Below are 57,671 nucleotides of genomic sequence, written 5' to 3' on the forward strand. Positions count from 1 at the left end.
TTGAATTCTTCTGTATTCAATGAAGAAATAGCCACCACTTTCGAATGTTTCATCACCAAATCGAGATAGTTCTACTTTATTAGCTACTGTAACAGCATTACGATTGAATAGGACTGAAAAATCGGCTGTATTTTCAAATTTTATCAAGTCTTCCTTGAGATTTTGGTATTGAAAACTAGGGACAATATTCCCTTTTACATGCTTTGTAGTATCTAAAATCACTGCAAAGTTTTCGTAGTGCAGAATTTGGCCAAATGAAGAAAAAGAAAAGATCAGGAAGATGAGCGAAAAAGATATTCTGTTCATAAGGTTCCTTTTATTGATATATTGTAATATACAAAAGATTCTAGTAAAGTTGGATCACATGTATTGCTGATTATCTGTTTCTGTTTCGTTGTATTTGGATTAGCTCATTGACAAGCCTATTGAACTTTGACAATAGAAATTCAAGCTTTTTCTAAAATTTGTGGGTGCTATCTTCTTCTCAAAATAGCTGATAGTTGAAGCGAAACATTGAGTAAAGTCATTTTAGCACTTGCATTTCTCTCCAAGTAGTAAATGGCTTTATTGAGGATCTCATTCATCTGGGCAATTTTTTCCAAACTTAAGGTTTTGCTAAATTTCATTACAAATTGTTCATGTTCATCAGGAACTCTCATCAATTCAGTATTTTGCATCAGCGCTACTAATGATTCCCTCAATATATTTTCCGCATGAACCAACCATTGTTGCTGATTCATTTTGCCCCATTTATGGAAATCATCTGACCTCTTTACTAACTTTGTGTAATCATTTGCCCAGCATTCTCGCATCCACTGCTCAAATTCTTGTTGTGCATCATCTGAAACATCGTCAATCAATTCAACTGCTTTGTGGAGGTCTCCCTGAGCAATATGAGCTAGCTGCTTTGCCTGATTTTCAGCTGCTTCATATTTAGAAACCAGAATATCTTTCACTTCATCATCAGAATAGTTGGGCACGTGCACAGCTTGCGTTCTCGAAATGATGGTACCGATTAACTTCTCTCTATTGTTGGAAACCAATAAAAAAACAGTTTTATCAGATGGTTCTTCAATTATTTTCAACAATGCATTTGCAGCGGAAGGGTGTAGGTATTCTGGTAACCAAATCAGCATGATTTTATATTTTCCCTCAAAGGCTTTGAGGGAAAGGTTTCGGATGATGTTTTTACTTTCATCCTTGGCAATATTGAGTTGCTTGTTTCCAGTTCCAATATGATCAATCCAATTAGCAGCAGAGGCAAAGGAATCTTTTAAGAGAAAAGATCTCCAATATTTCATGAAGTTATTGCTTAGTTTGGAGTCGTCTCCTTTTATGCTGTCGTTTGCTGCAGTAGGAAATGAGAATTGAAAATCAGGATGGATGAATTTTGCATTTTTGTGACAGGAATTGCACTGCCCACAAGCATCATTTTCAGTCGGATTTTCACAATTTAAATAAGTAGCATATGCCAAAGCCATCGGTAGGTTAGCCGCACCGGATTTCCCCCAAAAGAGTTGAGCATGTGCAATTTTACCAGATTTTACACCCTTTGTCAGTTGTTCTTTTAAATCAGTAAGTCCTGGTATGTCGGCAAAAAGCATAAACTTATTTTTAGCTATCTTCTAATTTCTTTAATGCTGCTTCCTTTTTATCTTTCCTTTTATGAATAACTGCTGAAATATAAATACTTATTTCATATAATATCAAAAGTGGGAAAGAAATCAACAACTGGCTGATTGGATCTGGAGGTGTTATAAAAGCACTGATCACCAAAATCACAACAATCGCAATCTTTCTATATTTTTTCAGAATTTGTGGATTGATTATACCCGCTTTACTCATAAAAAGAATTACCATGGGTAATTGAAACATCAGCCCGCATGCTAAAACAAGCATCGTTAAAGTGGAAACATAAGATGTGATGTCAAATTCATTCAGAACAGAAGCATCCACCTGATAATTTGCCAAGAAGTTTATTGAAATAGGAGATACTATATAATAGCCAAATAATACTCCAGACATAAAGAGTAAACTCACAAAGAAGGTAGCTCCTCTGCTTGTTTTCTTTTCATTTTCATATAATGCAGGGCTTACAAATCGCCACATTTCCCAGAAGAAATAGGGGAAAGCCACTATAATTCCCAAAACAATGGAGGAAGTAATATGCATGCTAAACTGCCCTGTCATTTTTCTACTTTGAATAATGAAAGGCAATTCATCTATACAAAAAGCAGTTGAATTAGCCATAGTTTGGCCCAGTTGACAAGCCATTTGGTAAAACCAAAAATCAGGTCTGGAAGGACCTAAAATCAAGGTTCCAAAGACAAATTCTTTAGAAGCAAAGGCTACAATAGATAAAATTACAACAGCGGACAAAGCTCTTACGATATGCCATCGGAAGGCTTCCAGATGATCTAAAAAGCTCATCTCCGCTTGTGGTTGATCTGCTGGCATATATTGTTATATGAAATCTAAATTATACGTAGATGAAAATTTGATGATTATATATGATTAACATGCGAATTCATAATTATTTAAATAGAGGAAATTCTACCATCCATTCATTAATCTCATTTTTCACAGAAGTAATTTTTTGCTTATCCTCATGTTGAGTGATCACTGTATCGATGAAATCAACAATTTTCTCCATATCAGCTTCTACCAATCCTCTTGAAGTGACTGCTGCAGTTCCGATTCTCATTCCTGAAGTAACAAATGGTGATTTATCATCAAATGGTACCATGTTTTTGTTGATGGTAATATCAGCTTCACCTAAAACCGCCTCAGCAATTTTTCCCGTAATGCCTTTAGATCTTAAATCAATTAGCATTAAGTGGTTGTCCGTTCCACCAGAAATGATTTTATAATCTCTTTCCATAAATGCTTTAGCCATAACCTCAGCATTTTTCTTAACTTGCAAAATGTAATTGAAATAATCATCAGTTAAACACTGTCCGAAGGCCACTGCTTTAGCTGCAATTACATGCTCTAATGGCCCACCTTGCGTTCCAGGGAATACACCTGAATCCAATAATTGAGTCATTTTACGTAACTCTCCTTTTGGGTTTTTGTATCCAAAGGGATTTTCAAAATCATCACGCATCATAATCAATCCGCCTCTTGGTCCACGTAAAGTCTTATGTGTTGTGGTAGTTACAATGTGGCAATAATCTAATGGATCATCTAATAAGCCTCTAGCAATTAAGCCACTAGGGTGAGAAATATCAGCTAATAAAATAGCTCCTACTTCATCGGCAACTTCTCTTAACTTTTTATAATTCCATTCACGGCTGTATGCTGATGCACCGCAAATAATCATTTTTGGTTTTTCTTTCTTTGCTGTGACCTCAACTTTATCCCAATCAATTAAACCAGTTTCTTCTTCCACTCCATAAAATGATGGTTGGTATAATTTTCCTGAAAAATTAACTGGAGAGCCATGTGTTAAATGCCCACCATGAGATAAGTCAAATCCTAAAATTTTATCTCCGGGATTAAGGCAAGCCAGCATTACTGCAGCATTAGCTTGAGCTCCAGAATGTGGCTGAACATTTGCCCAAGTGGCGCCAAATAGTACTTTAACTCTTTCTATTGCTAAATTTTCGACCTCATCTACTACTTCACATCCTCCATAATATCTTTTTCCTGGTAGGCCTTCTGCATATTTATTGGTTAATACACTTCCCATAGCTTCCATAACTTCTGGCGAAGTAAAATTTTCAGATGCGATTAACTCAATACCTGTTTCTTGTCTTTTTTGCTCCTTCTTTATGAGGTCAAATATTATATTATCTCTTTGCATTTTGTAAACGAATTTGAGCCTAAAATTAGCGCAGAATTACGGGATAAACAATTGAATGGCTTGAAGCTTTTTATTTGGACTAATAAAATTATGAATGGAATCATAAAAACGGCCTTAAAACTAAAAAAGCATGCTTCTAATTAAAGAAAGCATGCTTTAAATTTATGATAAAAGTGATGATTAATTAATCATCAATTGTTACATGTCCCCAATTGTGTCCTTTTCTAATTCTGTTTAATTGTGTATGCGTGATTCCAAATTGTCTGGCGATTTGACTGTACCTGGTCTTTTCGTTTTTTAGCATTTTTTTGATCACTTTAACATCTGATTCGGTCAATTTATAACCAGTAACCCTTTTCTTTAACACTTTAGGATTTTTATTATTGTGATCAGCTAATTCTCTTTCAGAAACCCACTTTAAGTTACTTATATGATTGTTTGATTTGTCATAATCTAAGTGAGTAACATACACCTGATTGTCATTATCCTTCGGGATAAATGATTCAGCAACCAGACGGTGTACATAATAGCTTTGTGTAATTCTTTTATCAAAGCGTACCATGATAGCTTGATAGCCGTTCACATTTGATCCTTTGATGATTTTTCCGGTTTCACGTGTCGAATAACTCTTTATCCTACCGTAATTCGAGACTTCGTATTTGGCATGAGGGAGATCCACATTAAATTCAATCTCTTTCCACTTTTCCAGTTTTGGATCCATGTTCTTTCTTAGTTATAGTTTATGCTTAGTTTTTTATTAAAATTAAAGGTAGGTAATTAAATTAATAAAAAAAATACCATAATTCTTAGATTAGTCATAATTATACTTTTTTCGCCAAAGATTTTGTAGGGTTTGTCGAAAATCTTTCTCTCTAGCATTGTTCTGAGGCTCATAGAGGGTGTTTTTACTAATTTCTTCTGGCATAAACTCTTGATAAGCAAAATTCCCAGGAAAATCGTGAGAATACTTATATCCGCTACCGTAATTCATATCTTTCATCAATTTTGTTGGGGCATTTCGTAAATGCAATGGAACGGATAAATCACCTGTATCTCTAACTAATTGCCTTGCTTTTTTAATGGCTAGATAAGATGCATTACTTTTTGGTGAACAGGCTAAGTAGGTGACACATTGCGCCAATACGATTTCCGCTTCAGGGTAGCCAATCATGCTAACCGCTTGAAAAGTATTAGTGGCAATTAATAAGGCATTAGGGTTAGCTAGTCCGATGTCTTCAGATGCAGAAATTAACAATCTGCGAGCAATGAATTTCACATCCTCTCCACCTTCTATCATTCTGGCGAGCCAATAAAGTGCGGCATTCGGATCACTTCCTCTTATACTTTTAATAAAGGCAGAAATGATATCATAATGCTGTTCACCTGATTTATCATAAATCGCCATTCTATTTTGAGCGATTTCTTTGACCTGATCATTGGTGATTTTGATTTTTTCATCTTTTCCATAAGCATCAATTACCAATTCAAATAAATTCAAAAGCTTTCTGGCATCACCGCCTGAAAGCTGAATTAAGGCTTCGTATTCTTTGATTTCAATATTGAGCTCTTTTAATTTTTCATCATTTTCTAAAGCGGTATTCAATAATCCTTTTAAATCCTCTAATTCTAATGCTTTAAGTGTATAGACCTGACAACGAGAAAGCAAAGCGGAATTGACTTCAAAAGATGGATTTTCTGTTGTGGCACCAATTAAAGTAATGACTCCTTTTTCTACAGCGCCTAAAAGTGCATCTTGTTGGGATTTATTGAAGCGGTGAATTTCATCTATAAATAAAATGATTTTTCCAGATCGGGAGGCTCTTTGGATAACTTCCCTAACATCTTTAACTCCAGCACTTATTGCACTTAAAGTTTGAAATGGCGCTTTCACCTGATTGGCTATGATATTGGCAATGGTGGTTTTGCCTACACCTGGAGGTCCCCAGAAAATCATAGAAGGAACTTTTCCTTGAGCAATTGTCAATCTTAAAACACCTTTTTCGCCTACCAAATGCTGTTGTCCGACTAATTCTTCCAGTTTAGTTGGGCGCATTCTTTCTGCCAGTGGTTTATCTTCTCCGAATATCATAAGCTTGTAAATTTAGAACCTGCAATATCCATATAATCCCTTACTTTTGCCAAATGAATAAGACCTGGCAAATTCATGGAGCACTGGCACTAGTAGGTTTAATCTATGGCGCAAATTATGTCATCGCAAAAGGCGTGATGCCTAATTACATGAGTCCCAATGCTTTTATTTTACTAAGAGCTACGGTGGCAACTATTCTTTTCTGGATTTATCATGCGCTTACTTCCTCAGAAAAAGTAATTAGAAAGAAAGACTATTGGCTTTTTGCCAAATGTGCAGTTTTTGGGGTTATGGGAAATCAGCTGATTTTCTTTAATGGACTGAGCTTGACGAGTCCAGTTAATGCCAGCATCATTATGACGGCTAATCCGATTATTGTTCTAGTGATTTCCTTTTGGTTATTGAATGAAAAAATCACTTGGCGTAAAATCATCGGGATTTTAATTGGAGCTGTTGGCGTGATTCTACTAGTGCTAAATAAGGAAGTGAGTATAGATAATGATGCCTTTTTAGGGGATATTTTTATTTTCCTCAACGCCACTTTCTATGCGATTTATCTTGTGATGGTAAAACCTCTCATGCAAAGATATGAGCCTATCACGGTAGTGAAATGGGTATTTCTTTTCGGAACTTTGATGATTGTCCCTTTTGGAATAGTCCCAATTTTTGATGTTGAATTCCAAGCTTTTCCCTCAGGAATTTGGTGGAGCATAGTTTATGTAATTATTGGAACTACATTTTTGGCTTATCTTTTAAATGCCATGGCTTTAAAGCATGTGAATTCTACTATAGTGGGCTATTATATTTATTTGCAACCCGTATTTGCAACTTTGATCACCATTATTCTGGGGCAAGAAGTTTTCCGCTGGGAAAAGACTGTATTTGCATTGATGATATTTTTTGGAGTATATTTAGTAAGTCAACAAAAGAAAACTAAAAATGAAGAAGCGACTAATTGAAATAAAATGGGGATTAATCTTTGTGATTATGATGCTCGTATGGATGTATTTTGAAAAAGCCATGGGGTGGCATGATGAAAATATAGCAGATCATCCAACTTACACCAATTTCGTTGCCATCCCTTCTATAATTGTCTATGTGCTGGCTTTGCTGGAAAAGCGAAAGAAGCATTTCAATAATGTGATGAGCTGGAAGCAAGGCTTTATTTCAGGTTTGATTATTACCGCTGTAGTGGTGATTTTGACACCTTTTAGTCAGCTGGTAACTCATGAATTAATCACACCAGAATATTTTGAGAACGTGAAAGCCTTTGCCGTAAGCCGAGGGCAAATGACCCAAGAAGAGGCGAACAATTACTTTAATTTAACTAGTTATTTGTGGCAAAGTACAGTTGGGGCTTTAATCATGGGAGCTATAACAGCTGCAATAGTAGCCGTTTTTGTCAGAAAAAAGGAGTAATAGATTCATATTAATATTACATAATCATTCTTTTTAGAGATTATTTCCCCTTAATTTTACCGCATGGGTGAATTCTTTTATCGATTGGGTATTTCATTATTAGGCATTGGGGTCAAGATCCATGCGCTGATAAATGCCAAATCCAAAAAGTTTGTAGAAGGTCGGAAAGATTTGTTTTCTCAGCTGGAGGAAAGGTTTAAATCTGTTGACCAGCCAGTAGTTTGGTTTCATTGTGCTTCTTTGGGTGAATTTGAACAAGGTAGACCTTTGATTGAAGCTTTTAAACAAGAACATCCTAATTTCTTTATTCTATTGACTTTTTTTTCGCCTTCGGGTTATGAGGTTCGTAAAAACTATGAACTGGCAGATTATATCTGTTATATGCCTTTGGATACATCTCACAATGCGGAGCAATTTGTAAAAATTACCCAACCCAAACTGGCATTTTTTGTAAAATATGAATTCTGGCATTATCACCTGAAAGCATTATCAGAAGCGGATTGCTGGGTATATTCTGTTTCTGCTATATTCCGTTCTAACCAGCGGTTTTTTAAATATTATGGAGGCTTTTACCGAAAAATATTAAAGCAGTTCGATCATATTTTTGTACAAAACAAAACAGTGGCTGCTTTGCTAAAAGGCATTCATATTCATAATGTGAGCGTAAGTGGTGATACAAGGTTTGATAGAGTAAAATCCATAACCGATAGTGTGAAACCTCAGGAGATGTTTACTGAATTTTCCAAAGATCAGCCTGTTTTAATAGGAGGAAGTACGTGGGAGCAAGACATAAAAGTAATAGCACCTTTTTTACAGCAAAATCCTGAATGGAAAGCCATTATTGCCCCACACGATATTAGTGAAGCTAATTTAAAACTGCATGAGGAGGTTTTGAAAATTCCTACTAGTCGTTATAGCAAAATAGATTCTGAAGCAACAACGAAACCAAGAGTGATCCTAATTGACAATATAGGAATGCTTTCTTCCTTATATCAATATGGTAAAATAGCTTTTATAGGTGGAGCTTATGGAGACGGCTTGCATAATACTTTGGAAGCCGCTTGTTTTGGCTTGCCCGTATTTTTCGGAAATAAAAATTACCGTAAATTTCAGGAAGCATTGGATTTATTAGATGCTAAAGCTGCTTTTAAAGTAGCAAATGCTCAGGAATTTTTATCTATTATGAATTCAGATGACTTTAAAATTGAGGAATCTTCCCAAAGAGCTTTGGAATATGTCAATCAAAATATTGGAGCAAAGGATAAAATTATGAAGCATATTGCACCTATCATCCAAAAAATGAAGCTATCATGATGAAGGGAAGAGTTTTTAAATCGACAGGGAGCTGGTACACTGTATTGGCGGAGGGAAAATTTTATGAGTGCCGATTGAGAGGTAAGCTCCGCTTGGATGATGAAAAAGTCACCAACCCTGTGGCGGTGGGCGATTGGGTGAATATTGCACCTGAAAATGACACGGAAGCCATTATTAAGGATGTACTCCCTAGGGAAAATTATATCATTAGGAAATCAACTCGGAAAAAGAAACATAGCCATCGTCTGGCAGCTAATATTGATCAGGCAGTTTTAATAGTGACTTTGGCTTTCCCCAGAACAAGTTTGGGCTTTATTGACCGATTTTTAGTGAGTTGTGAGTCCTTCAGAATCCCTGCTGTATTGGTATTTAACAAAGCAGATTTATTGGATGAGGAGGGATTGGAATATTATGAAGCACTCAAATTCGATTATCAGGAATTGGGCTATAAAGTGTTGCTAGTCTCCGCTGAGGAAAATATTGGGATGGAAGAATTGAAAGCCGTTTTGGAAGGAAAGACCTCACTTTTTGCAGGTCATTCGGGAGTCGGGAAATCTACTTTACTGAATTTGATTTCGCCTCATATTGACCAAAGAATAGGGGAGGTGTCGGAATCAGTAGGCAAAGGAGTACATACCACCACTTTTGCGGAAATGTTTGAAGCCTGGGAAGGAGCTTTTGTAATTGATACGCCTGGAATAAAAGAATTGGGGCTTTGGGATATTGGCAATGAGGAGCTAAGCCACTATTTTCCTGAAATGCGGGAATATATAGGAGAATGTAAATTTAATAATTGCACGCATACTCATGAGCCAGGCTGTGCTTTCAGAGAAGCGATGGAAGAAGGAAAGATTGCACCAAGCCGATATGAAAGTTATTTAAGTATTTTGGAAGATGAGGATAGTCATCGATGATGATTAAACCTTCACTGGAAATGTCGGACATAAACAATGAGACAGCCTAAGACTTTGATTAACCGCAAAGGCGCCAAGTCGCACAGAAAGTAAGAAAAATATAAAGACAGCTATAAGCTGGAATTTAACCGCAAAAGAGTCAAAAGAAAACAAAAGGAATTTCGATATATCGAAAATTATGCCCTGTTTTACCTCCTAGTCTTAGCGTCTCGCTAAGACCAGAAAAGCTATTCATTTCTTCTTAAATGCTTTAGCTAGAAAGTATAGTCCTGGTATATTGATGATGATAGTAACTGCAGGTAAAAACCACTCGCCTAGTGTTTCAGAATTTTCTGTTCTAGCATTTACAGTTTTATAAATTATAAAAGCAAATACTAAAACTATAATTAGGTTCAATATTCTGATTAAGTTAGTGGCATTTTTGTATTGCCTTTCAGCATTTTCCTCGGTGATTTCTGTGGGATAATTAAAGATGTGTGGATATTTATTTAAAATAAATAATCCAATAAAAATGACTATTCCTAACAGCGGGAGAAAAAAAATAGATTGTTTATCTCCATATCTATCAGCTTCTCCTGAGGCATTAAAATGAACTGGAATTTCGCTATCAAGCTCTGAATATGACAGGAGAACATAAACCCATGCCAGCACAAGAATTGCTAAGGTGGCAATCTCAATCAAGTAATTAAAGGTTGTTTTTTGAAGTTTAATTTTAGGTCTGTTTTTCTGCATATTTTGTTTAATTAGACCATTACTAATTTCAAATATAATACAAAACCAACATAATTTGATTTTTCTAGAAATCCTGACCAGCACCCTTAAAGGTGTTTTTACTGTTAAGTTCTGAGGAGGTTTGTCAGCCTTGATAGATTAAGTTTCGGTGAAAACCTGCAATGGCGCAAGCGTCCGCTTGTGCATTCCTGACAAGGTCTTAGCAAGACGCTAAGACCAGTGAAGGGGTTTAACTATTTCCTGATCACCACATCAGCAAAGTATTCCTTTTCATCATAAAAATACTTTTCAACGGTCAAGCCGGCTTCTTTAGCCAAGTTTTCAATCATATCTTCATCGAATTTTTGGGATACTTCTACATGAATATGCTCCCAGGCTTTGAAATGGATTGTACTGTCAATGCCTTTTAATTTAACAGTTTGCTTTTTTTGAGAAATTAAAAAACTCTTCGTGGTTCCCGTTTGTGGATCATAAGATGGGTAATGTTTGAATTGCTCCAAATCAAAATCGGCATCTAATTCATTATTTAATCTTGTCAACAGATTCATATTGAATTGGCGCGTGATACCTTGAGCGTCATTGTATGCACTTCTAATCATTTCAGGATCTTTTTTCATATCAAATCCCATAATGATTCTATCACCGTTTCTCAATTTATTGGCAATTTGATTTACAAAAGAATGTGCATCTTCAATTTCAAAATTGCCAATATTTCCACCCATAAAAAGCACTACCATTGGGTTTTTTCGATCTTCATTAAGCGTATCAAGAGCAGAAAAATATTCTTTATTGATGGGTTCTATATCCAAATCGGGAATGGATTTTTGCATTCGTTCCTGCAATAAATTCAGGACATTTTTTGAAATATCTACTGGCTTATAATTGAAAGTAGCGTTTTGTTTAGCAAAATGCTTTAGCAAGATTTCAGTTTTTAGTCCATCTCCTGCACCAAATTCTATCAGATTAAAACCAGCTGCGTCAGAAGAAATAATGGATAAGATATCATCTTTATGTTTTTGGAATATGTTATACTCACAATTCGTGAGATAATACTCTGGCATATTCATGATTTCTTGAAAAAGTCGGTCTCCTTCCGCATCATAAAAAAGCCAGCTAGGAAGAGATTTTTCTTTTTTAGTAAGTCCTTCTTTTACAGCATCTGCTACGGAGAAGTTGATTTTTTCGGTTGTTGTCATAAATCTTTTGCTAATCTTATCCCACTAAAATGCCACTGCAAATGTGGGTGAAAGAAGTTTCTATATGTTTTTCTTGAATGATTTGATGAAGTGGCGCGTGATGAACCTCGCATCACCATCTGGTTGACCATAAATTTGCCATTGTATTCTCCAATAGCACCTGCTGGCTTTGTATAGCCTGGATAGGGGAGGTATGCACTTCCAGTATGCTCCCATCTTTTTCCCCAATCGAATAAATTAGCAGCTGTTTCCCACTCAAATTCAGTTGGTAAACGCATGCCTTTCCATTCTGCGAAAGCATAGGCTTCATAAAAGCTGATATGCATTAAAGGAGCATCTTTATTGATAGGTTTTAAACCGGCTAAAGTATAGTAATGCCAATTTCCTTCTATTTTATGCCAGTATAATGGAGCGGAAATCTCAGTTTCTTCTAACCACGCTCTGGCATCAGAATGCCAGTATTCATGCTTTTCATAGCCTTTGGCTTCAATAAATTCAGCATATTCGCCATTAGTAACTAGTCGATTGCTGATTTTTGCACCTTCCAAATGCACCTCATGGTAGTTGTGTTCATTGTCAAAGGAAAACCCCTTTCCTTCAAACCCAATTTTATAATTTCCTTTATTGATTTGTACCCAATCGTGCTCCCAATCTTCCGTGAAATATTCTTCAAAGTCTTTGTCATAAGCTGGGAAAAGTGGATTGTGTCCTAAAATATATTTGATGTCGTAGAAAAGTAATTCCTGATGCTGTTGTTCGTGGTTAAAACCGATCTCCAGAATATTTTTCATCTCATCTGTAATGATATGAGATAGTAATTCCCCAACGGCTACATCTACATATTTTCTGTATTGATAAATTTCCTCCACGGTAGGTCGGGTCATGTTTCCTCTGTTGGGGCGCAACATTCTTTCGCCTGCGCTCACGTAATAGCTATTGAAAAGGAATGCGAATTGAGGATGAAATTCTCTGTAATCTTTAGAAAATTCTTTTAGTAAAAAAGTTTCGAAAAACCAGGTGGTATGTGCCAAATGCCACTTAGGCGGACTTACATCCGATATAGGCTGAGCAACATAATCCTCTGTCGCTAAAGGTTCGCAAAGGCTTTCAGTTGTTTTTCTAATTTCTTGGTAACGATTAAGATAATTTTCCATAGAAACTTTAAACTAGTAAAATATGCTTCAAAATGGGAGAAAAATAATTAATTTCCTCGGATAAAGACTACTAATTGAAATCTGAGCGATTTAATAGTATTAACTAGTGGTATAAGGATTAGTTTAAATAGAAAGGTGATTTCATCCTAAATTATACTGAGAAGCTTGCCCTTTTGTTCTCAAAGTATAAAAGAGTGGTAAAAAAAAAGCGAATTTGAAAAAGCAGGTTTATGACTTACTTATTTGAATGCCACTAACTACATAAAATGGTTAAATTTAGGACAAGTTACATTATCATGAATATCTCTTATGCGTACTCTGTAATTGATCATAAACTCATGCGTACCATTTGAAGCATTTCTGATTGCTGAAGTTGTCCAGTCGTATGAATAGCTAAAATGAAATGACTCGTTTAGTTTAAAGTCTATATAGGATACTACAGCATCAATATTTCTGTAGGATACTCCAACGTTTAATAGGTCATAAAAGAGAAAACTAGCATTAATGTCAAAATTAAGCGGAGCACCTTCTTGCCCTCTTATTAAGGCAGATGGCTGGAAATACAAGGTTTTCTCGAGATTCATGGGTAGCATAAAACCTCCATTTAAATAATAGTATCTAGCTGACCTTACTTCACTAATAGCATTTTCAATGTTCAGGTTTCCATAGCCGTTGTTCAACAAGAAAGGGACTGAAAAGCCAGCGAAGAATTTTTTGTTATAAAAGTATGCACCCGTGCCAAAGTTAGGTTTTAGACTATTGAAGCTAGCAAAAGAATTATCTCCTACGTCATCCAAATTAAGATCTTTAAAATCGGATGCTAGTATATTCACCCCAGCCTGAAAACCCAGAGCTAGCTTACCTTTAGGAGTCTTTATTATGAAGGAGTAACTCCCGTATATATTTTGACTAGCATAACTCCCAATTCTGTCATCATTAATCAAAAGACCGACACCCATTCTCTCCTTCATAAGAGAGGTATGTGCACTGAAAAATAGTGTTTTAGGTGATCCATCAAAATTCACCCATTGATTTCTATACATTGCAGAAGCACTTAACTGAACATGACTTCCAGCGTATGCCGGATTTAGCACAAGACCGTTGAAAATATATTGTGAATAAATTGGGTATTGCTGAGCCTTCAGTGTTCCTCCTAATAGAAATAAGGAGATTATGATATATAAAGACTTGTTTTTTAGATAGTTGCTGCGCATTTATTTTATTTTACGATTTCTAAATAACCATTTTTCGGTTTTGAACCGTCATTTTTATCTATTACATAAAAATAGGTGCCGTCTGGTAGGGATTCTCCCATTACATTAATTCCCCTATTAGAAATTCCATCGAATTTAACATTATTATTGTCATACCCAATAGCCTCATACACTAAAGTACCTGCTCTATTGTAAATCTTCACAATATTATTAGGATATTGACCAATGCATGCAATTTTGAAAAAGCTATTTGAAGCATCACCATTTCTCGAAATCCCATTAAATGCTTGAATATCTGATAAAATAGTTATATCCTCTTCCACCACACAGTCGTTTCTGGTTTCTATAATTACTGTGTAAACTCCTGCAGCCACACCATCTAAATTGGGGCCAATAGCTACTCTAGTACCAAAGCTATCGTACCATTCAATTCTAGTAACTTCTTCAGCAAGATCATCAAGGAAAACTACTGCAGAACCGTTATTTTCTCCACAAATCGAACTTACTGTTTCATATGTGAATTCAGGATAGACTAAATCTTCTGAGATACTTGCAGTAATAGGATCTGAAAGACATCCAGTTCGTAAGTCAGTAGCTATTACAGTATATTCTCCCTCACCTAAATCAATTATTCTATCTCCAGTTCCGAATAGGCTTCCATTTGTATTGGTACCTCTATACCATTCAAATAAAAAGTTGCCAGTATTTCCATTTACATCCACTCTCAGTTCTCCGTTGTCTATTTGACAATTTGTATCATTTGAGACCACCTCAATGGCTGGATCTTCCACGGCCGGAATTTCTTCAGAAATGGTAATCGTTTCATCACTAAAACATTGAGTTAAATCATTAATTGCTCTCACTGTATAACTTACATCTCTCATGCCTGAAAAATCAGGGCCAAGATGAATGATAGTTCCTGAAGCTGATGCGCCTTCGTACCATTCAAATGTATATCCTACAAATCCACCATCAACTCTTGCTTTAGCGGCACCATTTGCTAGTCTTTCATCACAGACCGTAAGTGGTGCTACTTGTTCTAAGGTTAGCGGAGGATTTATTTGTCCATTTTCAATCGTGACGGTGGCGGTTACTTCACAAAAAGTGTCCGTATTGTCTGTGGCAACCACAGTGTACTCTCCAACTGGTAGATTATTGACTTCTTTGCTTGTTCCTACAGTATTTCCATTAACGTTTGTCCATAGATAGGAATAACTACCTCCTGAAGTTACAGTTGCGAAAACTGATCCATTCGGGGAATCACAATTTGTAAGCGGAGTAGCCGATGCCGAAATATTCAAAGAATTGATTTCAGTTACTAATTCATAGGTTTCTACATAAACACAATTTGAGATGCTATCTCTAATGGCTACAGTATAGACATCTGCAGAAAGATTTAAATATTCAGGACCGGTATGTGCTACAGCAGAAGTAGTATCGGGTCCATCGTACCAGTTATAAGAGAATGTCGTATTAGGAGCACTTGCGTTGACTCTCAAAAAACCAAATTCATCTCCAGGTGACTGCAATGCACATCTTTCAGGATTTTTGAACTCCAAAGAAATAGTAGGCTCAACAATATCAGTTTCAATTGAAAATTCTATTAAGGCAGTTTCGCACTCGCTATCAATATTTCTCGCACGAACAAAATAAGTCCCTTCAGGCAAGCCAACAATTGAATCGGAAGTATTTGGTGAACCCGCATTTGGTAAGATGTCCATATTGGCATTATACCATTCGAAAGTAAAATCATTAATATCGGCAGCAACCCCATTTTCAAATACATTATTGATGGTTACTTCACTATTGGTAGTGTCACATCTTGTGATTGCTGTGATATCAATTTCTGCGTTTGGAATAGAAACAATGACAGGATTATCGTTGATACTGAAAGTTCTTAAAGTGGAGCATTGAGTAGAATCATTGAAAACTTCAACTGTGTAGCTTCCACCAATTAAACTGTCTGCACGCTCTCCATTTACCCCAGCAGTACTTCCAATTGTAGTACCTAGTGGTGTACTAGTATCAGTTCCCTCATACCAGTTGAAAGTGTATAAGGAAGGTGATGCTTGATTATCAATACTGATTTCTATAGATCCATTGGCTGAAGTAATGTCACAATTAGTATTTGGCTGAGTTACAGCGTCTGTTATCACAGGGTCTGATACTTCCAATTCAATTTCTATATCCAATAAATAAACCGAACAACCCGAAAAATCCGAAAAGGCTTCCACTATGTAAGTGCCTTGTCCAAGATTTGAAAATATTGGCGGATCAGTTCCTGCTAAAGTATCTACTGCTATATAATCACCATTATTTTCTCTAAATAAATATAATTGGTAATCTGATAATGTTGTTGTACCTGATGGAGTGACTTCAACCTCAATGCTTCCATCGAAGGGAACACAAGTGGTAGCATTTTGATAGCTAATTGAATCTAATTGATGAGCACCAATAAATGGAAGGTTAAATACTTTTTGATTAGAACATTCATTATCTAAATCTGTTGCTACTACTGTATAGAGTCCTGTAAATAGGTTGCTTGCAGTAGCTACTGTAACCCCATTGTCTGATTGAAATGGACTTCCAGTAATCGTGGTACCTTCATACCATTCGATTAAGAAACCGGAAACGTTATTAGGAGAATTCACTTCTACTTCTAATACTCCATTATCTTGATCGCAGGCAGTTGGGATGCTGAGCACATTTTCTTCTTGTTCAATAGTTACAGTAGCTTGATCTATCACCTCTATTGTGACCGCATCAGTCAAGCAGTTTCTTGTATTATGGAAGGCCTGCATTGTATAAAATCCTGGCTCTAAGTTTTCAATTATATTTCCAGTTACATCAAAGTCAGTAGAAGATTTTACTTGATCTCCTTTATACCAGAAAAATGTATAATCTGCAATATTATCTAAATCGACTGATGCTTCAACTCTTCCATTTAATGGGGAACAAGTAGTGACTGGATCTGCTGTAGCACTTGCAACTGGCTGAATAATATTATTATTTATAGTAATTCGATCTGTAACTGAACAGCCTGTAGCATCTTCTGTAACCCTTACTGTATATTCGCCAGCTGATAAATCGTTTACTGTTAATCCACTACCCACTTGGGTACCAGTCGTTCCTGCCCCTGCAAACCACACAATAGTGTGGTCTGCTGGACTTCCAACAATAGTAACGCTCACGCTACCATTTGGCAGGCTTGCATCACATGAAGTATTAGAAGTAGCAGAAACAGCATCGATTTCCGGATTAACGGTTTGGTTAACGGTGACTGGAACAGGAGTTGATTCACAACTGGAGGTGTTATTAGTAGCTACGACCGTGTATGTTCCTTGAGGTAGATTATTTACTGTACTGCCAGTGAAATCTGCTGTAGGTTTTACAGAATTTCCAATGAACCAATCAAAAGTGAATCCTGCAGTTGCTCCACCTACTGTGGCAGAAACGCTGCCAGAATTAGTTTGGGAACAAACAATATCTGTAGCAGTTGCATTAACTATAGGGATGTCTCTGTTGTCCGGTACTTCTATTGAAGTAATCGTTTGACATCCTGTGGCTTTTTCCATAACAAGTACAGTGTATGCGCCAGATTCTAAGTTGTTGGCTACGTGGCTATTGCTTATTTCTAAACCACCACCCACGGAGTTTCCAACATACCACTCATAAGTGAAATTCCCAACGGGTTCACCTCCATTCACGGCTACAGTTAATTTACCATTCGGGTTGTCACAGTCATCATTTCCTCTATCAACGGTTATGTCAGCATTAATTGTTCTGACACTATCAGAAATCACTACTTGGACTGTATCAGAAGAACAACCAGCTAATTTATCAGCAGCATAAACAGTATATGTACCGGCCGCTAGCCCTGTATAAATAGAACCAGTATAATCAGGAGTATCATCTACAGTAGTTCCATTAAACCAGAAAAAATCATAGTCTGCTGTGATCTCTGAGCCACCTACCAATCGGAAGACTCTTGCAGAGCCATTCGGTGGAACCGTACCAGCTGCACAAGTAATATTGTTTGTTGTTTCCGTAGATAATATAAATGGTTCTGGGTTTACTTCTGCTGAAATAATATTATTGACATAATCACATTCTAAAAAATTGGAATTAGGTAAACTAATTGGAGCAGGCGTGGATGTGCCATTATCATTTAAAACAGCATAAAGTGTAAATTGGCCTCCTGTTCCATTTATTGTCAAATTCGCTGCATTTCCAACATCACCTACTGTAAAATTATTTAAGGTAATAAAAACAGTATTGAGCTTATTTGTTCCTGCAACTAATGGATCTCCATCATAAAAAGTTATAGGAACATTTCCAGTTAGTGGGACATCCCCTATGTTTTCGTATTCGAAACTTACTGTAAAATCCTTATCAGGACAATTAGGAGGAGTTATTGAGAAGGATGTTTCAATAATATTTAAATCAGGGGAGGCGAAAGTAGGACATCCGTCTGAACTTAAAAAAGGCGATTGATTTAAAAAGCTGTTCAAAGGACGACTAGGGCCGGTAGTACAAATCCCAGTTGAAAAGACTGCTTGATGCTTTTGCTGAATTCTTGGAACGGTCAAATCATCATTGATATTAACATTGAAATAAGCATGCTGATTCCATACCCTTCTTGCAGGTACCCAAGGTTCAGCACCAGATTTATAAATTCTTACTTCTGCCGGAGCATCTAGGCTAAGGTTTCTGCCTGGCGTACCTACTCTATGGTCTTCAGTTACGCATACCACACAAATTTCTGTGGAGCCGTCTGCATCCACATCGGCTACTATAGGATATTCCACGGAAGTTCTTGAACGACAATGTTTGGGAGGGTTTATGGTACCATCTTTCCCGTTGAGGATATAAAGGTAATCTTCATCTCTATACACCACCTCTGATTGTCCATCACCATTAAAATCAAATAAGGTACAGCCCGTAATACCTGAGGTTTCTTCATTTACAAGTGTCTTCCAAAATAGATTCCAATTTTCATCTAGAGCATAGAGATACTTCCCAGATACGAATGCAGCATTTAATTGGCCATCCCCATCTAAATCTGCAATGTTTACTCTTCCCGTACCTTGTCTCCAACCAAATTCATAACCAGCTTCAGCAAAAGGATCACTGAAAGTTTTTACGGTATTGTTGAATACATCCCAAAAGAAAACGGTTGTCACATTAGAAGAATTTGCACCCGATACAATTACGTCTAAGTTTCCATCTAGATTGAAGTCTGCAATGGAGGTGGTAGAGTTCTGAGGTTGTTGCCCACCAGATTTAGTTTGGTAAGGGGCAGGCATTGTGGCAAGTAAAGTTAATGAACCAGCATCTTCTGTTCTATCTCCTAAATTAACACCATAAATCCTATTTCCAATCACCAATTCTAGGTCGGAATCTCCCACTATGTCCACTGCAACAGGACCTCCTGGTATATTTTTCCAGTTGGCCGTAGTGGTTTCTACTATTCGTGTGCCGTTAATAGGGTCTCTGATTTCGTCCTTATAATACATTTCAGCTTGCCCATCACCATCAAAATCAGCGAAGCTTAGAAATACTGGATCTTGATACAAGCGCTCCGAAGCCCAAATAGGATTTAATTCACAATCAAAAGATCTGATATTGTAATTATTACCACTATTGACATTTACTACGAATACTTCACCGCAATTATCATCTTGAAGGTTGACCATTGCAGCATTATTATAATAGGGGTTATTTGTTGTTCTTTCATGTTTGACAGTAGCAGAATCACCATTTAAAAGAAAAATTTTGTCATCATATCGATTGGTCGTCAAGATTTCAGGGATTCCATCTCTGTCTAAATCACCAATTGCTATTCTACTCAAAGCAGTAGTTACATCGTCACGAGATGTTGGTCCTAATTCTAGTTCAAAAACTGGAAACTCCTCTGGTTCTGCTTCGCAAGAGGCATCGTTTCCTAAATAGAAACCGTCACAAGCTGCAGTATCCGTACAATCGCCATCAAAACAGTCAACAAATCCGTCACCATCATTGTCGATTCCATCATCACATATTTCTTGAGCAATGGATAAACTTAGCGATGCCAGACTAAAAATAAAGAGGAGTAAAATTTGTTTCATAATTTAAAATCTTTAGTTCAACATACTTCATAGGTTTCAATTGAAATGCATGATAGTAAAATAATAAATTCTAGGTTAGGCTATAAGTAAATAATATCCACACGTGTAATGAATTCGACCAAATTGATCTAAAAGTAGATGAATAACACCTTTTTATCTACAAAAATATAAGTATTTACGATTAAATTAACTGAATAGCCTAACTAATCTTATGCAAGATATTAAAAATGACAGTTTTAACTATTATAGTAATTAATGCATTGGCTTATTTATTTTCGTAATATAATTTCTTCTCTTTCTTGCCTTTATTAATGATGTCAAATACGTAAGCCACTGAGACTTGGATTCCTTGAATACTGGCATTTAAATTATCTCTATAGGCAATAACGCTTGCGAAAGTTCCTTCTGAAGAAGACATGTTACTGTGTCCCCATTCATAGCGAAAATCAATCATTAAGGATTGGCCAGGCGCAGGCTCCAAAACTATACCCGCAGATGCAATTAAGCCCACTTGTACTTTATTGTACTCGTTAATATAGAGTCCTTCAAACTCTGGACTAGCCGGTATTTTTTCAAATATCACTCTATATTCAAGCTCATCAATGCTTGTTTCCAATAACTCTACCGTACTTAAACGACCGTTTCCTCCTAACCAAAAATTCACATTTGGTCCAGCCCCGATATACCATTTAAATGTTTTTCCACCTATTGCCTGTAGAAAATCCACCTTATATACGATAGGAGTATTAAGAAAATGATATTTTGCATGATTACTCAATACAGGATCAGTTATGCCAGTAACGTTCTTTCCACTTTGAGAATACATAATGTCCAACTGTATTAAAAACCTTTTCTTCACTTTGTAGGCAGCGGTGATTCCAGCGCTCCATCCAAAGAAAGGGCTTTTTTCATAATCTTCAGATGCAAAATCTTCATAATTCATCCAATTATATCTAGCACCTGACTTTGCTCCTAATAGGATTTGAGCATTAGAACTGGAGTAACTTAATATAAGTAGGAATGTAATGAAAAATGCTTTTGTTAAGGCTTTCAAAATTTATGATGGTTAATTTTATTTATAAATTCAATTCTATACATAAACTGGGAATATTCCAATTTTAACATTAACTAAATGTATTTATAATTCTTTGATTATTTGTCAAATAATAACTTAAATTTGATTGACGTTATATCATTATTTTAATTTGTATTTAATACTTTACTATTTTGTTGTATAATTGTCTATTCTATATTTAACTGCAATTTAACATCAAAATTTGGAGAATAAATTCACCCTATTTTATGCTTAGGTATTTATTTGCGTTATTTTTTTTATTATCCATCAGCGATTCTTTGACTGTAGCGCAGAATATGCCTGTTTATAATCATTTTTATTCTACACCCTATCTATATAATCCAGCAGAAGCAGCAGCGTATTCTTTCCGAAATGTTTCATTGAACCACCGTCAGCAATGGAGAGGAGTAGAGGGAGCACCAGTTGTGACTACTTTAACTTTTGAATCCCCTTTTGATTATAAAAAATATGGTTTAGGCGTTACGCTGAACAATTATAATAGGGGACTTTTATCAACTACTGATTTTTTAGCAACTTATTCGTACTATGTGGACATAACCAAAACTGCTACTGTACATTTTGGGATTTCAGGAGGGCTGACAGCAAGCAGTATTGATTTGTCTCAGATTTCAGACCTAAGTGACCCCGCAATATCAACATATCTTGAGAATAATCTTCAACCAATTTCTAATGTTGGCTTAAAGCTTGAAACGGCTAGTGGTATTAATTTTGGAGCCTCTTTGCCTAGTTTATTTAATCCTGTTTATAACAATACTCAAAATTTTGAATCCTTTGAGTTTTCGCCTTTTGGAGATATCACATTAATGGCGTATTACAAGAAAAGAATAGATTACAAATTTGTAACGAGATATAATGGAAGATATAAAAAGCGTGTAAGGCTTGAAAACGTCTACTCTCCATTTCAAATTTATGCACTATATCACTACTCTGAATTAGTTGGTCAGAGACTAGAGTTGCTTAGTACTTTGAATTTTAATGAACTTTTCTGGCTGGGAGCTTCTTACAGACTTAATTACGGCATGTCTGGGATTGTAGGGTTCAAAATGAAGCAGTTAGAATTCAGCTATGCATACGAACCCTCTAGTAAATTAGTGGAAGGAGTTGCTAATGGCTCTCATGAGATTCAACTAAAGTTTGTAATAGGCGATAAAATTAAAAAGCTAGTTGAAAGACCTAAATTAAAACCTCTGACAAGAACAGAAGAAAGAGCACCAAGATTCTCAAGCCAAGATGTACAACACGGAGGAGACGAGAATCAGGTTCAGCAAAAGAAATACTATGTAGTTGTGAAAGAATTTAAGGACTTTAATTCAGCCGATCAATTGGTTAAAAAGTTGAAAAAGGATGAAGACATAACTGCTGATATATTCTTTAATCAGAAAAACGGAATTTATTATGTTTATATTTATGAGACCTTCTCAAGAAGAGATGCATATAAAGATAAAAAGGCGGCAGAGGAATTATTAAACTTCAAAAATATTCAAGTAATTGTAGTTGATGTTAATTAGTGTGATTTAAATAGGTAGTTATGTGTTAATATGATGAAATTTTTACCTACATATCTGTTCTTTATTGGGTTAGTGTTTTTCGCTAATCAGAGCTTCGGGCAAACCTCATATATTGAGTCTGTAAATCCTAAAAATGGATACTCAGGTCAAATCATTAATATAAGTGGGGTCGGTTTGGCTGGTGCAGATAAAGTGTTTTTTGGTAGTGTAGAAGGAAAAATCATAAATGTTGAAGATCAACTAATCGAGGCCGAGGTGCCTGCTGGTACCACTTACGATAATATAACCGTTTTAAAATCCTCAACTAGACTTTCTTATAGTGGAGAGCATTTTTTGTTAAGTTATGGTGGCGAGCAAGGTGTATCAAGTTCCGATTTTGATGACCAAGTCGATGTTTTTGCTGATGATGGGCTTTATGATGTTACACTTAGCGATCTTGATGGAGATGGAAAAAATGATATAATTGGAGCGAACTCTAAATCTAATTCGGCTACCATATTGAGAAACCTAAGCACCCCTTCTAACTTAAGCTTTGATCAAAGAAATATTGGGATTGGTGCTCCGACTTTAAATATCACTGCTGGAGACCTGAATGGAGATGGCAAACCTGATGTGGTGTTTTCTGAAGCTGGTGATGGCAACAGGCTTATTATTTTAGGTAATAATAGTTCACCAGGAAGCTTAAACTTCTCAATTCAAACGATCACTCTAGAGGGCTCTTCCACTAAGCGAGTAGTAATAAAAGACTTGGATCTTGATGGAAAACCAGATCTAGTAGTTTCTGATCAAGTAAATAATAGAATTTTAATTATTAAGAATACTTCTTCAGCAGGAACACTATCTTTTAGCCCAGAAATTATAGAACTCACTGTTGAAAATGCAGTAAGTACTGCAGGTTTAGATGTGGAAGACCTAAATGGTGATGGTAAGCCGGAAATTATAACACATCAATTTCAAACGGATGCAGGAGGGTTTTTTATTGCGACTAATCAAAGCAGTCCTGGAAATTTTTCCTTTACTGATTTTAATAAGTATAGTACACCTGGCACCTTGATTAATCTCAAAGTAGGAGACATAAATCAGGATAATAAACCAGATATTGTAGCTACACTGTTTTTAAGCTCTTCCGTTGCGGTTTTCAATAATGAAACTACGGACACCGGGAATGTGCCTCAATTTGGGTCTGCTCAAAATTTAGCGACTGACGTTAGACCATGGGGTTTAGATTTTGGTGATATGGATGGTGATGGAATTAAGGATATTGTAGTAGCGACTGTTGGCACTGATAAAACAATCAATATTTTAAATAATGACGGCACCGGTGGATTGAATTATTCAAAAGTATCAATTCCAGTTACCTATATCAATAGAAATATAAAGATTGGCGATATTGATGGAGATAGTAAACCAGACATCGTTTTTACTAGTGTGGATGATGACAATAATCAAATTACAGCATCAAATATCTCTATACTAAGGAATAATCAATGCATCATACCCGTGATAACACCGGAAGGGCCTATCAATGCCTGTGAAGGAAATCCAGTAAGACTAGAAACCCAAAATATAGAGGGGTTAACCTTTGAATGGTTTCAAGACGGAACTTCAGTAAAAACAGGTACAGAAAATTTCATCGAATTGAATGATGTTTCAGCTACTGGAAGCTATACGGTTTCAATAATTTCTGATGGAGGAAGCTGCCAAGAAATATCCGAAGCAATTGAGGTAAATATTATTTCAGAAGGTGCTTTGCCTAGCGCTACGATTAGCTCAAATGATCCTATCTGTAATGGAGGTATACTCACCTTGAACTCATCAGATGTTGGCGCAACAGATTACAAATGGCGTGGTCCACAAGGTTATACTGCTGAAGGTATTACTGTAGAAGTTGATGATTTTGATGTAGACAAAGCGGGTCGTTATTACCTGGATGTTTATTCTGGAGATTGTATTATTGAAACCACAAGTATAGTAGTAGAGGTGATTCCATCACCGAACTTCTCTGTTGAGCAATCAGGTGCAGGGACTTATTGTGAAGGTGAATCTGTGACACTTAATGTAAGCCCCAGTGAAAATGGTTTTGGCTTTCAGTGGTATAGAGGTACATCTACTATATCAGGAGCAACCTCTGCAACGTATAATCCAACTACAGATGGTGACTATTATGTAGAAATTACGGATCAAGTAAATACAGGCTGTCCTAAGATTTATTCTGACACTTTACAGGTTGCATTTTTAGAGACTCCAGAGGTTTATTATGATCTACCTTCTAGCGCTTGTGTTGGAATTCCTGTTTCCTTTACTAATGATGCAGTGGTAGCAGATGAATCACTCGCTGAGTATAGATGGGATTTTGGTGACGGAAATTTTTCATCAGAAGGAAACCCTACTCACACTTATAATACCGCAGGAACGTATGTGGTAAACTTAGAGATTTCTTATGATGGAATAACAAACTGTTCAGCAGATTTATCAAAACAGTTTATTGTTAATGGGGAATTAAATTTGACTTTAAACTCAACAACAAGTTCTCTTTGTGAAGGAGATAGTGCAGTACTATCTTTAGATAATACATATGAATCGTATGCATGGGATACTGGGGAAACGACTCCAACTATAACTGTAAATGAAGGAGGAACTTATTCAGTTTCTGTGGTTGATGAGAATGGATGCGAAGGATCTTCTGAAATCTCAATACAGACATTGCCAATTCCTGATGTTTCTTTAGATGCTTCTAGCACTGCGATTAATGCAGGTGATACGGTGACCTTATCTGCCTCAGGGCTGCTTGATTATATATGGTATGCCGATTCCACTGAATTAGAATTAACGGATGATCAAATTGAGTATGCCCCAACTAATACAACTACCATCAGAGTGGAGGGTCAAGATGAAAATGGTTGTTTCGGTAGTGCAGAAATTCTTTTAAATGTTGAGGAGACCAATATAGGAGATAGAATTGAACCCATGAAGTTTTTTTCTCCGAATGGGGATGCTATTGCGCAATTTTGGAGAATTGAAAATATTGAGGATTTAACGCAATGTGCAGTGGAGATTTACGATAAACAAGGGAATAAGATTTTGGAAGCTAAGCCTTACAATAATGATTGGGACGGCCAAATAAATGGCAGGCCAGTACCTGATGGTGTATATTATTATGTGATAAGATGTGACGACACCGGAATTGTAAAATCAGGAAGTATTACTTTATTAAGATAGTAGCAATAATTTGTTCGTGTCTTCTAATTGTAAAATGTGTATTGAGTTCGTTAAATGAAAAAACCGTATGAGGATTTCCCACACGGTTTCTGATTAGTATCTTAATAGCTTATTCTATTTCTACATCTTCAACATTTTTGAAGACAATTTCATCATTCTCCATTTCTACTAGCACTGTGCTGTCATTACTGATCTCGCCAGCCAGAATTTGTTTAGAAAGTTGGTTCAGAATAGTACGCTGCATTACTCTTTTTAATGGTCTGGCGCCAAATTGAGGATCGTATCCTACTCTTCCCAAGTAATCGAGCACATCATTGGTGGCATCTATTTGAACACCATTTTCTTTTAAGCGCTTCTGAACTTCCTTCCACTGAATGCTTACAATTTGTCTTAAAATTTCTTCATTCAAGGGTTCGAACATGATGGTTTCATCAATTCTATTTAGAAATTCTGGCTTCACCGAACGCTTCAATAATTCAAACACTTCATTTCGGGTTTGATCCATGATTTCGGCTTTCTTCCATTCATCTCCCATATAATTCTCAGGGCTTAGGCGCTCTTGAATTAAGCTGGAGCCAATGTTTGTGGTCATGATGATAATAGTATTTTTGAAATTCGCCAATCGCCCTTTATTATCAGTCAATCGACCATCATCCAAAACTTGCAGCAGGATGTTAAAGGTGTCCGGATGTGCTTTTTCAATTTCATCTAACAGGATTACTGAATACGGTTTTCTACGAACCGCTTCTGTTAACTGACCACCTTCATCATAACCTACGTAGCCTGGAGGCGCACCTACCAATCGGCTGACTGCATGTCTTTCCTGATATTCGGACATATCGATTCTGACCATCGCATTTTCGTCATTGAATAAATATTCAGCCAATGCTTTTGCTAGTTCCGTTTTACCTACGCCAGTTGTACCCATGAAAATGAAGGATCCAATCGGCTTGCGAGGGTCTTGCAATCCTGCTCGGCTTCTTCTTACAGCATCAGATAAAGCACCAATGGCTTCTCTTTGCCCTGCTACTCTTTTGCCTAATTCCTTTTCAAGATGCAAGAGTTTTTCTCTATCACTTTGTAGCATTTTGCTAACTGGAATTCCAGTCCAACGAGCCACTACGTCTGCAATTTCTTCTGCTCCTACTTCCTCTTTTAGCAAAGTATGGCTGGAATTCTGCATCTCCACCATCTTGCTTTGGAACTCATTTAGCTTGGCTTCTGCTTCGGTTAATTTACCGTATCGGATTTCAGCTACTTTTCCAAAATCACCCGAACGCTCAGCTTGCTCAGCTTCCAGTTTTAGCTTGTCAATATGTTCTTTCTGCTTTTGGATGCCTTGAATAACTTCTTTCTCGCCTTGCCATTTAGCTTTTAAATCCTGTCTTTTTTCATTCAGATCAGCTAAGTCTTTATTGACTAAGTTTTCTTTATCTTTATTTTTTTCACGCCTCATGGCTTCTCGCTCAATTTCCAACTGCATGATTCTTCTGTTGAGCTCATCAAGTTCTTCTGGAAGAGAGTCTATTTCAATTCGCATCTTGGAAGCGGCTTCATCCATTAAGTCAATGGCTTTATCTGGTAAAAACCTATCAGATATATACCGGCTAGATAATTCTACAGCAGAAATTACAGCATCATCTTTTATGCGCACACCATGGTGAACTTCGTATTTATCTTTGATTCCTCTTAAGATGGAAATAGCATCCTCTTGAGAAGGTTCATCCACTATTACAGATTGGAATCTTCTTTCTAGTGCTTTGTCTTTTTCAATATGTTTCTGATACTCTTTTAAAGTAGTAGCACCTATCGCATGTAATTCTCCTCTAGCCAGCGCAGGCTTCAATAAATTTGCGGCATCCATGGCACCTTCTCCACCACCGGCTCCAATCAAAGTGTGGATCTCATCTATGAATAAAATAATTTGTCCATCAGAATCGGTTACTTCTTTGATTACTGATTTTAATCTTTCCTCAAACTCTCCTTTGTATTTGGCACCGGCAACCAAAAGCCCCATATCTAGAGAAATAAGGATTTTCTCTTTCAAGTTTTCAGGTACATCACCATCTACAATTCTCTGTGCCATTCCTTCCACTATGGCAGTTTTACCAACTCCTGGTTCTCCTAACAGAATAGGATTGTTTTTAGTCCTTCTGGATAATATTTGCAAAACCCTCCTGATTTCCTCATCTCTACCTATAACTGGATCAATTTTTCCCGCTTTGGCTTGCTCGTTCAGGTTAATACTATAGCGCTCTAATGATCGGTATTTAGATTCTGCGTTTTGGTCTTTAACGGAGTCTCCGCCCCTTAATTCTTTAATGGCTTTGATCAAGTCTTTTTCTGAATAACCTGCATCTTTTAATAAATTGGATGCTTTGTCTCCTGTTTTTAAGATACCTAAGATTAAATGCTCAATGGCAACATAATCATCCTTGAATTCTTTCAGGAATTTCTTGGCTTCCGTCATCGACTTATGAGCATCATTGGATAAATAAGGTTGTGCCCCACTTACTTTAGGATAGCTCTCTACCAATTCATTCAATTTAGTTTCTAACTGAGCTTTATTAATGTTGAGTTTCTTATTTACAAAAGAGAGAACATTCTCATCCGTTTGCTGAATGGCTTTCAATAAATGGCCGGTTTCAATAGCCTGCTGACCATTTCCCAGCGCAATCTCAGCAGCTTTTTGAATAGCTTCCTGCGATTTTATGGTATATTCGTTTAAATTCATTTTTGTAAGTTTTTGATTTTACTATACTCTGTATTTAACAATTCTTTTACCAAGCACTAAAAGCTGACTTATTGACTTATTTCAAAGTTTAATTTCATTTATTTAAGACTTTTTGTCATTATTCTTTGCTTTACTGAAGTTTTTTGTACTGATTTTTTACTTTATTTAACGAAAAAAAAGTCACTTGAGGTCATAGTTTTGGCTAGAGGTAAAGGGAATATCAGTTAAACTTAAATTGATGTCTTTAGTCGGTGTTTTAAATTGAATTATTTCAATACCTTTATAATGATTTTAATTTATCAGTAATATTTTAATGCGTCAAATGAGGTTTATACGTCCCTTAGTGTCTCTAATGTTATTTAGCCAAGTCCTAATGGCTCAAAGCGGAGATGTTGTTCTTAATCATTTTGAAGTGCCATTGCCTCCTCAAGATTATCTTTATCAGGATATGGATATTGACTCGCAGGGTAGGTTATTAGTGGCTTATAAAAAAGGGGTTTTACAATTTGATGGCAATTCCTGGGTAAAGGTAAAAGTGAATAGTAGCCCTATTAAGTTTTTAGAAGTACATAATAAAAATATCTTGTTAGCTAAAGATGGGATTTATGAAATAGTAGAAGATCAATTTCACAGTAATAAATTAGTACTACTTTATCAAACACCATTGTTATCTCCTATTGTTGATTTAGTGTTTTATGGAAACCAATATTATTTGTTGGCGAATGAACAGATAACTGCTTTTAGTGAGGAATTTGAAAAGCTCAATACTTTTGAATCTAAATTAGGCTTTAAAGATGTTTTTGTTTGGAATGAGAAATTATATGCCTTTGAAGATAATTACTTAGTCGAGAATGTTGAAGGAACATGGGTAGATTTAAATCTATTTGCCCCTGAAAATAGTGATTTTGTTTTTTCTGTAAAAGGTTCAAAGCAATTATATTTTTCATATGACAATGGAGACTTTTACTCTTTTGATGGGCAAGAATTTAGCCCTTATTCATCCGCTCTAAATGAGTATTTAAGGGAGAACTACCCCATTTCAGGTAAATATTTTGATGGTAAAATTATTATTTCCACTTTAATTGGTGGAGTGGTTTTAGTAGATGAAAATTCTGGCAATATCATCTCCACCATTCAAAATTACAATGGATTGCCAACTAACGAGGTCAATGCCATAACCATGGATCATCAAAAAGGCTTATGGCTTGCTCACCCTTATGGATTGTCGCGTGCTGCTTTAAATATTCCACTAAAAGATTTTCAGTTCTATCCTGGATTGGAGGGCTTGCCAGAAACCACTGTTTTAAGTGGTGATACTTTGTGGGTTGGCACTACTGAAGGCTTGTTTTTCTTGAAGGAAGTTAAAGATTATGAAACCCTCCAGAAAAAGATGATTCAAAAGGTCAAAATAAATCGCTCAAATGAATCTACTTTAAAAAATGGGGATGAGGATAATGGTTTTTTACAAAACTTATTTAGCTCTCAAGATGATTCTGAAGAGCAAAAGTTTATTGATGAAGAGCTAAAAAAATTCCGAAAGATCTATAGGAATGATGGGATTCGCTTCAGAGCATTAAGGGAAAAATTGGAAGAAAAGGAACGGCAATTAAAGGACTCTTTACAAAAGCATGCGCAAAGCGCATCAAAATCTAAGCAAAGTAGGTCGCAAAATATTAAGCCAAAATACAAATCGGTAGTAAAAACCATAGATATTTCACGTTTAAAATCTATCAAATTTGAATTTCAAAAAGTTAAGTCCGTTGCTCCACATGTAGAGTCTTTGCTAGAAACAGAAAAAGGGTTAATTGCTAGAAGTAATACTGGACTCTATTTAGTTAAGGGGGGAGAAGGAGTAAAAATCTCAGATCTAAGAATGACAAAGAAAATGCTTTTTGATACTGAGAAGCAATGGTTATGGTTAAGCAATAGAGATGGATTGTTTACTGTAGATTTAAGTGACAAAGATTTTAATCTGCAGAAACATTCTGAAAATAAATTCCATGACCTGCTGATTCAAGAAGGTCAATTGTCAGCAGTTGGTGAAAATATTTTAGAAATTTTTGCTATAAAGTCTGATGGTTTGGAGCCGATAAACAAGATAAATATTAATAATAGTTTTTCAGAGGAGATGCTATTGTTCTATGAAGCAGGAAAAGTGAAGTTACTAAGATCCGATGGTATTTTAGCTTTAGATAATGCAGGGCGCAAATTAGAATTTGATACACTATTCAGAAAGCCTCTAAAGTATTTTTTGAAGGATCAGAATGAAGATATTTGGCTTTTGACTAGTGCGGATGAATGGATGTCACTACAAAATAAAATTCCATTGCAATTAAAAGATTGGATACATATAGTCCCCTCTATTAAAAGTCTTTATAAACCAAATGACACAACAGTCTATTTGGTGACGAACCAGCGAATTGTCAGATGGAAATACTCACAAGAAAAGGAATATCCTTTACCTAAGACTTTTATTGATGGCGTGATGGTTGAAAATGAGTGGTTGCTTGATACTGAGGTTGTCAAAATGGAACATGGTCAAAATAATTTGAAAATCATCTTGAGTACACCAGAATACTTGTTTAAAGATGATGTAGAATATCAATATTATGTAAAAGGGCTAATGGATGATTGGTCAAGTTGGTCTTCTATTCGGGAAATAGATTTCCCTTATATTCCAACGGGAGATTATTTATTGGAAATCAGGGCTAAAACTTTTTTACATGATAATGTAAGAAGTTTTGATTTTAAATTTGAAGTCTTACCACCTTACTGGCAGACTTGGTGGTTTTATATGTTGGAGATAGGGTTTTTCAGCATCTTAATATTAATATCTATCAAGTTAAATACTACCAACCAGAGCTCTTATTTAACCAAAACCTTCACATTCTTAACCCTAATTCTTTTTCTAGAATTTATTGCAACTATTTTTGAAAATAATTTAGAGGGGTATTTAGATGATTCACCTGTTTATACTTTCGTGATCAATGTAATATTGGCACTTTCAATATCCCCAATTGAGAAGGGCGTAAATAAAGTTTTGGTCACTATCAATTCTGCCAGATCCAAAGAATTGATCACTAAAATGCGGGCAAATCAAAAAGAAAATAATAAAAATGAGTAGAGTAAAAATTGAAGAGCCAGTAGAATATGTTTTTAAAGCTAGCATTAAAACAAGGATCACCGATTTAAATTATGGAGGACATGTTGGCAATGATCGGATATTTGCTTTTATGCATGATGCACGTGTTCAATTTTTCAGGTCATTAGGCTACGAAAGTGAATTAGATTTCGAAGGCTTGGGCAATATACAAACGGATGCTGCAATTTCTTACAAGGCAGAAGTTTTTGCTCACGAAGATATTGAAATTGCAATAGGGGTTAAGGACATTAATAAATATGGTTGTGACTTCGTTTATAGATTTATGAAATCAGATGGAAGTTTAGCTGCATTAGGGAAGACGGGAATTGTTTTCTTCGATTATGAAAAAAGGAAAATCGCTTCTATTCCTCAGTCTTTCTTAGATAAAATAAAGTAGCCAGGAGTTTACCTGACTACATTTACTCCACCCCTTTGTTCATAAGTTCTGCTGTTAGCATCAGTACTTCTGAAGTTGATGATATAAGCATACATTCCTGGAGGAACCGCGACTCCACCTAAATCTGTGGCATCCCATTCAAAGTTTTTATCATTAGATTCATAAACAATTGTCCCCCATCTATTAAAAATAATGATTTGAAATTCTCCTACATATTCATTAGCAAATACTCTAAAAACCCTATTTGCAGCAATTGAACTATTAGGTTTAATTGCATCAGGTGCAAAAACTTTAGGCTGGCAATCTTCTAAAACAGTTGTGGTAATATTAAACTCACAACCCGAAGCAGTTAATCTAACGCTGTATTCACCAGGTTCATTTGCGACAATTCTTCTATTATTGGAAGTGCTACCATCCGGAAGAGTCCAAGTATAAGTGCCAAAAGAACCCGGGTCTAAGGTAACCGTCCGTTCTGATTCCACCCCTGTTGGGCAAATGAAATAAGTGTCTTGAATTTGCGGTTGAAAAACTTCTTGTACAGTCAAATCTCGCCTAATGATTACTGGGTCACATCCGCCAGGACCATTGTCATTTACTGTGAATGTGTAGGTGCTGCTTTCTGTAATGTTCCATTCTAAGGTATTAGAAGTAGGATCCACAGTAGGGATATTGGTTCCTTGTGCATTTGTTAAAGAATAATTGAAGTTCCCGCTACCTCCGCTAATGCTTCCTATTAGCAGTATGGTTCCATCTTCGCAATTTGTTTCACTGGTTAAGCTTGCTTCTACGGCAGTATAGACATTATCCACAGTAACAGATAATTCTGCTGCACAACTAATGTTGCCTCTCGGATTTACAGTCACAGAGTAGGTGCCAGATTGATTGACCGTGATGCTTTGCCCTTGAGCTCCATTACTCCAATTGAAAGTATAGTCTGCTGGATCTTGTCCATCTAATATTGCAGTTAATTGATTTCCTCCATCACAATCTACCTGGTTTTCAATTTCCAATATACTAGCTTGTGGACTTAATTGAACATTAACAGTTGCATTGCTAGGACATAAACTTCCTTCTGTAGCTACAATATCGTACACTCCACTACCAACAGCATTAGGGTCAGCAGGAGTAGGGGTGATACTGAAAGTAGCATTTGGATTTAAGTCTTGTAAATAAGCTAATAAATCATAATCGGTTCCACAACCAAATACATTTTCATCTGGATTGAATGGGACGGAATCATTAAGTGCAATGCCAAAAGAGTCTACAGCTAAGCACAAACCTGCAGAGTTATCTGTTATTGAAATACTGTAGCTTCCCTCGCTCAATCCGTTCACTTGAAAGTTGCTTGATGATGCTGTTCCATTATCAATAGAATTATTGTTTTGATCAAAAATTTCCCATGTGAGATCTAGGGTAAATGAACCAGACACTAGTACATCGACAGTCTGATTACTAGGATCGCAAGTTGGGTTAATTTGATTTGCTACAGCAGTAAAGTCAGTATTTGTCAGAGGAACCGTTTCCACGGTCGTACAGCCAGATAAATTGTCAGTTACGGTAATGTTGTAAGTGCCAGCTTCAAGGTTGTTGGCAGACATTTGATTTTCAGGTACTGTAGTTGGACCTGACCAACTCACGGTATAATCACCTGAGCCGCCAGAAATGTTAGTAATTTCTAATGAGCCATTATTACTCCCACAACTTGGAGGAGTAACAATATTAGTCGAAACGGTAGGGTTGCCATTCACAATTACCTCAATTTCATCCTCTGCAAAACAACTTGGGTCAAGTGGATCTGGAATTTCTACTCTGATTAAAAATGTTCCAGCTGTACTTGTATTGACATCAAAATTCTGACCACTGGCAGATTGCTGAATATCATCCACAAACCAACGGTATTCGCTTGCATTTCCACTTGCATTTAATCTTAGCTGCTCGTCTTGACAAACGGCTCTATCGCCTCCTAAATCAGCTTCATAAGGAGGGCCTACAAATATTTCAGCTGTTGAAACGCAACCATTTATACTGGTAATAGTCACGTTGTAGATGCCTGTTTCTGTAATTTCTATGGTTTGAGTTGTTTCGCCCGTATTCCATAAATAAGTATGACCAGGTTCATCTACTATATCTTCTCCTAAGGTTAAAGTACTACCACAAAAGTTTCTTGGGCTAATGACATTGCTAACATCTGGGCTTGGGAAGATTTCAAAATTCTCCACTAATAGTTCATCATATCCACATTCATTAGTAATTCGTAATGCCGCCTCGTAAACTCCTGGCTCGAGATCAATATCTAAGGTATCATTTTGATTATTTGAAGTATATACACTGCTACTACTGTCTGCAGGAGTAATGGTCCAATTAAACTGATCGAAATTTGTTTTACCCGTAGCTCCTAAAATGATAGGTTCAGAAGAACAATTAGCAGTTACACTTATGCTTGGTTCTTGCTGTGGAGTTGAAAGATTTTGAACGAAATTAGGTAATCCTAATCGGCTGTTTCTTCCTGCTAAATCGAAAGCTTGTAAAGTACTGGCTAAATTACTGCCGTTTTCGGGTGCAAATCTTTGGTCTGGTGATCCAATAGTATAAACATTGGGACTATTGTTTGCAGCAATATATAATTGTCCATTTGGACCTGTTTGAATAGCCCCAGCCTCAAAATCTAAGTCTGCTACGGTAACGCTATCTGGATTCTCAATCTCATCAATAGTGTAATTATCATTTACTGGGATTTGCAGTAAAACTGAATTAGCACCATTATTGATTGTGGCATAGAGAAGATCAGCACTTGGAGAAAATTCAATTCCATACACTTCTCCTCCAAAATTGACGTCCAATAATGCTTCTTCCCAGTTGTTCAGGCTATCCCGTCTTATGAAATCAATAAAAGCACCCCCGGAGTTATAGGCTTGGGCAACTTTGTCCCCTCCAGCTGCATATTTTAAATATCCAGTAGCAGATGAGTTGGATAAGTAGTCGCTTCCTTGTGAAATGTACTCAGCTGCATTTATCCCTTCAACATTTACAGGATAAAATCTGTAGCTATTACTTCCCAATTCATGGGTCAAAACATTGGTGTTTTCATTACCCTGCGCAGCTACTTTTTCAGTACTTCTGCTGTATATTTTTCTGTTTTTCAATACTACATCCCCTAAGCCACCATTAAGTTTCAAGTCCACTAATGCATAGGAAAAATTGCTAGTATCTGAACTTATGTCTTGATTTAAGAATAGATAATATAAAGAAGGGTCACTTCCATGAGCTACTGCAATTACGCCTTGTGAAGCAGCTGGATCACCACCTAAATCAGTCCCATTTGCCATTACATTGTGTTCCGAATCCCAAATCACATCTCCATTTGTATAAAATAGGAGATCTCCATTGTCATCTGAAACAGTGGTACAGCCCTCTTCAGCTTGAATATTCCCATCCGTGACCGCAACTGGGCCACCTTGATTATTAAAATCTATTCCAGCTCCATCTCCAAAATACCAATAATTAGATTTTTGTTTTTCTTCTTCGAATAATGTTAATTCAAAACTAGCCGTTACCGTACAATTACCTACAGTAACAGCAGCAGAATAAACTCCAGATTCTAAAAAGGTAGCTGTTCCATCACCATTATCAGTGAATTTCTGAGGGTCAGGATTTATCCATACTACTTGATCGGGCTCTGAACCATCGCCAAGTGTAGGGCCGTAATTTTCTAAAGGAAGCTGACAAACTGTAGTATCCTGAAGTTGTACTTCTGAATCAAATTGTTCAACTGTTACTAAAGCAGAATCAACAAAGAAATTTCCACCAGCATTTACGGTTAAAATGACATTATAGCTTCCCGCTTGCTCATATATGAAATTAGGACTTATCGCATTTGAAGACTGGCCATTGCCGAAATCCCATTCTAAAGAAGTGATATCAGCGAATTCACTGTAGTCGGCAAAAAATGACACAGGATTGTTTTGACAAATCGATTGATTAAGTGTAGTCGTGTACCAATCAAAAGATATTTCACCATCAATCAGAGCAGGAGGAGCAATCGTAGGAAAATTACCTGCCGATCCAAATGATTGCATGTTGAACAAGTCCCATTGAATATTTAAGGAATCAGGAATAGAGTCAGTTTGAGAAATTCTGCTTAAAAATTCTTCCGCTCCATTGTTATACAAGTAATATAAATTTCCATCGGGGCCGTTCTGTAAAGCTTTAATCTCTGTAACTGTTCTATCTAACACATTTTCAGAAGTTGCGCTATCCAAATTAAGTTGGATCAATCGACTTTCTGAAGTAACAGTGTTATTCCTGCTATAATATAAATTCCTGCCCCCAACTGACCATTCAACATCTGTGATAAGTTGATTTACAAAACCTGTATTTTCTAGAATGTTTTCATTTTGAAAAAGGGGAGTAGTGGGGTCGGCTAAATTTAATTCCAGTAAAACCAGATTCTTAGGGTTAGTATTGACATTGGCAGATGTTAAGGCTAGAGTAAGAGTGTCACTCATTGAGTTTCTTACGGATACATTGCTGAGTGCGTAGTCAATAGAGAATTCGTGAGATGCTGTGCTAATTAATGAGCCATTATTTTGAACTTGTACTAACTCCAAAGAATTATTTTCTTGAAAGAGCAAGAAATAATTATCTCCAAGTTTAAATGAGTTTATGTAATCTGATAAAGAAGAAAACCCTGTTCCTTGAGCTGATGCAGTAACTTCTCCAAAATCTCCTATAGACAAATCTACACTTAAAAATCTGAGCTCATTTGACCCATCAATGATGTAGATGTAATAGATGTCGTCATTCGGATTTGATGAAGGGACTATCGCTGCTGGATGACGCAATGAATTATTTCCTCCGATTACATTTCCTCCAGGCAAGATTTGGTGATTTTTGCCGTATACATTATCACCGTCCGTATAAAAAAGAAGTTGCCCATCAACCCCATTTGCAGCTACAGCTGCGCCTCCGTTTCCAAAAGGGGTAGCTTGATTTTGAATTAAATTAGTATTTCTATCTGCATTTCGGTCAAATTGAATAGCAGCATTATTGTTTCCAAAATACCAAAAAGATTCTGAAAAATCTTGCGCTTGCGTATTACTAGCTAAAATGGCTAAAAAAAGGAAGAAACTTCTAAATAATTTATTGCTCATACAGTTGCGTGTTGTCAATAGTTTATTCTTAACGTAATTTGATGTCGATTAATTTTCTTTATCAGAAAATATATTATTTACGTATTAGTTACGTTTACTTAATTAAACCGAAATTTAAAAATAAATAGATTAAAGACGGGAATAATTTACTGTTTTTCAATTTTTTAAAAGAATTAATTAAAATATTTATTGTGAATATCCCTCTTTCTGACTTATTTCATATCTTTCGGTAAATTTGAATATAATTTGTGTTGTGGGTAAACTAATTAATAGTCAAAAATTTCTCGTATTTTCAATATTGATTTTGTTTTTAATTTCATTTGATGAGGTTAAAGCGCAAGATCCTCAGTTCTCGCAGTTTTATGCGGCTCCATTATATTTGAATCCAGCATTTGCAGGAAACACACAGATGAGTAGGGCAGGAATTAACTACCGAAATCAATGGCCAAGTATAAATGCTAATTTCACCACTTACTCAGCTTATTTTGATCATTATTTTGATATGATCTCAAGCGGTGTCGGATTGATTATTTCCAGGGATGAGGAAGGAATTGTAGGACTGAGATCCACATCTGTAGGAGCCCAATATGCATACCAGTTGCGTTTGAGTGAGAATTTAACCTTCAGGCCAGGAGTGCAGGCTGCTGTTTACAATAGGAATTTAGATTTTAGCAGATTAACCTTTGGTGATCAGTGGGATCCTGAAACACAATCTTTCCAAAACCCAACAGGAGAAGCGCCTACTGGGGAAAGTAAAACATTTTTTGATTTGTCCTTTGGTGGCGTACTTTATTCCGAAAACTTCTGGTTTGGATATTCAGTATTTCATTTGAATCAACCTAATCAATCTATAGTAGGTGATGAAAGTAGACTACCCATGAAACATTCATTTCATGCAGGCTACAAAATCCCGTTGAAAACAGGATATAAGAAAGGATTCACAAGAAGTGGAGATGAAAGAAGTATTACCCCTACTGCACAATATAAAATGCAAGGAGGTTTTCAACAACTTGACCTAGGAATTTATAGCACTTTGGAACCAATGGTTGCAGGATTATGGTATAGAGGTATTCCTTTTCAAACTCCAAATGGTTTTTCTGCCTCAGAGTCCTTAGTTTTGTTATTGGGTTATGCTTATGAAAAAATATCTGTAGGCTATAGTTTTGACTACACATTGTCTGATTTAGGAATCCGCAGTGGTGGTGCCCATGAAATTTCCATTTCCTATGTTCTATCACTTACCGATCCTCGCAGACCACCTGCAGATAAATTAAGAATACCTTGTCCTAAATTTTAAACTTAGAAATGATATTTACCGCAGATCAATTTTTTACGATCATTATTGTGATTGTAGTGGCTGACTATGCCATTAATACTGTAATTGATATTTTAAATCTTAAAAAATCAAGTGCTAAGTTGCCTGAAGATTTGAAAGAGATTTATGATGAAGAGAAATATCTTAAAGCAGTAAAATATCAAAAAGCCAATACTAAATTCGGACTTTTGAGTGGCTTTTCTAGTGTCCTTATTATGTTCTTGGTATTGTATTTTGGCATTTTGGGAGAGTTGGATTCTTGGATAAGAGTTCGATTTGATTCTGTTGTTACCCAAACCTTAGCTTTTTTTGGGATTGTATACATTATCAATGATATATGGAATATTCCCTGGCAATGGTATTCTACCTTTACTATTGAAGAGAAGTTTGGATTCAATAAGTTAACTCCGGCCTTGTTTTGGAAGGATAAATTGAAAGGTTATTTGTTAACAGCATTATTGGGTGGGATTTTACTAAGTGTATTAATTCTACTGATAATGTGGCTTGGTCAGTCTTTCTGGTGGATTTTTTGGCTAGTAATCGTTTTGTTTATGATCGGTGCTAATTTCTTCTATACAAGCTGGATATTGCCTCTTTTCAATAAATTAACGCCACTTGAAGATGGGACATTAAGAGAAAAAATATTACAGTATGGAAAATCTGTAAATTTCCCGATAGAGAATATTTACATCATGGATGGCTCTAAACGTTCTTCTAAAGCGAATGCCTTTTTTTCTGGCTTTGGGAAGCGAAAGAAGATTGTGTTGTTTGATACACTATTGGAAAAGCATACCGATGAAGAACTAGTAGCAATCTTAGCGCATGAGGTTGGGCATTATAAAAAGAAACACACTATTTCCGGAATGATTAGTGGTGTTGTGCAGACAGGAGCGATGCTGTTGATCATGTCTTACATGATATTTAATCCTAATTTAAGCATTGCATTGGGTGCTGAACAACTAAGTTTTCCTGTGAATTTCATAGCATTTGGAATAATTTACACACCAGTAAGTATGATTTTATCACTGTTTTCCAACTTCATTAGTCGAAAACATGAGTTTCAGGCAGATAAATTTGCGGCAAATACTTACAATGGAGAAGAGCTTCAAAATGCACTTAAAAAGCTCTCTATTGATAGCTTAAGTAATTTAAAGCCACATAAACTGTATGTGATCTTTCATTACTCACATCCACCTTTGCTTCAAAGATTGCAGGCTATCGATAAGCACAAGTAAAGATTGCATTTTTTTTAAAGAAAAAATATATCTTTATGCTTTAATAGTACCAAAACCACTTTAAAAGGTTATATTTCTCTTGAATAAACAAGAGAAGAATATCTTCGTTATTCTTAGGTATCTTTGAAAGCTATGAAATTAATACTAAATAAAAGCCATAATATCATGAAAAAATCACTTGTTTTTCTATTCTGCATGCTCATCTCATCAGTGGTCTATGCTCAACAGAATAAAATAGATGACTTAATCTATAGAGGTGAGAATCTTTTCAAAATTAAAAACTACGAAGGTGCAGTAAAATCACTTTCTGAAGCTGTGGAGCTAGGAGCAAATGAGCCTTATGTGAATTATATGTTAGGGGTTTCTTATCTTAACATGCCCAACGCAACAGATCAGTTAAAAGCATCACCCATTTTTGAAAAGCTTGAGAAGCAGGGCAATTTTGAACAGATTCCAGATGAAGTTTATTATTACATGGCTCAAGCATTTCATAAGGATTTGAAGTTGCAAAAGGCAACAGAGTACTATGATAAGTATCTCAAGACCTTAGGTGGTAATGATGCTAAATTAAGAGCAGAGGTCGAATTGGAAAAGGCGAAAAGTGAAAATGCTAAGCGTTTACTAAGTCAAAAGAAGGACATTAACATTCAAAGAATGGCTCCTCCGATCAATTCTGAATTTACGGAATATAATCCAGTTGTTTCGGCTGATCAATCAGTTATGGCTTTTACTTCTCTAAGGCCAAACGCTAGGACGGGAAGAGCAGCAGAAGAGGTTTACATTACTTATAAAAGTTCAGGCGATTGGGGAGAGCCTTCTAAAATTGAAATTAGAACTGATGAAAATGTTGGTACTGCTGGAATATCTCCTGATGGTCAGCAGATGTTGGTATTTATAGGTTCTGGAAATAGAGGGAATTTATTTATGATGAAAAAGGATGGTAAGGGCTGGAGCCAACCATCTGCAATAGAAGGCTTAAATTCACGGGATTTAGAAAGTACTGGTTCTATTACTCCTGACGGGAAGAAAATTTATTTCGCAAGTAATCGACCAGGAGGATTTGGCGGAATGGATATTTGGGTAGCAGAAAAACTAGCAAACGGTAATTGGGGCAATATTGAAAACCTAGGAGCCGAAGTTAATTCAAAATATGATGAAGATGCTCCCTTCATTCACCCCGATATGAAGACCTTATATTATACTTCCAATGGTGAAAAGTCAATGGGCGGTAGAGATATTTTCAAAACCAATGTGCTAGGAGGGAAGTGGACAACGCCTGAAAATATGGGATATCCAATTAATACTCCGCTCAATGATAATTATTTCACTTTGTCAGCGGACGGAAGTAAAGGGTATTTTTCATCTGATAGAGAAGGGGGTTATGGAGGACAGGATATCTATATTTTCGATATGCCTGAGAAATATGCTAATATTCCACTAACCATGCTAAAAGGGAAAATTACTGCCGGTGAGGACGAGCAGCCTGTTCCTACTAAAATTAAATTAGTAGACAATGAAAATAACACCAAAGTGGATTATGTATATGATCCTGATCCTAAAACAGGGAACTATTTGATAATTCTGCCTCCAGGCAAGAACTACGATTTGATTATTGAATCAGAAGGGTACTTACCCTATACTTTAAATATTAATGTGCCTAATCAAACCTACTTCTATGAGCTCTATCAAAAGATTAATTTAAAGTTAATCAAGCAGTTTGATGTAGTGGTTGGGCAAGAAGTATCCGTTAATAATGCTTTTTATGATACTAAACAAGGTGGGGACTCCTATACTCCAAGGCAAGCTAATGAGGCCATGTTAGTACAAGGGGATAGCTTGGATGTTTATGATATGATGGATGCTATTATTGCCGCTGAGGATACCGCTGCTTTCAATTACATGATGGAATTAATGTATAAAGTAAATCCCATTGAGGATGTTGATTTCAGTGAGAATGAGGATGAAATGGAAATTGCTAGTAGAACTTATTATTATGATGAGAGCGATACCACTACTTTGAAAAGTAGAGTTGTGGAAGGCGAAACCATTTATTCCTTACCTACTATGTATGTTACTGAAGAAGCTGAAAAGCAGAAGAAAGAAAAGGAACAAAAGCCAAAAGCTAACTACGATAAATCATTGTTAGAACCTGTATATAAAATATATTTTGATGTAGGAGCTTCCGAATTTGATGCTAAATACAATGAACAATTGCAGGAGATTTATCAGAAAATTAAAGGTAATGAGCAGTTAGGTATACAAATTTCAGGTTACGCATCTGCAGAAGGTGATCCTGAATTTAACAGGAAGTTATCTAATAAAAGAGCTATAGAGGTGGTAAACTTCTTTAATTACAAAGGAATAGTAAGAAGGAGGATTATTGCAAAAGGATATGGTTCTACAAGAGCAGATACTAAGGATGCAGCTGAAAATAGGAGAGTTGAAGTTCAAATTGTAGATTTGAATAATATAGATCGATAAATTATTTAAAATACTTCAAGACATAGGCTATCCATTTGGGTAGCCTTTTTTATTGATTATGTTTTTTGAAAAGGATTTGTTAAACAAGTGCTTATAGTTTGCCTATAAAAAATTCGTTTTTCTTCTTACCTGTCCTATCTTTGAATGATTTTAAAAAGTGCCTGTTGGGTAACTTTACAAAAAAGAGTTGGAAGAAACCACTATTCAGTATTGTACAGCAATTTTTTGTAATATTTGATTTTGAAATTATATAATAGATTTTACTATGGGAAAAGACGATATGGAAAAACCTGTTTATACCAAACCGACCAATAAAGGGAAAAACGAATTATTAGCTCAGAAAAATGAGGCCGCCTTAAAGGGTGGAGGTGAAGACCGAATTGAAGCTCAACATAAAAAAGGAAAATTAACAGCAAGAGAAAGGATTGACCTTTTGATGGACGAAGGTTCATTTGAAGAGATTGGCAAATTTGTAATGCACCGTTGCAAGGATTTTGGACTGGAAAAGCAGCATTATCCTGGAGATGGAGTAGTGACTGGATACGGAACCGTATCTGGGAGATTAACTTATGTGTTTTCCCAAGATTTCACAGTATTTGGAGGCTCCTTATCCGAAACCCATGCAGAGAAGATCGTGAAGATTATGGAAATGGCTATGAAAAATGGCGCTCCATTAATTGGGTTGAATGATTCGGGTGGTGCCAGAATTCAGGAAGGCGTAGTTTCATTAGGTGGATATGCTGATATTTTTTATAGAAATGTAAGAGCTTCGGGTGTTATACCTCAAATTTCTGCAATAATGGGGCCATGTGCTGGAGGAGCCGTATATTCACCAGCCATGACGGATTTCATTATGATGGTGGAAAACACAAGCTATATGTTTGTAACAGGTCCTAATGTTGTGAAAACCGTAACCCAAGAAAATGTAACTTCTGAAGAATTAGGTGGAGCTAGTACGCACAGTACCAAAAGTGGTGTTACGCATTTCTCTTGTGCAAATGAATTGGAATGTATTAACAATGTAAAAAGGTTATTGAGTTATGTACCTCAAAACTGTGAAGATCCTGTTCCTTCAGTTCCCTACGAATTGAAGGATGATGAAAGCAGGGGGGAATTAAATGATATCATTCCTGATAATCCTAATCAGCCTTATGATATGCGTGAGGTTATAGAAGGGACTGTAGATGCTGGCAGTTTTTTTGAAGTACATAAGAATTATGCAGAAAACATAGTGGTAGGCTTTGCTCACTTAGCAGGTAGAAGTATAGGGATAGTGGGTAATCAGCCGGCTTCTTTAGCTGGGGTATTGGACAATGATGCTAGTAAAAAAGCGGCTCGTTTTGTCCGCTTCTGTGATAGTTTCAATATTCCATTATTAGTATTTGAAGATGTTCCTGGCTTCCTTCCTGGCACTGACCAAGAATGGAATGGAATTATTTCTAACGGAGCTAAGTTGCTTTATGCATTTAGTGAAGCTACAGTTCCAAGAGTAACTGTGATTACAAGAAAAGCTTATGGGGGTGCTTATGATGTAATGAACTCTAAACACATTGGTGCTGATATGAATTATGCTTGGCCTACAGCTGAAATCGCAGTGATGGGCGCTAAAGGTGCAGCCGAAATTATATTCCGTAAGGAGATTGCCGCTGCAGACGATAAAGAAGCAAAGCTTGCCGAAAAGGTAGAGGAATATACTGAAAAGTTTGCCAATCCATATAGAGCAGCTCATAGGGGTTATATCGATGAAGTGATCCTTCCTTCTAATACAAGGAAAAAGCTAATCAAAGCATTTTCCATGTTGGAAAATAAGGTGGATACCCTGCCGAAGAAAAAGCATGGAAATATTCCATTGTAAAATTTAGAGCCTCCTTTCGGAGGCTTTTTTCTTTCCAAGTATTTTTTAAACGTAACATCAGTTACAGTATTCTGAACAGCTTTTGTCTTATCTTCGTTATAGAAGCCAAATAAGAGAAATGGAATACATCGATATATTTATCACCTCCTTTAAAGACTATGCCCGATATGTGGGGAATGAAGTTTTCAACCTGCATTGGGGTAATTATTTGTATTGGTTAATCGGCATTTCAATTTTCTTTTATACTTTGGAATTAACGATGCCTTGGAGAAAGGACCAACCCAAAATCAGAAAAGACTTTTGGTTGGATGCTTTTTATATGTTTTTCAATTTTTTCTTATTTTCATTGGTAGGCTACTATGCTATCTCCAATGTATTTGTAGAGCTTTTCAATGACTTTTTAGGCTTATTTGGAATAGAAAACCTAGTCGCTATTGAAATCAATACCTGGCCAGTCTGGGCACAGCTATTGACATTATTTATCCTTCGGGATTTCATCCACTGGAATGTGCATAGATTATTACATAGGGTGCCTACCTTATGGGAGTTCCACAAAGTTCATCATTCTGTAGAGCAAATGGGATTTGCTGCGCACCTAAGATTCCATTGGATGGAAACCATCGTTTACAGAACCATAGAATATATTCCTTTAGCCATGATAGGTTTTGGAATACAGGAATTCTTATTGGTGCATTTATTTGCATTGGCAATTGGTCATTTTAACCATTCAAACATCCGTGTTCCTTTAGGGCCTTTCAAGTATATTTTCAATAATCCGCAAATGCATATTTGGCATCATGCTAAACATATTCCTTCTAAAACAGGGGTTAATTTCGGAATTTCTTTAAGCATCTGGGATTATATTTTTGGGACGAATTATATTCCTAAAGATGGAAGAGATGAAAAATTGGGCTTTGATGATATGGATCAGTTTCCATCAGAATTGAAGGATCAGTTGATTTATGGCTTTAAGCGTAGAAAGGAAAAGTAAAAATAATTTATTAATTCCTTGATTTTATATTGCGCAATTAAGTGCAATTCCGTAACATTGCAATCCGAAAAACAGACAGCCAGTCGGTTGTGTATTTTCAGGGCCTATAGCTCAGCTGGTTAGAGCACTTGACTCATAATCAAGTGGTCCCTGGTTCGAGTCCAGGTGGGCCCACTTTCAGTATTAATCTGAACACAAAAAGCCTTAAATCTTACGATTTAGGGCTTTTTTGTTTTAAAGACGACAGCCAGCTAGAATATTTTTTGAGTCTTATAAGAGAAATTATTTAATGAAAGAATTTAAATGGTGAGAATAAACAAAACTCAACTTTTACAATTGTAATCCTTCATAGAGTTCACAGGCAACTTACTTCCAGCGTCTTTAACCCTCTTGATAAAATTATCGCAATCGGTTTCAGACATAATATTTTTCGTTTTGGCTTCACAAAGGAAATCCATAGTAGTCAAATAATCTAGTTCATGCATTTTGCAATAACTTGCAATGTCTCTTAGATTACTGCTTGCCAAGATATCTTTAGTTTTACGAACAACAGCAAGGCAAGCAGCCTCTCCGTCTCCCTTAAACATTACCTTCTTTATATGCATATACTCTTTCCTTATTTCGTGATTCTCCTCTGGAAAATCAATCTTTTCAATAAGTTTGAATCTCAATAAATTATCTACTTCAGCTTTTTTATTTCTAAATTTTGATAGTTCATCGTAAACTTTATCAAGTATCTTTATTTTATTTTTAAAAATTGTGGGCAATAGAGTTATCGCTCCACCAGTAATAAAATGTGAAACGACATCCGCATCGATGAGTATTATTTTTTTACTCTTCACTGTTCTCGAGAGCTTCTATTTCACTACTATTCATCCCTAAATCAAGTAATAATGAATAATAATGGCTTTGCGAAATAATTTCTTTATCAAAAAGGTCTCTAGCTAAACTACCATAGTCACCAATTACTTCATGATGATTTCCGTCTTCATATAACTTAGTGGAATATCCATATCCAATAGCTCCCTTTTTTACATTTGGTCTAAGCTGCTCAAGTTTATCAAAACTAATGATTTTCAGTTCCTTTAATCTATACAATAAAGCAGCTCTGGAGCATGAGAAATAGTGCTCAATTTTTAAGAGTGTACCTAATTTGATTTTATCTTTACTTAATTCGTTATCAGGTATGAGTGATTTTATACCATTTTCAGGCAATAACAAATGAGCTGCAAACAAGTCAGCATTATACTCTTCCTTATCTTTTCTTTTAAATTCTCCAGCTATACATACCATTGAACTAAAATTCTCTTGAATAAATAAGTGATACAACTCATGACAAATGGTAAAATGCTGATGCCCTAATGTTTTGCTACTATTAATTAAAACGAATCGTTTGGTCTGAGCGTCTTTATCAATTTTTAAAGCCATACCTGATATTCCGTCTCCTAATGGCTTGAACACAGTCAAAACATCTAGCTTATGTAGTAAACTCTTCAGTCTAATACTATCGTTACTACCAAAGCCATGATGATTTCTAAAATCATTTGCCTTTTTCTCAAGAATAAGCGGGTTCATTGACTGCGGCTTTTTTCATGGCTAAATAATTAAGAACAATTTTTCTAAAATCAGCTATTTGCTCAAGATCCTCTTTACCTAAAGAATCAGCTCTAAATGCCAATGCTACTTTGGCGTCATTGTGCTCAGGATCACTTTCATACAAATCGAATTCATCTATACCAAAAAGCTTAGCAGCCTTTTCAATTAGCTTTACTGGCATGGTTCTTTTACCATTTTCATAGTAACTAATTTCCTCTCTATTAATACTTAAATAATCCGCTAATTGCACTTGTGACAATCCTAGACTTTCCCTATACCTCTTCAAGTTGAGTCCAATTAATTTATTCTGATCCATAAGTTTATCCAGTCGATTACTTGTTACAAAGTAACATTAAATTTTTCGTACTTCAAATATTGTAACACGAATTCAACTCAATTTAGTTCTCTTCAAATTATTTAAAAAGGTAATAAGTTATTCATTTTCAGCTGTTGAAGTACCAATCAAATCGAGAGCGTTGTGAAGCAAAACGCGTTCGTACTACTCGTCATAAATTTCGAAAATGCCCGCTGGCAAACGTGTCACTTGTGTCTTTAACCTGTACACAAATACAACCAACAGCTTATAAAGTGTAAAGCTTCAGTTGTTCAGCAGGCCGCTCACCAGCTCAGTAAATGGCTTAATTTTGTATAGTTTTATATCCTTTTAAGCATCCATTTGTAGTTAAAGCCTAATTAATTATATTTAAATTCCATAACCAAACGAAATCACATAATCATTGACTATTCCCAACTTATGACAAAGTATTTTTTATTTTCAATCGTAAGCTTTTCTTTACTCTACACAAGTTGCACAGAAAATTCTAATCAATCTGAAGAGGAATCAATCTCAGAAACCTCCCTGTCATATGTTGAAAAAGATACCTCTTTTGTATTAAAGCAATTCGACCCCAACCAAATATGGCCTTTTAAAAGTAATGATAAATGGGGGTATAAAAATAATGAAGATGAATTCGTAATCAGACCTATATTTGATGGTTGTGGCTTTTTCTCAAAGGGTTTTGCCTGGGTGAAAGAAAATGAAACTTATAAAATCATAAATAATAAAGGAGATTATATTGATAAATCTGCAAGTTTTGACGCTGTAGGAAAAACCAAAGCCGGTATAATACCCACAAAAAAGGGAAAATTATGGGGAGCTGTTGATACGACAGCTAATCAAATCATAGAGTATAATTATGAAGAAATAAAGATACTGGATAGCAATTTAGTATTAATTAAGAAAAACAGAAGCTGGGGTCTTATAAACAGAGTGGGGGAGGAAGTCTGTCTTCCCGTGTACGATAGAGAAATTGTTTTCGAAGATGGTCTTGCCATTGTTACAAGGAACTATCGTGATGTAGGAATTATTAATAAATCAGGAAAAGAAATTGTTAAATGCCAGTACGAAGATGTAGCGATAATTAATGATTCAACCTTTCGAATTGCCGTAAAAAGTAATCGCAGCCAAAATAGCTACGGCCTAATTGTAAATGAGAAGATTAAGTATCCTGCAGAATATAAACGAATAGCCTCTTTCCAAGACAGTCTACTGGTGCTAACGAAAGATAGCATTTCCGGTATCCTGAACATGAAGGGAGATACCATAATGAATTTCAAGTATTCCGATCTCAAACCCGGAAACACCAACATACTAGCTGCCGAGGCAAATAAAAAATGGGGGTATATCAATATTGATAGCGATACTATAATCGATTTCAAATTTGATGAAGCTGACCCATTTAGAGGTGACCTAGCAATAGTATATAATGGTCCAACAGATCGCTATACATCAAAACCTACTAACAGTGCTTTGATTAATTTCAAAGGGGATATAATACTTCCCTTTGAAACAAGAAAATTAAAATTCTTATCTGCCAATCTGTTGATGAGGTATAAATACAATTACAATATTAATCTTTACAAGAAAGATGGAGCCCCAATCGATTCTATTTACTACGACAGTCAGCAGTTCAATTCACCGGAAGATCCCATAACAGGCTACCTGGAAGATGAGATTGAATTTTACAAATTCACAAACGGCTTTGCCATTATTGGACATAAGGGCAGAATGGGAATGGTAAATGAAAAAGGCGACATTGTGATCCCATTAAAATACCATCACCTGGAACCCATGAATGAATATGGTTATACAAAAGCTCAGTATCTGGATAAATACGGAATTGTAGACAGCGAAGGAAATGAGATTGTACCGATAGGATACGAACACATTGGTTACGATGATGAAAACGATTTATTCTTTCTACAGAAAGAGGATGACAGTAGAGACTATGGAGACAGATTAGTAAATGAAGGCTACTGGAATTATGAAGGCGAATTATTGAGCAACTCTCCTCTAAAATCACCAAAGGTTTACGATTTAAAAGAGCAGATAGGCAAAATAAGGCAAGCTTACAACAACATTGAAAGTGAAGCTAAGCAGTCAAATTTCTCTACATTCAAACTAGAGAAGGGTAATATCGAAATGAAAAAAAGCTATAATAAAATAATCGTAAACGATAGCGCTAAAGGAATCCAATACGAAAATTTTTATAATTCAAGCCTCAATAAATACGGTCCTTTTTTCATTTTTAAAGTAGAAGGTGAAAAAGAAAACAGGTACTATTATCAGCATGGTAGGATTATTAGGTGGTTAGATAAAGATAAAAAGGACAGATTAATTTCAGATGCGATATACTCTCCCGAGCATGATGAACATGTGCGAGCAAGAAGGTTTAAGTCAAAGGGAGAGAATAAAGAATTAACAGAAAAATATGGATTAGATACTGTCAGGAATAAAATTGACAGTTTATGCACCTTTATTAACGAAAACATTGCTAAAGGCATCTATAAAAAAGGGGATACCAAAAGTAGATCGATGGGCGAATACCAAAGGTTAGAGGAGGTTTATATAGATTCACTGCAAAATGTGATGTATAAGCTTGATGCAGGTTCTGATGAGGGCGGTAGTGCGAAGGAAGAAGAATTTTATTTTAACGGTGAATTAATCCGGAAATACTCCGATAAAAATTACTTTGATAATTCGGACAATGTACCAGATGCTCAGTGGGTTTCAGGGCAATATGCAGTCACAAAATACTACAATAATGGAAACTTAATTTTCACTGAGAAAACAGAGAATGGAGTAATGACAATCAAAAAGAATTAAGTCCCAAATACTTGTAATTGGTTGACTGTGTAACTACCTCGACCTTATCTTATACAAGTCAATGACTTTGTAAGGTTTTGGTTGAAATATAAGCGCTGGGTGGGGATCCAGCGCTTTTTTAATTTTACAATTATAAATATTTAGCCCTACATGAAATTAAACTTTAATATAAAACACGATTTATCTCTCCTAGCCCTCTTCATCACCTTTGGAGTTTTAAACTTACTTCCGCATTCATTAAAATCGCAATCAATTGAATTTAAATCAGTAGAGTTCCCCAATGACTCCCATATTCCAATAGCAGTAGGTACAAATGAAAAATTGATCGAAACTATTAATGAAACCATTAGAAATGAATTTAATATCAGTAGCCTAGATCCTGAAAAAGTTGAAAATTTCAATTGGGTTAGTTTATTTCACGATATAGTGGTTGCAGAAGATGTAGCAAAAATTGCTTTTAGTGGAGAATTAGAGACAAACACCATATACTATATTGATAGAGAATTCTTTGTAGATCTCGAAACTGGAAAATTAATCGATCCTACATTTATTCCATTTCATCAGTTGTTTAAGGCAGATTCTTATTTTAATTTTTTAGAAAAATATTGGTTAACAGGGATCAAAGAAACAATAAAGGAATTTGAAAAATGTGCAGGAAAAGGTTCCTTACCTTATTGTAGCTTTTATGATATACAGTATGGCCCCACAGACAATAACACTATTTTGCTTTCATTGAATGATGATGACTGTGTACCAAGAGTAATTCAGGCATGCACTCCTTCCTATTCAAACAGTATACTGTTTGATAGTCTAAAGAATAATCTCAATGATTATGGAAGACAGGTTCTTATTGATGATCAATACTTGTCAATGAACCGAATTGAGAAGTTAGCATATTCACATAAAACACTTTCCTTAGCTCCAAAAAACATATTTATTACAGGGAAAATCGATAACAAATACGCTTTTAAAATGGGGCTTCAGATTAAGAAAGACAATACGATTTCAGGTAGCTACTATTACGATAGCAACAAAGTTGCACTTCAATTAAATGGCTACATTAATGATGGAGAAATATATCTCAAGGAAAGTCATGATGGAAAAATCACGGGGAGTTTCAAATTTAAAATTTCAAAAAACTATAGCTCAGACGCCATAAATTATAACGGTAAATATTTAACAGGCAATTGGTCCTCTCCAGATAAATCTAAAACTTATACCATAGATTTTGAGGATTTGATAGCAGATAAAATAGCCAACAATTACTAATGATAAATACTATAAATTCAGATATAGCTGCTAAAGTGCTTGGCTATAACCTCTGTAATTGAGCCCCGCTGGCTTCCCAGCTTATGCCCAAACATTTCTCTCCAAAACCTCTTAAAATCACATCATTTTTAACTAAGTTTAATTTATCAACTAAAGTAAGTATCAAAACCATAAAGAAAGTGCACCAGATCTGCAGTAAATGCTATAGCCAATAATTAATGATATAAGTATGAAACGAACCATATTAATTTTATTAATCTTTCCACTGTATTTATATAGCCAAGATAAAGCTATAATTAATGATCCAGACGGCTACACAAATGTCCGGAATCAACCTGCCGGTAATGTCATCGATAAAATATATGAATATGAAATTTTTACTGTGCAGTCAAAAGAGGGGAGCTGGTGGTCAGTTAAGCTATTTAATGGTACGACTGGATATGTTCACAGTAGCAGAGTGGAAATAATAGATGTTAATAATTGTTCCTGGTGTTGGGAACCGAATTTACATATACCAACTGCAAAAGGAGCGATTCTGGCAACAGGTTACCGTCCTGAACGCCTCAGTAAAAATAAATACGTAGTTTCAGAAACTAGAATTGGCTTGACCAATGAGGATCAAAAACTAATCGAAGTTAGAGCCGCTGATCACGCAAACATAGTGATTAGAGAGGATGAAATTATGATTGAATCATTGGTTTGGTTGCCTAAAGACGATAGTTGGAAGATGGGTTTTTTACCACTTAAGAAATTCATTATATCAAGAAATGAGCCCTTAGATTTAAAAGAATCGATGGTTTTATCTCCAGCATGTCAATCCTCTGAAGTATTGCAAAAATTCCTGTCCGAATATGTTGAGAACCCACCCTCAAATGCTGGTGAATTTGAAGGAGCAATGTATAAACTTTTTATGGCAGCATTAGCAGGTTACCCAGAAGCCAAAGAGAAGCTTAAAAATCACGATTTTGTTCTTGATGGTTATCTTCAAATTGACCACAGTAAATTATTAAAATATCTTTCCTATTACGAAGAAAATAAATAGGCCATAACATCAAGTAAAGTTGTGGCAAATATGAAGTTTACCATTTACTTCACGCAAAAGTGTCTGCTTATACCAAATCAGTAACCACTCTTTATATTTATGAGACAATTCACAACCGTATTTTTGATCATTTTTATCTCAGCTCATTCATTTGCTCAGGGAAAGTGGTCAATCGATCATGAAATAATATTTGACAGATATATAGTTTACGAAGGAGCTATAAATAAAAAATACCCAATCATTATGAGGCTTGAAGAATCCAGTGAAGCTTGTACCAATATGGTAAGTAAATGGACTCCAAGATTAGTTTATGGTTGGTATATGTATAAAAAAATTGGCAAGAAAATCCCCTTAGTGGGATCCGTTTGTTATACAGACCAATGTGAAATCTCTAAAAAACTATTCGTTCCATCCGACCCAATCAATTATTCATTCACTGGTGAATGTCAAATAAATGAGTTCAAAGAACAGTTTATTCAGCAGAAAGGCCATCAAGACTTTTTGTGGAAGCAAAAAGATGGAGATACCTATCCTGTCCGAATAAATGTAAAACATGAATATAGCTGGAAAACGACTGCAATATTGAAGTTTCAAATAAATGACTTGTCCATCTCAGAAATCAATTTAACTCAACTATCAAAAAACGATTATATAGAGGGAATAAAAATAATTTCACAAAAAAGGGTTTCTGGTAAGTTTCATATATTGCTTCAGTATTATCATCAATCAAATCCAGGTTCGTATGGACATGGATCTTGTGGTGCTGGCTTAGAAGAATATGCTGCTCATTTAACTATAAATGAAAGGTTTGAAATTGAATCTTTTGACAAACTTTTATATATAAGTTGTATCAATAGCATTTTTGAAATTAAAGCTCCATACAATGTAGAAAAGCCAGAGCTTGGTCTAATCACTAAAGAATAAATATAAACCTCTTTGAAAATATTTACTATTCATTAGGCTAAGCCCAGCATTCAACCTGATGGCGCAAACTTCCCAACTTGTGCCCAATCATTTCTCTCCAGACCCCTTAAATTAAAGTCTTTTTTAACTAAGTTTATGTTAGAAAGAACACTTGAACACAAAACTGCAGTCCAGTCAAATCCACCTTTGAGAAGCTTTAGCATTTCGTTGGTGGTAATTAAAATTCACTGTTATGAAAACTTTTCTACCTTTTCTAATTGTCATGTTATCAATCTTAGGTTGCGGGAAAAAGCCAGAGAAAGCTGCCCACGAGGTTATCAATAATAACATTGAAAAAGAAGTTCTTGTTCAAGAAAAGGCCAGTATAGAAGTAAAAAAAGAACCTAAACTGGAAATCTATCACCCAAAAAATATTGATAGCTTAAAAATAAATGAAATCAATAGTTATCAAGATTCACTTTTAAAGGTAAGGGATAGTTTTTATCTAATAGAAAAAGACCATCAGGATTTTGAATGCTTTAAGACGGACTCTATCTATTTTACTGAAAAGAAAAATATAATCTTAAATATATCTCGTTTTGGGTGTTTAGATGAAGAAAGTTTAGTTACCAAAGTATATTCAGAAAATGAATTGGTCTATTTTAGTGAAACGAAACTAGGTGACCTAATAATGCTAGAAAAAAAAGTAATTTATTTTAACGAGCGAAAACCAATACTTATAACAAATTATGAATATGATGTTGATTGGACAAACAGAGTTATTATAGATTCAACTACTAAATATTTGAAACCTGAGAATTTGAAAAAGCTACAGTATCAGAGTGACAGCTTTACTGCTACGATTTTTTCAGAAATTGATTCCCTTCAGGATTACAGGTCTAATACAAGCGATTCGCTTGTCATTTATAAGGATACTGTATCGTATGAGCAAAGTTCAATAACTTACATTATGGATTCTATCAGTTATAATAAATTGGTTAAATGAACTACCGCCACCACCACAATATACCTTATACAGGGTAAGGCATTAAAATAAAATTGTGTTCATTTAATTTAGCTTGATACGGCTATAAAAGAAAGTACCTCGAAACCTGGTACCAAACTAAATGCTTCACGTCTTAATCCTATAATACATTCTCCGATTGCCCATTCCCCCACCATGCACATTGCCTAATTTCCCTACATCCAGTGCTCACTCCAAAAAATTAGCCAAAGCCCATGGCTCCCACAGCCGAAAGCCTTTAATTTCCCTAAAGGGTAAATCAAAGGCCCTCAGATAACCTTCCGCACTTACCCGCACAATCCTTCCCTCATAGCTTTTGCTTTTTTTCTGTTAAGCAGATAAAGAGGTAAAAAAGCAAAAGGAAGCGGTCTTTTTGGCTCCCAAGCCAAAAAGTTGTTGTTTGATATACCAGCCGCACTGCCAGGCACTATGGTGTGCTGCACTTGGGCTGCGGCAAAGGGTCTCGCCAGCATTGGCTTCAGGCTTTAAATAATTGTTGATTTATAAGGTTTTTAAAGCCAAAAGCCAACCCCTTCGGGGCAAGTGCTGTCATGCCCCTTGCAGCTTAGCCCAAGTGCATCACGGCAACCTACCTGGTCTGTTCCTTTAAAATTCCGTAAACTCCATTTAAAAGTAACATCCCCCGGTTGCCAGTGTTAGGCTCGCCTGCGGGCGCCCCCGGGCTTCGGCTTGTCATGGTTTTTCAAAAAAAGCTGTTAGAATTTAATATTTAAACGGCTACAGCTTTTTTAACTAAAAACCACGCCAAGCCTTGCTCGCTCCGTTACTCTCCGCTCATAGCTAGCCCCCGTTTCCTTCGGTCACTCTCGGTCTACCACCCGGGGTCGCACTCGCAGACGGCTCGACACACAGCGGATTGCAAACCATTCCGTAAACTCCATTATTTGCAACCGCTCTTCCTGCGTTCACCCTCCCACATCTGCCCGCATGGGTGCCTTGATCAAACTGTTGTGCTAATACGATAGGACAGCATTCCACATCCATTCCCAAATTCCCCACCACCCGTTTAAGGTGCGGCTTTAGGCCGCATTGAGTTTGCCCCAGGAATTTGGACGCTCTTAATTTCCTGATTCAGATAAATATCTTTTCAAAAATAAAATAAAAGAGGAAAGCAAGTTAGGGTTGAATTGCTTTTCGGCCGCAAGTCCAAGCCTTTCAGGTTTTTTAAAAAATCTCCTCCGCTCACCAGCGGAAGTATTTTCCAAAAAAGACTTGCCCCCGAAGCGATTCACCCTAAAAGAAAAGCTTTCTCTTTTCTTTTTTTTTCTTTTTTTTCTTTTCTCTTTTGAAAATATTTCCCTGTGGTGTGTAGGTTATTCGATAGGTATTTTTCTATAGATACAGATCTGTAATTTATTTTTAACAATAATTATAAATAGTTTTTCCTATAATAGCACTCTAATTGAGTTATCATTACCTTTTTAAAACAATAGAAAGTGTAGGAGTATATAAAACATCTTTCAATACAATTTTTCGAAAATGCGCTACCTAATTTTATCAATAACTATCATCCTGTTATTATCAATCTATATACTGTCAATCATAAGAATAAAGTATGTTCTTAGACATTTTATTTCCAATTTTTCTACTTTAATGAGAAAAAGAAGATCGGGATTTTCAGTAAAAAAAAGAGTGAACTTGTTAATTAAAGAAAGCGATTTAAACTATGAAAACAAACACGTTGAAACTCTAATCAGATTAGAATATGCTCAGATAATAGTTTCAATACTGTTTTTTATTTTTGCCTTTGTCAGTATGTATTTATTTATGGAAAGATAAATATATTCAGAGGAGGTAGCTTTCCAAAGCTAAGTTTCTGCCATAATGCTCAAGTTCTAAAACAGCTCTTTAACGGCTTTTCTGCGACTCGACAGTGAAAAAATCAATCCAAACATAGTGAAATTTACAGGCATGCGGATGAGAAAGATGCAAGAGTTCGCTTTGCCGGCTACAAAAAAAATCTCCTCCGCTTACTAGCGGAAGTATTTTTTATGTGCCGCTCTTGCATCTATCTCACCGGTCCTGTGTGGATGCGCACTATGTTTAAATTAATTTTTAGAGTGCGCATCGCCAGCCGGTGGTTGGTGGCGTACATTCGTCTTCGTCCAGCGTTTAGTTTAACGCGGTTTCGTGTTCAGTCTGAAGGTTATTATTTCCTTCGGTTTTTGTGGTTTGAGATTAATTTATCGCCATTGCCGTTTTAGTTTTATTGCCTGGTGGGTTTAGCCTGCCAGGTTTTTATTTTTTTGTTAATTCCCCTGAAGATTGGACATAAAAAAACCGTAGCTAAAAACTACGGTTACTTGTGTAAAAATAGAAAGCCACAAGGGACGTTTTATTTAATGGTACAATACTCTTATTTTTTCGGTGCTTCCACACCCATAGCTGTCATTACACCTTCTGCATTTTGTGCACCTAAAATCTCAATCTTTGCTAATCCTGCATTAAACTCTTGTAGCTCATCGGATGTAAATGAAATGTCATTCGCTCCGATATTTTCTTTTAAATGTATAATATTCGAAGTTCCAGGAATTGGAACTACCCAAGGCTTTTGTGCTTGCAACCAGGCCAATGTTATTTGAGAGGCTGTAGCGTCTTTCTTTAGACCCCATTCCTGAATGTAATATAACATTTCAAGATTTTGAGGTATATTTTCAGGTGTTATTCTTGGTAAAATAGCGCGGAAATCACCTTCTGAAAATCTCGAGTTTTCATTGATAGCATCTGCAAAAAAGCCATAACCTAATGGACACCAAGGGACAAAACCAATACCTAGCTCTTCGCACAGCGGCAACACTTCGGCTTCTGGATTCCGCGTCCATGGAGAGTATTCATTCTGAATAGCAGTTAATGGTTGAACAGCATGCGCCCTGCGAACAGTCTTCAAACCTGGTTCAGAAAGCCCCCAATGCCTGATTTTTCCTTCTCTCATTAAATCCTGGATGGTACCTGCTACATCTTCGATAGGCACATTTGGATCAACCCGATGTTGATAGGACAAGTCGATATAATCTGTCCTTAATCTTTTGAGTGAGCCTTCCACTGACTTGCGAATGGTTTTAGGCCGGCTGTCTATCCCTCTTCTTTGACCGGTATCGGGATCTACATCAAATCCAAATTTAGTCGCTAACACCACGTCCTTTCTAAATGGCGCCACTGCTTCTCCAACTTGTTTTTCATTAATAAAAGGCCCATATACTTCTGCTGTATCAAATAATGTAATTCCCATTTCATAGGCTTCTCGGTAAATTCGATTCACATTAGCCTGTTCACGTGGTCCTCCAGTATAAAAGCCAACAACAGAAAGTCCGCCCAAGCCTTGAGCTGACACTTCCAGAGACCCTAGCTTTCTTTTACCCTTTTTGAGTGGATGATGCTTTTTTTCATTAAGAATACGTGGCTTATTGGCAGTTTCCCCTGAAAAAGGTGAAAGTGCCAGTCCTGCACCAGCCAAAATAGAAGTAGTTAAAAAATTTCGTCTATTGAAGTCTTTGTTTTTTACTTCGGAATCGTTTTCTCTATTTTTATTATTTTCCATGACTTTAAATTTTATATGTCTATTTTACTTTTTCCGAGACATTTG

The 57,671-nt window shown here is 36.0% G+C and carries 38 protein-coding genes and 1 tRNA gene (1 of these 39 cut by a window edge); 19 read left to right on the forward strand and 20 right to left on the reverse strand.

The window, feature by feature from the left end; all coding sequences use genetic code 11:
• From FTRAC_RS15665 to FTRAC_RS15690, 6 genes are all read right to left on the reverse strand, one after another.
• Nucleotides 1-306: the 5' portion of a DUF481 domain-containing protein gene (locus tag FTRAC_RS15665; protein WP_013455248.1), read on the reverse strand. The gene continues 492 nt to the left of window position 1, outside the view; only the first 306 of its 798 coding nucleotides appear in the window; its start codon is at nt 304-306; the stop codon falls past the left edge of the window.
• 167 nt (nt 307-473) lie between these two features.
• A complete protein-coding gene (locus tag FTRAC_RS15670; protein ID WP_013455249.1) occupies nt 474-1,604 on the reverse strand; it encodes a DNA polymerase III subunit in 1,131 nt (376 codons plus the stop codon).
• Nucleotides 1,605-1,614: 10 nt separating this feature from the next.
• A complete protein-coding gene (gene tatC, locus FTRAC_RS15675; RefSeq protein ID WP_013455250.1) occupies nt 1,615-2,457 on the reverse strand; it encodes a twin-arginine translocase subunit TatC in 843 nt (280 codons plus the stop codon).
• Between the two features lie 76 nt (nt 2,458-2,533).
• Nucleotides 2,534-3,805, reverse strand: coding sequence for a serine hydroxymethyltransferase (locus FTRAC_RS15680; protein ID WP_013455251.1), 1,272 nt, complete (start codon nt 3,803-3,805; stop codon nt 2,534-2,536).
• A 184-nt stretch (nt 3,806-3,989) separates the two neighbouring features.
• Entirely contained in the window at nt 3,990-4,526 is a 537-nt protein-coding gene (locus FTRAC_RS15685; RefSeq protein ID WP_013455252.1) for an NUMOD4 domain-containing protein, read from the reverse strand.
• A gap of 90 nt (nt 4,527-4,616) precedes the next feature.
• The gene (locus tag FTRAC_RS15690) at nt 4,617-5,894 is read right to left on the reverse strand and encodes a replication-associated recombination protein A (RefSeq protein WP_013455253.1); all 1,278 of its coding nucleotides are present in this window, start codon (nt 5,892-5,894) and stop codon (nt 4,617-4,619) included.
• 53 nt (nt 5,895-5,947) lie between these two features.
• Between FTRAC_RS15690 and FTRAC_RS15695 the strand changes: the two genes are divergently transcribed.
• From FTRAC_RS15695 to rsgA, 4 genes are all read left to right on the forward strand, one after another.
• Nucleotides 5,948-6,853, forward strand: coding sequence for a DMT family transporter (locus FTRAC_RS15695; protein ID WP_013455254.1), 906 nt, complete (start codon nt 5,948-5,950; stop codon nt 6,851-6,853).
• A complete protein-coding gene (locus FTRAC_RS15700; RefSeq protein WP_013455255.1) occupies nt 6,834-7,313 on the forward strand; it encodes a DUF4199 domain-containing protein in 480 nt (159 codons plus the stop codon). Before FTRAC_RS15695 ends, FTRAC_RS15700 begins: the two co-directional genes overlap by 20 nt.
• A gap of 63 nt (nt 7,314-7,376) precedes the next feature.
• Complete coding sequence (locus FTRAC_RS15705; RefSeq protein ID WP_013455256.1) at nt 7,377-8,627, forward strand: 3-deoxy-D-manno-octulosonic acid transferase; 1,251 nt, start codon at nt 7,377-7,379, stop codon at nt 8,625-8,627.
• On the forward strand, nt 8,624-9,541 hold the full coding sequence (rsgA, locus tag FTRAC_RS15710) for a ribosome small subunit-dependent GTPase A (RefSeq protein ID WP_013455257.1): 918 nt from the start codon (nt 8,624-8,626) through the stop codon (nt 9,539-9,541). Before FTRAC_RS15705 ends, rsgA begins: the two co-directional genes overlap by 4 nt.
• Nucleotides 9,542-9,772: 231 nt before the next feature.
• On the opposite strand, the gene FTRAC_RS15715 is transcribed toward rsgA, so the two are convergent.
• The 6 genes from FTRAC_RS15715 to FTRAC_RS15740 all read right to left on the reverse strand — a co-directional run bounded on the left by FTRAC_RS15715 (nt 9,773) and on the right by FTRAC_RS15740 (nt 20,998).
• On the reverse strand, nt 9,773-10,273 hold the full coding sequence (locus tag FTRAC_RS15715; protein WP_013455259.1) for a DUF1648 domain-containing protein: 501 nt from the start codon (nt 10,271-10,273) through the stop codon (nt 9,773-9,775).
• A 233-nt stretch (nt 10,274-10,506) separates the two neighbouring features.
• Nucleotides 10,507-11,469, reverse strand: a complete 963-nt coding sequence (gene egtD, locus FTRAC_RS15720; protein ID WP_013455260.1) for an L-histidine N(alpha)-methyltransferase — start codon at nt 11,467-11,469, stop codon at nt 10,507-10,509.
• On the reverse strand, nt 11,466-12,623 hold the full coding sequence (egtB, locus tag FTRAC_RS15725) for an ergothioneine biosynthesis protein EgtB (protein ID WP_013455261.1): 1,158 nt from the start codon (nt 12,621-12,623) through the stop codon (nt 11,466-11,468). Before egtB ends, egtD begins: the two co-directional genes overlap by 4 nt.
• Before the next feature lie 257 nt (nt 12,624-12,880).
• Entirely contained in the window at nt 12,881-13,837 is a 957-nt protein-coding gene (locus FTRAC_RS15730; RefSeq protein ID WP_013455262.1) for a PorP/SprF family type IX secretion system membrane protein, read from the reverse strand.
• Nucleotides 13,838-13,842: 5 nt separating this feature from the next.
• Nucleotides 13,843-19,944, reverse strand: coding sequence for a T9SS type B sorting domain-containing protein (locus FTRAC_RS15735; protein WP_013455263.1), 6,102 nt, complete (start codon nt 19,942-19,944; stop codon nt 13,843-13,845).
• Nucleotides 19,945-20,209: 265 nt separating this feature from the next.
• Nucleotides 20,210-20,998, reverse strand: a complete 789-nt coding sequence (locus FTRAC_RS15740) for an outer membrane beta-barrel protein (protein ID WP_013455264.1) — start codon at nt 20,996-20,998, stop codon at nt 20,210-20,212.
• Between the two features lie 248 nt (nt 20,999-21,246).
• Between FTRAC_RS15740 and FTRAC_RS15745 the strand changes: the two genes are divergently transcribed.
• Entirely contained in the window at nt 21,247-22,548 is a 1,302-nt protein-coding gene (locus tag FTRAC_RS15745) for a PorP/SprF family type IX secretion system membrane protein (protein WP_013455265.1), read from the forward strand.
• A 30-nt stretch (nt 22,549-22,578) separates the two neighbouring features.
• Entirely contained in the window at nt 22,579-25,767 is a 3,189-nt protein-coding gene (locus FTRAC_RS15750; protein WP_081457035.1) for an FG-GAP-like repeat-containing protein, read from the forward strand.
• A gap of 109 nt (nt 25,768-25,876) precedes the next feature.
• Here FTRAC_RS15750 and clpB read toward each other — a convergent pair whose 3' ends face one another.
• Entirely contained in the window at nt 25,877-28,501 is a 2,625-nt protein-coding gene (gene clpB / locus FTRAC_RS15755) for an ATP-dependent chaperone ClpB (RefSeq protein WP_013455267.1), read from the reverse strand.
• Between the two features lie 373 nt (nt 28,502-28,874).
• Here clpB and FTRAC_RS15760 point away from each other — a divergent pair, with 373 nt between their 5' ends.
• Together FTRAC_RS15760 and FTRAC_RS15765 are read left to right on the forward strand one after the other, a co-directional pair.
• Nucleotides 28,875-31,625 (forward strand): ligand-binding sensor domain-containing protein, encoded by a 2,751-nt coding sequence (locus tag FTRAC_RS15760; RefSeq protein WP_041649919.1) that lies wholly within the window; start codon nt 28,875-28,877, stop codon nt 31,623-31,625.
• On the forward strand, nt 31,618-32,040 hold the full coding sequence (locus FTRAC_RS15765; protein ID WP_013455269.1) for a thioesterase family protein: 423 nt from the start codon (nt 31,618-31,620) through the stop codon (nt 32,038-32,040). Before FTRAC_RS15760 ends, FTRAC_RS15765 begins: the two co-directional genes overlap by 8 nt.
• Before the next feature lie 8 nt (nt 32,041-32,048).
• Here the strand turns inward: FTRAC_RS15765 and FTRAC_RS15770 are convergent, their stop codons facing one another.
• Entirely contained in the window at nt 32,049-37,190 is a 5,142-nt protein-coding gene (locus FTRAC_RS15770; RefSeq protein ID WP_013455270.1) for a PKD domain-containing protein, read from the reverse strand.
• 253 nt (nt 37,191-37,443) lie between these two features.
• On the opposite strand from FTRAC_RS15770, the gene FTRAC_RS15775 reads away from it, so the two are divergent.
• The 6 genes from FTRAC_RS15775 to FTRAC_RS15800 all read left to right on the forward strand — a co-directional run bounded on the left by FTRAC_RS15775 (nt 37,444) and on the right by FTRAC_RS15800 (nt 45,241).
• Nucleotides 37,444-38,487: a PorP/SprF family type IX secretion system membrane protein gene (locus FTRAC_RS15775; RefSeq protein WP_013455271.1), complete on the forward strand. Its 1,044-nt coding sequence runs from the start codon at nt 37,444-37,446 to the stop codon at nt 38,485-38,487.
• Between the two features lie 8 nt (nt 38,488-38,495).
• Nucleotides 38,496-39,740: a M48 family metallopeptidase gene (locus FTRAC_RS15780; protein ID WP_013455272.1), complete on the forward strand. Its 1,245-nt coding sequence runs from the start codon at nt 38,496-38,498 to the stop codon at nt 39,738-39,740.
• A 165-nt stretch (nt 39,741-39,905) separates the two neighbouring features.
• A complete protein-coding gene (locus FTRAC_RS15785; RefSeq protein WP_013455273.1) occupies nt 39,906-42,221 on the forward strand; it encodes an OmpA family protein in 2,316 nt (771 codons plus the stop codon).
• Between the two features lie 265 nt (nt 42,222-42,486).
• Complete coding sequence (locus FTRAC_RS15790; RefSeq protein WP_013455274.1) at nt 42,487-44,076, forward strand: acyl-CoA carboxylase subunit beta; 1,590 nt, start codon at nt 42,487-42,489, stop codon at nt 44,074-44,076.
• Between the two features lie 118 nt (nt 44,077-44,194).
• The gene (locus FTRAC_RS15795; RefSeq protein ID WP_013455275.1) at nt 44,195-45,067 is read left to right on the forward strand and encodes a sterol desaturase family protein; all 873 of its coding nucleotides are present in this window, start codon (nt 44,195-44,197) and stop codon (nt 45,065-45,067) included.
• Nucleotides 45,068-45,167: 100 nt separating this feature from the next.
• Nucleotides 45,168-45,241: transfer RNA gene (locus FTRAC_RS15800), tRNA-Ile, on the forward strand.
• A 149-nt stretch (nt 45,242-45,390) separates the two neighbouring features.
• Here FTRAC_RS15800 and FTRAC_RS15805 read toward each other — a convergent pair.
• The 3 genes from FTRAC_RS15805 to FTRAC_RS15815 are packed head-to-tail and all read right to left on the reverse strand — an operon-like array spanning nt 45,391 to nt 46,979.
• The gene (locus tag FTRAC_RS15805) at nt 45,391-45,909 is read right to left on the reverse strand and encodes a hypothetical protein (protein WP_013455276.1); all 519 of its coding nucleotides are present in this window, start codon (nt 45,907-45,909) and stop codon (nt 45,391-45,393) included.
• Nucleotides 45,899-46,642: an ImmA/IrrE family metallo-endopeptidase gene (locus FTRAC_RS15810; protein WP_013455277.1), complete on the reverse strand. Its 744-nt coding sequence runs from the start codon at nt 46,640-46,642 to the stop codon at nt 45,899-45,901. Before FTRAC_RS15810 ends, FTRAC_RS15805 begins: the two co-directional genes overlap by 11 nt.
• Complete coding sequence (locus FTRAC_RS15815; protein WP_013455278.1) at nt 46,623-46,979, reverse strand: helix-turn-helix transcriptional regulator; 357 nt, start codon at nt 46,977-46,979, stop codon at nt 46,623-46,625. The genes FTRAC_RS15810 and FTRAC_RS15815 overlap by 20 nt, the downstream gene beginning before the upstream one ends.
• A 438-nt stretch (nt 46,980-47,417) precedes the next feature.
• On the opposite strand from FTRAC_RS15815, the gene FTRAC_RS15820 reads away from it, so the two are divergent.
• From FTRAC_RS15820 to FTRAC_RS15840, 5 genes are all read left to right on the forward strand, one after another.
• Complete coding sequence (locus FTRAC_RS15820) at nt 47,418-49,829, forward strand: WG repeat-containing protein (RefSeq protein ID WP_013455279.1); 2,412 nt, start codon at nt 47,418-47,420, stop codon at nt 49,827-49,829.
• A 150-nt stretch (nt 49,830-49,979) separates the two neighbouring features.
• Nucleotides 49,980-51,098: a hypothetical protein gene (locus FTRAC_RS15825; protein WP_013455280.1), complete on the forward strand. Its 1,119-nt coding sequence runs from the start codon at nt 49,980-49,982 to the stop codon at nt 51,096-51,098.
• Nucleotides 51,099-51,327: 229 nt separating this feature from the next.
• On the forward strand, nt 51,328-52,140 hold the full coding sequence (locus tag FTRAC_RS15830; protein ID WP_013455281.1) for an SH3 domain-containing protein: 813 nt from the start codon (nt 51,328-51,330) through the stop codon (nt 52,138-52,140).
• A gap of 99 nt (nt 52,141-52,239) precedes the next feature.
• Nucleotides 52,240-53,064, forward strand: coding sequence for a hypothetical protein (locus tag FTRAC_RS15835; RefSeq protein ID WP_013455282.1), 825 nt, complete (start codon nt 52,240-52,242; stop codon nt 53,062-53,064).
• A 232-nt stretch (nt 53,065-53,296) separates the two neighbouring features.
• Nucleotides 53,297-54,049: a hypothetical protein gene (locus FTRAC_RS15840; RefSeq protein WP_013455283.1), complete on the forward strand. Its 753-nt coding sequence runs from the start codon at nt 53,297-53,299 to the stop codon at nt 54,047-54,049.
• Between the two features lie 305 nt (nt 54,050-54,354).
• On the opposite strand, the gene FTRAC_RS15845 is transcribed toward FTRAC_RS15840, so the two are convergent.
• The 3 genes from FTRAC_RS15845 to FTRAC_RS15860 all read right to left on the reverse strand — a co-directional run bounded on the left by FTRAC_RS15845 (nt 54,355) and on the right by FTRAC_RS15860 (nt 57,626).
• Nucleotides 54,355-54,540 (reverse strand): hypothetical protein, encoded by a 186-nt coding sequence (locus FTRAC_RS15845; RefSeq protein ID WP_013455284.1) that lies wholly within the window; start codon nt 54,538-54,540, stop codon nt 54,355-54,357.
• 328 nt (nt 54,541-54,868) lie between these two features.
• Nucleotides 54,869-55,087, reverse strand: a complete 219-nt coding sequence (locus FTRAC_RS15850; RefSeq protein WP_185094414.1) for a hypothetical protein — start codon at nt 55,085-55,087, stop codon at nt 54,869-54,871.
• 1,357 nt (nt 55,088-56,444) lie between these two features.
• On the reverse strand, nt 56,445-57,626 hold the full coding sequence (locus FTRAC_RS15860) for an aldo/keto reductase (RefSeq protein WP_013455286.1): 1,182 nt from the start codon (nt 57,624-57,626) through the stop codon (nt 56,445-56,447).
• Between the last annotated feature and the right edge of the window lie 45 nt (nt 57,627-57,671).

Origin of the sequence: Marivirga tractuosa DSM 4126, assembly GCF_000183425.1 — a bacterium.
Lineage (GTDB): Bacteria > Bacteroidota > Bacteroidia > Cytophagales > Cyclobacteriaceae > Marivirga > Marivirga tractuosa.

Excerpts from the sequence above, each read along its gene's own strand:
- FTRAC_RS15670 (WP_013455249.1), bottom strand. The coding sequence starts at position 1,604 with ATGCTTTTTGCCGACATACCAGGACTTACTGATTTAAAAGAACAACTG.
- tatC (WP_013455250.1), bottom strand. The coding sequence starts at position 2,457 with ATGCCAGCAGATCAACCACAAGCGGAGATGAGCTTTTTAGATCATCTG.
- FTRAC_RS15680 (WP_013455251.1), bottom strand. The coding sequence starts at position 3,805 with ATGCAAAGAGATAATATAATATTTGACCTCATAAAGAAGGAGCAAAAA.
- FTRAC_RS15685 (WP_013455252.1), bottom strand. The coding sequence starts at position 4,526 with ATGGATCCAAAACTGGAAAAGTGGAAAGAGATTGAATTTAATGTGGAT.
- FTRAC_RS15690 (WP_013455253.1), bottom strand. The coding sequence starts at position 5,894 with ATGATATTCGGAGAAGATAAACCACTGGCAGAAAGAATGCGCCCAACT.
- FTRAC_RS15695 (WP_013455254.1), top strand. The coding sequence starts at position 5,948 with ATGAATAAGACCTGGCAAATTCATGGAGCACTGGCACTAGTAGGTTTA.
- FTRAC_RS15700 (WP_013455255.1), top strand. The coding sequence starts at position 6,834 with ATGAAGAAGCGACTAATTGAAATAAAATGGGGATTAATCTTTGTGATT.
- FTRAC_RS15705 (WP_013455256.1), top strand. The coding sequence starts at position 7,377 with ATGGGTGAATTCTTTTATCGATTGGGTATTTCATTATTAGGCATTGGG.
- rsgA (WP_013455257.1), top strand. The coding sequence starts at position 8,624 with ATGATGAAGGGAAGAGTTTTTAAATCGACAGGGAGCTGGTACACTGTA.
- FTRAC_RS15715 (WP_013455259.1), bottom strand. The coding sequence starts at position 10,273 with ATGCAGAAAAACAGACCTAAAATTAAACTTCAAAAAACAACCTTTAAT.
- egtD (WP_013455260.1), bottom strand. The coding sequence starts at position 11,469 with ATGACAACAACCGAAAAAATCAACTTCTCCGTAGCAGATGCTGTAAAA.
- egtB (WP_013455261.1), bottom strand. The coding sequence starts at position 12,623 with ATGGAAAATTATCTTAATCGTTACCAAGAAATTAGAAAAACAACTGAA.
- FTRAC_RS15730 (WP_013455262.1), bottom strand. The coding sequence starts at position 13,837 with ATGCGCAGCAACTATCTAAAAAACAAGTCTTTATATATCATAATCTCC.
- FTRAC_RS15735 (WP_013455263.1), bottom strand. The coding sequence starts at position 19,944 with ATGAAACAAATTTTACTCCTCTTTATTTTTAGTCTGGCATCGCTAAGT.
- FTRAC_RS15745 (WP_013455265.1), top strand. The coding sequence starts at position 21,247 with ATGCTTAGGTATTTATTTGCGTTATTTTTTTTATTATCCATCAGCGAT.
- FTRAC_RS15750 (WP_081457035.1), top strand. The coding sequence starts at position 22,579 with ATGATGAAATTTTTACCTACATATCTGTTCTTTATTGGGTTAGTGTTT.
- clpB (WP_013455267.1), bottom strand. The coding sequence starts at position 28,501 with ATGAATTTAAACGAATATACCATAAAATCGCAGGAAGCTATTCAAAAA.
- FTRAC_RS15760 (WP_041649919.1), top strand. The coding sequence starts at position 28,875 with ATGGCTCAAAGCGGAGATGTTGTTCTTAATCATTTTGAAGTGCCATTG.
- FTRAC_RS15765 (WP_013455269.1), top strand. The coding sequence starts at position 31,618 with ATGAGTAGAGTAAAAATTGAAGAGCCAGTAGAATATGTTTTTAAAGCT.
- FTRAC_RS15770 (WP_013455270.1), bottom strand. The coding sequence starts at position 37,190 with ATGAGCAATAAATTATTTAGAAGTTTCTTCCTTTTTTTAGCCATTTTA.
- FTRAC_RS15780 (WP_013455272.1), top strand. The coding sequence starts at position 38,496 with ATGATATTTACCGCAGATCAATTTTTTACGATCATTATTGTGATTGTA.
- FTRAC_RS15785 (WP_013455273.1), top strand. The coding sequence starts at position 39,906 with ATGAAAAAATCACTTGTTTTTCTATTCTGCATGCTCATCTCATCAGTG.
- FTRAC_RS15790 (WP_013455274.1), top strand. The coding sequence starts at position 42,487 with ATGGGAAAAGACGATATGGAAAAACCTGTTTATACCAAACCGACCAAT.
- FTRAC_RS15795 (WP_013455275.1), top strand. The coding sequence starts at position 44,195 with ATGGAATACATCGATATATTTATCACCTCCTTTAAAGACTATGCCCGA.
- FTRAC_RS15810 (WP_013455277.1), bottom strand. The coding sequence starts at position 46,642 with ATGAACCCGCTTATTCTTGAGAAAAAGGCAAATGATTTTAGAAATCAT.
- FTRAC_RS15815 (WP_013455278.1), bottom strand. The coding sequence starts at position 46,979 with ATGGATCAGAATAAATTAATTGGACTCAACTTGAAGAGGTATAGGGAA.
- FTRAC_RS15820 (WP_013455279.1), top strand. The coding sequence starts at position 47,418 with ATGACAAAGTATTTTTTATTTTCAATCGTAAGCTTTTCTTTACTCTAC.
- FTRAC_RS15825 (WP_013455280.1), top strand. The coding sequence starts at position 49,980 with ATGAAATTAAACTTTAATATAAAACACGATTTATCTCTCCTAGCCCTC.
- FTRAC_RS15830 (WP_013455281.1), top strand. The coding sequence starts at position 51,328 with ATGAAACGAACCATATTAATTTTATTAATCTTTCCACTGTATTTATAT.
- FTRAC_RS15835 (WP_013455282.1), top strand. The coding sequence starts at position 52,240 with ATGAGACAATTCACAACCGTATTTTTGATCATTTTTATCTCAGCTCAT.
- FTRAC_RS15840 (WP_013455283.1), top strand. The coding sequence starts at position 53,297 with ATGAAAACTTTTCTACCTTTTCTAATTGTCATGTTATCAATCTTAGGT.
- FTRAC_RS15845 (WP_013455284.1), bottom strand. The coding sequence starts at position 54,540 with ATGCTGGCGAGACCCTTTGCCGCAGCCCAAGTGCAGCACACCATAGTG.
- FTRAC_RS15860 (WP_013455286.1), bottom strand. The coding sequence starts at position 57,626 with ATGGAAAATAATAAAAATAGAGAAAACGATTCCGAAGTAAAAAACAAA.